55 protein-coding genes, 1 other RNA gene and 1 other annotated feature (1 of these 57 cut by a window edge) are annotated in these 56764 nt (G+C 54.8%); of the genes, 28 read left to right on the top strand and 28 right to left on the bottom strand.

The genetic code is table 11. The annotated features are described in order from the left end of the window. Together BN2591_RS10235 and BN2591_RS10230 are read left to right on the top strand one after the other, a co-directional pair. Window positions 1–798, top strand: partial view of a PA5441 family protein gene (locus tag BN2591_RS10235; protein WP_086871171.1) — the final stretch only. The gene continues 1395 nt to the left of window position 1, outside the view; only the last 798 of its 2193 coding nucleotides appear in the window; the start codon falls outside the window, past its left edge; the stop codon is at window positions 796–798. Beyond that, window positions 768–1505, top strand: coding sequence for a DUF3142 domain-containing protein (locus tag BN2591_RS10230; RefSeq protein ID WP_086871169.1), 738 nt, complete (start codon window positions 768–770; stop codon window positions 1503–1505). Before BN2591_RS10235 ends, BN2591_RS10230 begins: the two co-directional genes overlap by 31 nt. Here BN2591_RS10230 and cueR read toward each other — a convergent pair. After that, entirely contained in the window at window positions 1456–1869 is a 414-nt protein-coding gene (gene cueR, locus BN2591_RS10225) for a Cu(I)-responsive transcriptional regulator (protein WP_086872116.1), read from the bottom strand. The two genes, BN2591_RS10230 and cueR, sit on opposite strands and share 50 nt — an antisense overlap. Before the next feature lie 171 nt (window positions 1870–2040). Between cueR and BN2591_RS10220 the strand changes: the two genes are divergently transcribed. From BN2591_RS10220 to ybaK, 4 genes are all read left to right on the top strand, one after another. Next, window positions 2041–2337: a TM2 domain-containing protein gene (locus tag BN2591_RS10220; protein ID WP_086871167.1), complete on the top strand. Its 297-nt coding sequence runs from the start codon at window positions 2041–2043 to the stop codon at window positions 2335–2337. Window positions 2338–2501: 164 nt separating this feature from the next. Beyond that, on the top strand, window positions 2502–5000 hold the full coding sequence (gene copA / locus BN2591_RS10215) for a copper-exporting P-type ATPase CopA (protein ID WP_086871165.1): 2499 nt from the start codon (window positions 2502–2504) through the stop codon (window positions 4998–5000). An 86-nt stretch (window positions 5001–5086) separates the two neighbouring features. Continuing rightward, window positions 5087–5896, top strand: a complete 810-nt coding sequence (locus BN2591_RS10210; RefSeq protein WP_086871163.1) for a TraB/GumN family protein — start codon at window positions 5087–5089, stop codon at window positions 5894–5896. Window positions 5897–5975: 79 nt separating this feature from the next. Further along, complete coding sequence (ybaK, locus tag BN2591_RS10205) at window positions 5976–6455, top strand: Cys-tRNA(Pro)/Cys-tRNA(Cys) deacylase YbaK (protein ID WP_045509145.1); 480 nt, start codon at window positions 5976–5978, stop codon at window positions 6453–6455. Between the two features lie 15 nt (window positions 6456–6470). Here ybaK and ushA read toward each other — a convergent pair whose 3' ends face one another. Continuing rightward, the gene (ushA, locus tag BN2591_RS10200) at window positions 6471–8123 is read right to left on the bottom strand and encodes a bifunctional UDP-sugar hydrolase/5'-nucleotidase UshA (protein ID WP_086871161.1); all 1653 of its coding nucleotides are present in this window, start codon (window positions 8121–8123) and stop codon (window positions 6471–6473) included. 170 nt (window positions 8124–8293) lie between these two features. Between ushA and BN2591_RS10195 the strand changes: the two genes are divergently transcribed. Continuing rightward, window positions 8294–9493 (top strand): MFS transporter, encoded by a 1200-nt coding sequence (locus tag BN2591_RS10195; RefSeq protein ID WP_086871159.1) that lies wholly within the window; start codon window positions 8294–8296, stop codon window positions 9491–9493. A gap of 229 nt (window positions 9494–9722) precedes the next feature. Beyond that, window positions 9723–11399 carry a YbaL family putative K(+) efflux transporter gene (gene ybaL, locus BN2591_RS10190; RefSeq protein ID WP_086871157.1) on the top strand — a complete coding sequence of 559 codons (1677 nt, stop codon included), beginning with the start codon at window positions 9723–9725 and terminating at the stop codon, window positions 11397–11399. 78 nt (window positions 11400–11477) lie between these two features. Here the strand turns inward: ybaL and BN2591_RS10185 are convergent, their stop codons facing one another. From BN2591_RS10185 to BN2591_RS10145, 9 genes are all read right to left on the bottom strand, one after another. Then, entirely contained in the window at window positions 11478–12782 is a 1305-nt protein-coding gene (locus BN2591_RS10185; protein ID WP_086871156.1) for an inosine/guanosine kinase, read from the bottom strand. A gap of 63 nt (window positions 12783–12845) precedes the next feature. Beyond that, entirely contained in the window at window positions 12846–13808 is a 963-nt protein-coding gene (gene hemH / locus BN2591_RS10180; protein WP_086871154.1) for a ferrochelatase, read from the bottom strand. 124 nt (window positions 13809–13932) lie between these two features. After that, complete coding sequence (gene adk, locus BN2591_RS10175) at window positions 13933–14577, bottom strand: adenylate kinase (RefSeq protein WP_086871151.1); 645 nt, start codon at window positions 14575–14577, stop codon at window positions 13933–13935. 234 nt (window positions 14578–14811) lie between these two features. Further along, window positions 14812–16686 carry a molecular chaperone HtpG gene (gene htpG, locus BN2591_RS10170; protein ID WP_086871149.1) on the bottom strand — a complete coding sequence of 625 codons (1875 nt, stop codon included), beginning with the start codon at window positions 16684–16686 and terminating at the stop codon, window positions 14812–14814. Window positions 16687–16794: 108 nt separating this feature from the next. Next, a complete protein-coding gene (gene recR / locus BN2591_RS10165; protein ID WP_017460002.1) occupies window positions 16795–17400 on the bottom strand; it encodes a recombination mediator RecR in 606 nt (201 codons plus the stop codon). Continuing rightward, on the bottom strand, window positions 17400–17729 hold the full coding sequence (locus BN2591_RS10160) for a YbaB/EbfC family nucleoid-associated protein (RefSeq protein ID WP_007373594.1): 330 nt from the start codon (window positions 17727–17729) through the stop codon (window positions 17400–17402). The genes recR and BN2591_RS10160 overlap by 1 nt, the downstream gene beginning before the upstream one ends. Window positions 17730–17810: 81 nt before the next feature. After that, the gene (gene dnaX / locus BN2591_RS10155) at window positions 17811–19748 is read right to left on the bottom strand and encodes a DNA polymerase III subunit gamma/tau (protein ID WP_086871147.1); all 1938 of its coding nucleotides are present in this window, start codon (window positions 19746–19748) and stop codon (window positions 17811–17813) included. Further along, window positions 18414–18478 (bottom strand) — a sequence feature (DnaX frameshifting element). It overlaps the preceding gene by 65 nt. A 121-nt stretch (window positions 19749–19869) precedes the next feature. Beyond that, window positions 19870–20421, bottom strand: coding sequence for an adenine phosphoribosyltransferase (gene apt / locus BN2591_RS10150; protein WP_017459999.1), 552 nt, complete (start codon window positions 20419–20421; stop codon window positions 19870–19872). Window positions 20422–20573: 152 nt separating this feature from the next. Continuing rightward, window positions 20574–20951: a DUF454 family protein gene (locus BN2591_RS10145; RefSeq protein ID WP_086871145.1), complete on the bottom strand. Its 378-nt coding sequence runs from the start codon at window positions 20949–20951 to the stop codon at window positions 20574–20576. Between the two features lie 68 nt (window positions 20952–21019). Here BN2591_RS10145 and priC point away from each other — a divergent pair, with 68 nt between their 5' ends. Further along, the gene (gene priC, locus BN2591_RS10140; RefSeq protein ID WP_086871143.1) at window positions 21020–21547 is read left to right on the top strand and encodes a primosomal replication protein N''; all 528 of its coding nucleotides are present in this window, start codon (window positions 21020–21022) and stop codon (window positions 21545–21547) included. Between the two features lie 13 nt (window positions 21548–21560). Continuing rightward, window positions 21561–21716: a pleiotropic regulatory protein RsmS gene (gene rsmS / locus BN2591_RS10135; RefSeq protein ID WP_020456812.1), complete on the top strand. Its 156-nt coding sequence runs from the start codon at window positions 21561–21563 to the stop codon at window positions 21714–21716. A gap of 16 nt (window positions 21717–21732) precedes the next feature. On the opposite strand, the gene mscK is transcribed toward rsmS, so the two are convergent. After that, entirely contained in the window at window positions 21733–25089 is a 3357-nt protein-coding gene (gene mscK, locus BN2591_RS10130; protein ID WP_086871141.1) for a mechanosensitive channel MscK, read from the bottom strand. A gap of 126 nt (window positions 25090–25215) precedes the next feature. After that, the gene (gene acrR, locus BN2591_RS10125) at window positions 25216–25869 is read right to left on the bottom strand and encodes a multidrug efflux transporter transcriptional repressor AcrR (RefSeq protein WP_086871139.1); all 654 of its coding nucleotides are present in this window, start codon (window positions 25867–25869) and stop codon (window positions 25216–25218) included. 142 nt (window positions 25870–26011) lie between these two features. On the opposite strand from acrR, the gene acrA reads away from it, so the two are divergent. The 6 genes from acrA to BN2591_RS10095 all read left to right on the top strand — a co-directional run bounded on the left by acrA (window position 26012) and on the right by BN2591_RS10095 (window position 32745). Continuing rightward, window positions 26012–27205, top strand: a complete 1194-nt coding sequence (acrA, locus tag BN2591_RS10120) for a multidrug efflux RND transporter periplasmic adaptor subunit AcrA (protein ID WP_086871137.1) — start codon at window positions 26012–26014, stop codon at window positions 27203–27205. 22 nt (window positions 27206–27227) lie between these two features. Further along, window positions 27228–30377, top strand: coding sequence for a multidrug efflux RND transporter permease subunit AcrB (acrB, locus tag BN2591_RS10115; RefSeq protein WP_086871135.1), 3150 nt, complete (start codon window positions 27228–27230; stop codon window positions 30375–30377). 527 nt (window positions 30378–30904) lie between these two features. Further along, window positions 30905–31279, top strand: a complete 375-nt coding sequence (gene tomB / locus BN2591_RS10110) for an Hha toxicity modulator TomB (RefSeq protein ID WP_017459991.1) — start codon at window positions 30905–30907, stop codon at window positions 31277–31279. A gap of 23 nt (window positions 31280–31302) precedes the next feature. Beyond that, a complete protein-coding gene (locus BN2591_RS10105; protein ID WP_017459990.1) occupies window positions 31303–31521 on the top strand; it encodes an HHA domain-containing protein in 219 nt (72 codons plus the stop codon). Window positions 31522–31597: 76 nt separating this feature from the next. Further along, the gene (gene maa, locus BN2591_RS10100) at window positions 31598–32164 is read left to right on the top strand and encodes a maltose O-acetyltransferase (RefSeq protein WP_086871133.1); all 567 of its coding nucleotides are present in this window, start codon (window positions 31598–31600) and stop codon (window positions 32162–32164) included. A gap of 101 nt (window positions 32165–32265) precedes the next feature. Continuing rightward, entirely contained in the window at window positions 32266–32745 is a 480-nt protein-coding gene (locus BN2591_RS10095) for a YlaC family protein (protein WP_086871131.1), read from the top strand. Here BN2591_RS10095 and pdxR read toward each other — a convergent pair. After that, window positions 32711–34159, bottom strand: a complete 1449-nt coding sequence (gene pdxR, locus BN2591_RS10090; protein WP_086871129.1) for a MocR-like pyridoxine biosynthesis transcription factor PdxR — start codon at window positions 34157–34159, stop codon at window positions 32711–32713. The genes BN2591_RS10095 and pdxR overlap by 35 nt on opposite strands. Window positions 34160–34258: 99 nt before the next feature. On the opposite strand from pdxR, the gene BN2591_RS10085 reads away from it, so the two are divergent. After that, window positions 34259–34960 carry a GNAT family N-acetyltransferase gene (locus tag BN2591_RS10085; RefSeq protein ID WP_086871127.1) on the top strand — a complete coding sequence of 234 codons (702 nt, stop codon included), beginning with the start codon at window positions 34259–34261 and terminating at the stop codon, window positions 34958–34960. Here the strand turns inward: BN2591_RS10085 and ykgO are convergent. Then, the gene (gene ykgO, locus BN2591_RS10080; protein WP_025263710.1) at window positions 34957–35097 is read right to left on the bottom strand and encodes a type B 50S ribosomal protein L36; all 141 of its coding nucleotides are present in this window, start codon (window positions 35095–35097) and stop codon (window positions 34957–34959) included. The two genes, BN2591_RS10085 and ykgO, sit on opposite strands and share 4 nt — an antisense overlap. Window positions 35098–35100: 3 nt before the next feature. Then, window positions 35101–35361 carry a type B 50S ribosomal protein L31 gene (locus BN2591_RS10075; RefSeq protein ID WP_086871125.1) on the bottom strand — a complete coding sequence of 87 codons (261 nt, stop codon included), beginning with the start codon at window positions 35359–35361 and terminating at the stop codon, window positions 35101–35103. 260 nt (window positions 35362–35621) lie between these two features. On the opposite strand from BN2591_RS10075, the gene BN2591_RS10070 reads away from it, so the two are divergent. The 4 genes from BN2591_RS10070 to BN2591_RS10055 are packed head-to-tail and all read left to right on the top strand — an operon-like array spanning window position 35622 to window position 38923. Beyond that, window positions 35622–36650, top strand: coding sequence for an isopenicillin N synthase family dioxygenase (locus BN2591_RS10070; protein ID WP_086871123.1), 1029 nt, complete (start codon window positions 35622–35624; stop codon window positions 36648–36650). 22 nt (window positions 36651–36672) lie between these two features. Then, on the top strand, window positions 36673–37479 hold the full coding sequence (locus BN2591_RS10065; protein WP_086871121.1) for a MetQ/NlpA family ABC transporter substrate-binding protein: 807 nt from the start codon (window positions 36673–36675) through the stop codon (window positions 37477–37479). After that, on the top strand, window positions 37476–38267 hold the full coding sequence (locus tag BN2591_RS10060) for a methionine ABC transporter ATP-binding protein (RefSeq protein WP_086871119.1): 792 nt from the start codon (window positions 37476–37478) through the stop codon (window positions 38265–38267). Before BN2591_RS10065 ends, BN2591_RS10060 begins: the two co-directional genes overlap by 4 nt. Continuing rightward, window positions 38264–38923 (top strand): methionine ABC transporter permease, encoded by a 660-nt coding sequence (locus tag BN2591_RS10055; RefSeq protein WP_162494948.1) that lies wholly within the window; start codon window positions 38264–38266, stop codon window positions 38921–38923. The genes BN2591_RS10060 and BN2591_RS10055 overlap by 4 nt, the downstream gene beginning before the upstream one ends. 2 nt (window positions 38924–38925) lie before the next feature. Here the strand turns inward: BN2591_RS10055 and BN2591_RS10050 are convergent, their stop codons facing one another. Continuing rightward, window positions 38926–40296, bottom strand: coding sequence for a PTS transporter subunit EIIC (locus BN2591_RS10050; protein WP_086871115.1), 1371 nt, complete (start codon window positions 40294–40296; stop codon window positions 38926–38928). 274 nt (window positions 40297–40570) lie between these two features. On the opposite strand from BN2591_RS10050, the gene BN2591_RS10045 reads away from it, so the two are divergent. Next, complete coding sequence (locus BN2591_RS10045; protein WP_086871113.1) at window positions 40571–41770, top strand: enolase C-terminal domain-like protein; 1200 nt, start codon at window positions 40571–40573, stop codon at window positions 41768–41770. Between the two features lie 2 nt (window positions 41771–41772). Here BN2591_RS10045 and BN2591_RS10040 read toward each other — a convergent pair whose 3' ends face one another. After that, complete coding sequence (locus tag BN2591_RS10040) at window positions 41773–42489, bottom strand: GntR family transcriptional regulator (protein ID WP_086871111.1); 717 nt, start codon at window positions 42487–42489, stop codon at window positions 41773–41775. Between the two features lie 99 nt (window positions 42490–42588). Between BN2591_RS10040 and BN2591_RS10035 the strand changes: the two genes are divergently transcribed. Both BN2591_RS10035 and BN2591_RS10030 read left to right on the top strand, forming a co-directional pair. Next, window positions 42589–44148, top strand: a complete 1560-nt coding sequence (locus BN2591_RS10035; RefSeq protein ID WP_086871109.1) for an EAL domain-containing protein — start codon at window positions 42589–42591, stop codon at window positions 44146–44148. 43 nt (window positions 44149–44191) lie between these two features. Further along, window positions 44192–44737: a flavin reductase family protein gene (locus tag BN2591_RS10030; RefSeq protein ID WP_086871106.1), complete on the top strand. Its 546-nt coding sequence runs from the start codon at window positions 44192–44194 to the stop codon at window positions 44735–44737. A gap of 8 nt (window positions 44738–44745) precedes the next feature. Here the strand turns inward: BN2591_RS10030 and BN2591_RS10025 are convergent, their stop codons facing one another. The 7 genes from BN2591_RS10025 to yczE form a co-directional block, all read right to left on the bottom strand. Continuing rightward, window positions 44746–45099 carry a DUF1428 domain-containing protein gene (locus BN2591_RS10025; RefSeq protein ID WP_086871104.1) on the bottom strand — a complete coding sequence of 118 codons (354 nt, stop codon included), beginning with the start codon at window positions 45097–45099 and terminating at the stop codon, window positions 44746–44748. A gap of 60 nt (window positions 45100–45159) precedes the next feature. Then, entirely contained in the window at window positions 45160–48234 is a 3075-nt protein-coding gene (locus BN2591_RS10020) for a beta-galactosidase (RefSeq protein ID WP_086871102.1), read from the bottom strand. Window positions 48235–48339: 105 nt separating this feature from the next. After that, window positions 48340–49419 carry a LacI family DNA-binding transcriptional regulator gene (locus BN2591_RS10015; RefSeq protein WP_086872114.1) on the bottom strand — a complete coding sequence of 360 codons (1080 nt, stop codon included), beginning with the start codon at window positions 49417–49419 and terminating at the stop codon, window positions 48340–48342. Window positions 49420–49675: 256 nt separating this feature from the next. Continuing rightward, window positions 49676–49894: a hypothetical protein gene (locus tag BN2591_RS10010; RefSeq protein WP_086871100.1), complete on the bottom strand. Its 219-nt coding sequence runs from the start codon at window positions 49892–49894 to the stop codon at window positions 49676–49678. Beyond that, window positions 49891–50142 (bottom strand): hypothetical protein, encoded by a 252-nt coding sequence (locus BN2591_RS10005; RefSeq protein ID WP_017459970.1) that lies wholly within the window; start codon window positions 50140–50142, stop codon window positions 49891–49893. The genes BN2591_RS10010 and BN2591_RS10005 overlap by 4 nt, the downstream gene beginning before the upstream one ends. Window positions 50143–50377: 235 nt before the next feature. Then, window positions 50378–50923 (bottom strand): GNAT family N-acetyltransferase, encoded by a 546-nt coding sequence (locus tag BN2591_RS10000; protein ID WP_086871097.1) that lies wholly within the window; start codon window positions 50921–50923, stop codon window positions 50378–50380. A 132-nt stretch (window positions 50924–51055) separates the two neighbouring features. Then, window positions 51056–51667 carry a membrane protein YczE gene (yczE, locus tag BN2591_RS09995; protein ID WP_086871095.1) on the bottom strand — a complete coding sequence of 204 codons (612 nt, stop codon included), beginning with the start codon at window positions 51665–51667 and terminating at the stop codon, window positions 51056–51058. Between the two features lie 84 nt (window positions 51668–51751). On the opposite strand from yczE, the gene yczR reads away from it, so the two are divergent. After that, window positions 51752–53173, top strand: coding sequence for a MocR-like transcription factor YczR (yczR, locus tag BN2591_RS09990; protein ID WP_086871093.1), 1422 nt, complete (start codon window positions 51752–51754; stop codon window positions 53171–53173). A 3-nt stretch (window positions 53174–53176) separates the two neighbouring features. Here the strand turns inward: yczR and BN2591_RS09985 are convergent, their stop codons facing one another. Next, the gene (locus BN2591_RS09985) at window positions 53177–53770 is read right to left on the bottom strand and encodes a hypothetical protein (protein ID WP_086871090.1); all 594 of its coding nucleotides are present in this window, start codon (window positions 53768–53770) and stop codon (window positions 53177–53179) included. 151 nt (window positions 53771–53921) lie between these two features. On the opposite strand from BN2591_RS09985, the gene BN2591_RS09980 reads away from it, so the two are divergent. Continuing rightward, window positions 53922–54335 carry a GFA family protein gene (locus tag BN2591_RS09980; protein ID WP_086871087.1) on the top strand — a complete coding sequence of 138 codons (414 nt, stop codon included), beginning with the start codon at window positions 53922–53924 and terminating at the stop codon, window positions 54333–54335. A gap of 31 nt (window positions 54336–54366) precedes the next feature. Here BN2591_RS09980 and ffs read toward each other — a convergent pair. Further along, an RNA gene (ffs, locus tag BN2591_RS09975) (signal recognition particle sRNA small type) lies at window positions 54367–54463 on the bottom strand. A 165-nt stretch (window positions 54464–54628) separates the two neighbouring features. Between ffs and BN2591_RS09970 the strand changes: the two genes are divergently transcribed. Further along, window positions 54629–54940: an MGMT family protein gene (locus BN2591_RS09970; protein WP_017458903.1), complete on the top strand. Its 312-nt coding sequence runs from the start codon at window positions 54629–54631 to the stop codon at window positions 54938–54940. A gap of 32 nt (window positions 54941–54972) precedes the next feature. Here the strand turns inward: BN2591_RS09970 and BN2591_RS09965 are convergent, their stop codons facing one another. Next, window positions 54973–55542 carry a YbaY family lipoprotein gene (locus tag BN2591_RS09965; RefSeq protein ID WP_017458902.1) on the bottom strand — a complete coding sequence of 190 codons (570 nt, stop codon included), beginning with the start codon at window positions 55540–55542 and terminating at the stop codon, window positions 54973–54975. 215 nt (window positions 55543–55757) lie between these two features. Here BN2591_RS09965 and tesB point away from each other — a divergent pair, with 215 nt between their 5' ends. After that, window positions 55758–56618 carry an acyl-CoA thioesterase II gene (tesB, locus tag BN2591_RS09960; protein WP_086871085.1) on the top strand — a complete coding sequence of 287 codons (861 nt, stop codon included), beginning with the start codon at window positions 55758–55760 and terminating at the stop codon, window positions 56616–56618. Window positions 56619–56764: the final 146 nt, after the last annotated feature.

Below are 56764 nucleotides of genomic sequence, written 5' to 3'. Positions count from 1 at the left end.
TGGTTACATCTTTTGGATCTGAGTAAAGATGTCGAACAGCAGCAGTTGCTGCAGGCCAAACTGGCGGCAACGCTGGTAGAAAGCGACGCGCTGGCGCAGATTTTTGCCCCAGACAGCAAGGTCACGAATCTGCGTTATCGCTCCCTGGTGCTGAAAACTAAAGCGCCACGCGAGTTGCTGCGCCAGCAGGCCAGCAGTGGCCCGAATAACGAAGAGCGCACCATTGCGCTGCACACGTTGCTGACGCGAGATTTAACCGAAGGGCATTACGTCGACTGGTTACAAGACAAAAAACTGATCGCCGCGATCGCACCGCCGGTCACGGGCGAAGCGTTTGATGACGTCAACCTGAGCGCATTTGGCTGGAAAGGCACCGACAAAGAGAGCGTTTACTTCTGCGCTGCGCTGGAAAAAACGGTCACTACCCTGAGCCAGAAAGCGCAGGATGGCCATGCGCTGAACTGCCTGGGCGAGTTTTTCCGCATCACGCAAACCCGCGTTAACCGGGAGACCGACCTGTGGGGTAATGACGCGCTGGACGACGCAACAAAACTGGAATCTGCGCCCGGCGTCGCGCACCGTCTGGCCTGGTATCAGCAGGTTATTAACGACGCGAAAGCCGAGCCGGAAGATAAGAGTTACGCGCTGTATCGCGCCGTGATGTGTTATGCCCCCTCCGGTTATAACGATTGCGGCGGCGAAGACGTGGATAAATCGGTGCGTAAAGCATGGTTCCAGCAACTGAAAAGCCGTTATCCGGGAAGCGTATGGGCCAAAGCGCTCAAATACTACTGGTAATGGCGCTGGCAGGCGCGCTGCTGTCGCCTGTTGCGTTAGCAACTCAGCGGGAGCAGGCGTACTGGTTGTGGTCTGGTGTGCGGCCCACGCAAACGCTGCGTAACGCCGATATTGTCTATCTGCATCAGGGCGATGTCGTCACTGCTGCCGGGCAAACGGTGTTTGAGCGTAAAGGGCTGCCGGTCAACCAACTGACCTTTCCACGCATCTGGCTCACGGTGCGTTTTACCACGCTGGACGTGCCGGATGCGTTGTTGTTACGTCTTACCCGGCTGTTAGCTCGCTGGCAAGCAGCGGGCAATCATGTCGTCGGGTTGCAGGTGGATTTCGATGCTGCTACTCATCGCCTTGGCGATTACGCGCGCTTTTTGCATCGTCTACGCCAGACGCTACCAGCAGACTACGCGCTGGGCGTTACCGGGTTACTGGACTGGGCGAAAACCGGCAGTGTGCAAACCCTTAACGCGCTGCCGGTGGATGAACTGGTCGTGCAGAGCTATCAGGGGCGCAGTACCGTGGCGAATTACACCGCCTATCTTCCCGCACTGTTAGCGTTACGCATCCCGTTTAAACTGGGGCTGGTGCAGAACGGCGCGCGTGACATAAGCGAAGAGCAGCAACTCGCCGCGTCCCCGTGGTATCGCGGCACGGTGACATTTATGCTGAACCCTTCGCGTGGTGGCAGCAGCCCGAAAGGTTATCAATAATCGGGCAATCGGCGCTATCGTCGCCGGGGCAGGAATCCGCCAGTGCCAGCAGTTGCACACGCATCTGTTGCAGTTCGCCAATATGCCGCTCGATCTCGGCCACTTTCTGTAACGTGCGCGCTTTGACATCTGCGCTGTGGCGGGCCGGGTTATTAAACAGATTCACCAGCTCGCCGCACTCTTCGAGATTAAACCCTACCTGCCGTGCCTGGCGCAGCAGCGTCAACTCATTCAGGTGTTGTTGGTTGTAGCTGCGGTAGCCATTTTCGCTGCGCAGCGGCGGTGTCACCAGCCCTTTCTCTTCATAGAAGCGAATCGCTTTGCTGGTTAAACCGGTTCTTTTTGCCACGTCGCTGATATTCACGTTTCCCCCTTGCTGCCAGAAGCTGAGATAATCACTATAAATGGCCGCCATGTAATAAAACAAATATATCCATATTGTTAATGGTTTTTTATTTACCCACCTTGCCGCTTCGCTATAACATGTGGCCGGTTGTTTCTAATAATGATAAATGATTTACACACAGGAGTGTTTATGAGTGATATGGCGTTTTGCCGTGGTTGCGGAAAGCAAATACATAAAGAAGCGGTGGCTTGCCCGCAGTGCGGCGCGCCTCAAAACACCGCCGGGAAGAAAAGCCGAATTTCTGCTGCGCTGTTCGCCTTCTTTTTAGGCGGATTTGGCGCGCATAAATTTTATTTAGGAAAACCAGTACAGGGGATCCTCTATCTTCTGTTTTGCTGGACCTTTATTCCGGCAATCGTCTCTTTCATCGAATTTATTATTTATCTGTGCAACTCCGATCAGGAATTTGCCCGTAAATACGGTTGAGTTTTACCCCGCCGGTAATAAGCAAACCCCGCCTTGTGCGGGGTTTGTTGTTTATGAAACACCTGTCATTTCTTTGTGATGATAAAACCTTGACCTTCCCCTTGATGGAAGGTTTAAGCTTCTACACAGTCACTATTGAAGCCCCCCAACCAAGGAGATTGAATATGTCTCATACCATAGCGCTAGACCTGGATGGCCTTTCCTGCGGCCATTGCGTAAAACGCGTCAAAGAGAGCCTGGAAAAACGCCCGGATGTTGAACAGGCAGACGTCACCATTGAACGTGCGGAAGTTACCGGCAGCGCCAGCGCTGACGCGTTGATCGAAACCATCAAAGAAGCCGGATACGGTGCGAGCTTAAGCCACCCAAAGGCTAAACCGCTGGCAGAGTCATCACTCCCGTCGGAAGCACTGACAGCGGCCACACCTGAGCTTCCGGCAGCCAGCGAGCTTGATGACAGCCAACAACTGTTGATCAACGGCATGAGCTGCGCCAGTTGTGTCTCCCGGGTGCAAAAAGCCTTACAGGCCGTACCGGGCGTTACGCAGGCACGGGTCAACCTGGCGGAGCGCACCGCGCTGGTGATGGGCAGTGCCCCCGCCGCTGAATTAGTCAGCGCCGTAGAGAACGCAGGCTACGGCGCTGAAGCCATTGAAGATGACATCAAGCGCCGCGAACGCCAGCAGGAAACCGCGCTCGCCACCATGAAACGCTTTCGCTGGCAGGCGATTGTCGCGCTGCTGGTTGGCATACCGATCATGATGTGGGGCATGCTCGGCGATAACATGATGGTCACCGACACCAACCGTACGCTGTGGCTCGCGCTCGGTGTTGTCACGTTAGCGGTCATGATCGTAGCGGGCGGCCATTTTTACACCAGCGCCTGGAAAAGCCTGCGTAACGGCACGGCGACCATGGATACGCTGGTCGCGCTGGGTACGGGCGCGGCCTGGCTCTACTCTATGAGCGTCAATATCTGGCCGCAGTGGTTCCCGATGGAGGCGCGACACCTTTATTACGAAGCCAGCGCGATGATCATCGGTTTGATTAACCTCGGTCACATGCTGGAAGCCCGCGCGCGCCAGCGTTCGTCTAAAGCGCTTGAGCGGTTATTAGATTTAACCCCGCCCACTGCACGCGTGGTGACCGCCGACGGCGAGAAAAACGTACCGCTGGCGGACGTGCAACCTGGCATGACGCTGCGCCTGACAACGGGCGATCGTGTGCCGGTAGACGGGGAAATCAGCCAGGGCGAAGCCTGGTTTGATGAAGCCATGCTTACCGGCGAACCGGTGCCGCAGGAGAAAAGCACCGGCGAGAGCATTCATGCCGGGACGGTAGTGCAGGACGGCAGCGTGCTGTTTACCGCCAGCGCCGTCGGCAGCCACACGACGCTGTCGCGCATTATTCGCATGGTGCGCCAGGCGCAAAGCAGTAAGCCGGAGATCGGCCAGCTTGCCGATCGCATTTCCGCCGTATTTGTGCCCGTGGTGGTCGCTATCGCCCTGTTCAGCGGCGCTATCTGGTATTTCTTCGGCCCTGCGCCGCAAATTGTCTATACGCTGGTTATCGCTACCACGGTGCTGATTATCGCCTGCCCTTGCGCACTGGGGCTGGCAACGCCGATGTCGATTATCTCCGGTGTTGGTCGCGCGGCGGAGTTTGGCGTGCTGGTTCGCGATGCTGATGCGCTGCAACGCGCCAGCACGCTCGACACTATTGTGTTTGATAAAACCGGCACCCTGACGCGCGGCAAACCCGAAGTGGTGAGCGTGAAAACACAGGATATCGACGACGCGACGGCGCTGCGCCTGGCGGCGGCACTGGAGCAAGGTTCCAGCCATCCGCTGGCGCGGGCGATCATTGAAAAAGCAGGCGCGGATACGCTGCCGGTGGTCAATCAGTTCCGTACACTGCGCGGGCTGGGCGTGAGCGGTGAGATTGACGGGCACAGTGTGCTGCTTGGTAACCAGGCGCTGCTGGCTGAACAAAATGTGGATACCCGCGCGCTTGACGATGAGCTTAATGCGCAGGCAAGCCTGGGCGCCACGCCGGTACTGCTGGCGGTCGACGGGAAAGCTGTGGCGCTGTTGGCAATCCGCGATCCGTTACGCGAAGACAGCATCGATGCGCTGCAACGTCTGCACCGTGAAGGCTACCGCCTGGTGATGCTGACCGGTGACAACCCCACCACCGCCAACGCCATCGCCAAAGAGGCCGGTATTGATGAGGTGATCGCTGGCGTGCTGCCAGATGGCAAAGCCGAGGCGATCAAAAACCTGCAACAGCAGGGTCGCCAGGTGGCGATGGTTGGCGACGGGATTAACGACGCGCCCGCGCTGGCGCAGGCGGATGTGGGTATCGCGATGGGCGGTGGCAGCGATGTGGCAATTGAAACCGCGGCTATCACGCTGATGCGCCACAGCCTGCTGGGTGTGGCCGATGCACTGGCGATTTCGAAAGCGACGCTACGCAACATGAAACAGAACCTGCTCGGCGCGTTTGTCTACAACTCGCTGGGTATCCCGATTGCCGCAGGCATCCTCTGGCCGCTGACCGGTACATTGCTCAACCCGGTGGTCGCAGGCGCGGCAATGGCGCTCTCGTCCATTACCGTGGTCAGCAACGCCAACCGGTTATTGCGCTTTAAACCCCATCAGTAAATGCCACACCCCCGCCGTTTATCCGGCGGGGTTTGCACCTTCTGGCCGTGCGCGCTAGCATGAGATTTTTCACTCAGGAAGCGCGTATGAGCCTGTTTCAACGATTGAAAACCTTTTTTCTTGCGCTTCGTGTGCCGCATTACCGCTGGCCAGCACTGGATGTGGATTTGCCCGGCGGCCAACATCTGCACCTGGTGGGCAGTATTCACATGGGCACCTACGGCATGTCGCCGCTCCCGGCGCAGCTACTGCAAAAACTGCGCGATGCTGACGCGCTCATTGTGGAAGCGGATATCGCCGGTTCGGACTCACCGTTCGACAACCTGCCGCCGGCCGAACCGCTTGAACAGCGCCTTCCCCCGGAACTTCTTGCCCAGCTCGACAGCACGCTGCAAACCCTGTCGCTTCACAGAGATGAATTCGACCAGCGACCCGCCTGGCATATCGCGCTGGTGCTACAAGCCACGCAGGCACAACGGCTGGGGCTGCGCCCGGAGTACGGCATCGACTATCAGTTGTTACAGGCAGCACAGCAATATCAGGTGAAAGTGATGGAGCTGGAAGGTACCAGCAGCCAGCTGGATATCCTGCGCAGATTGCCGGACGAAGGAAATGAACTGCTGCAGGATACCCTGACTCACTGGCACGAAAATGCGCGTTTATTACAGGTGATGATGAGCTGGTGGCTGGAAAACCCGCCTACGGAAGATGAACTGATGCTGCCGTCCACCTTCAGCCAGCCGCTGCATGATGTTTTGATGCACCAGCGCAACCAGGCGTGGTGCGAGCGTTTATTTGCGCTGCCGCCAGGGCGCTATGTTGTGGCAGCAGGTGCTTTGCATCTGTATGGCGAGGGGAATTTACCGGCGTTGCTGCGCGAAAGAGCGGCGCAATAGCGCAAGATGGTACTATTTTCGCGCACGCGAGCAGGCGTATGCTAAGCGCCGTGAGATGACCGTGGTAAGAAGGATTATTATGACACCCGCCGTGAAGTTACTCGAAAAAAACAAGGTTCCCTTTCAGGTTCACACTTACGATCACGATCCCAATGAAACCAACTTTGGTGATGAAGTGGTGCGTAAGCTGGGGCTGAACGCCGACCAGGTCTATAAAACGCTGCTGGTGGCGATCAATGGCGATATGAAACATCTTGCCGTTGCGGTCACGCCGGTTGCCGGGCAACTGGATCTGAAGAAAGTTGCCAAAGCGCTTGGCGCGAAAAAAGTCGATATGGCCGATCCGCTGGTCGCCCAGCGCACCACCGGTTATCTGGTGGGCGGCATCAGCCCGTTGGGGCAGAAAAAACGTCTGCCGACGCTGATTGATGCTCCCGCGCAAGATTTCGCTTCCATTTATGTTTCCGGCGGTAAACGCGGGCTGGATATTGAACTGGCGGCGAGCGATCTGGCAAAAATGCTGGATGCGAAGTTTGCCGATATCGCCCGCCGCGATTGACGGATGAGGAGCTGGCTACTGCCAGCTCACCTCCCCTTTGGGTTCGTAAGCATTCACATCCAGCGGTGAGTTTTTCTGGATGTACTCTTTCAGCACTTCAGCGTCAATAAAGCCGGTATTCACGTAGCCTGCTTTATTATCCAGACGCGGATAGCCATCCCCGCCGGTGGCGTTAAAACTGAGCGTCGCCAGACGGTAGCTTTTCACCGGATCGACCGGTTCCCCTTTGATTTTCAGATCATTTAGCTTGCCGCCTTTCGCCACAAAACTGACGTTGGCAAACTGCGGATACGCGCCGGAATCCGGCTTCATCTGCGCCACCGCGGTGAGGTAATCCGTCAGCTCTTTCCCGGTCAGATTCACATACACCACCGTATTGCCGAACGGTTGCACTTTCAGCACATCTTTGTAGGTGATGTCACCCGCCTCGATAGAGTCACGCACGCCGCCGCCGCTCATCACCGCCAGATCCGCGCCGGTACGCGCCATTTGCGCGGCGAGGATGACATGCGCGAGGTTGGTTTGCACGAAACGCACTTTGCTGCGATCGCCCTCCAGGTGACCATTCGCGTTACCGATTTTCACCTCTAACTGCGCTTTGCCTTTGTTCTGGAACGGCGTTAACAGGGAGAGCATCTGCGGGTTTTCGGCAATTTCCGGGGTGTAGAGTACGCGCTCACTTTTGCCGTTGTCGTAGGTGACTTTCTTCTTCAGGTTGACCGGAATCAACTGGTAACGCACCAGTTTCATCTCGCCGTTACGGAACTGGAAATCCGCGCGTCCGACATATTTGCCCCACTCATGCGCCTGCACAATCCAGATGCCGTTTTGCTGATCCGGCGCGCACGGCGTGCCTGGCACATAATCGACCTGTTTTTTATTTTCAGACGCCATGCAGACCGGATCTTGTGAGTGACCACCCACAATCATTGCCAGCGCCCCTTTTGGCAGGCTGCGCGCCATCTCAACATCGCCTGGCGCATTCGAGCCGTGCTCACCGTTGTCGTAATGCCCCATGTGCGTTGTCGCCAGAATCACATCCGGTTTTTCGTTCTGGTTCAGCTCAGAAATCACCAGCTTCGCTTCATCGGCCGGTTTACGGAATTCGATATCGGTGAAAAACTCCGGGTTGCCGATTTTTGCCGTGTCGTCGGTGGTTAACCCGATAACGGCAATTTTCAGCCCCTGGCGATTGAATATCATCCACGGCTTAAAGAGGCGCTCGCCGGTGCTTTTCTGGTAAATGTTGGCGGAAAGGAACGGGAACTTAGCCCATTTTTCCTGCTGGCGCAGCACGCTGAGCGGGTTGTCGAACTCATGGTTGCCCACGGCCATCGCATCGTAGCCAATCAGGTTCATGCCGCGAAAATCGGGTTCGGCATCCTGTAAATCCGATTCCGGCACCCCGGTGTTGATATCACCGCCGGAAAGCAGCAACACGCTACCGCCTTCGGCCGCCACCTCTTTGCGAATGCCATCAACCAGCGTTTTCTGCGCCGATAAACCATATTCGCCGTAATCGCTGCGCCAGAAATGACCGTGATGATCGTTGGTATGCAGGATGGTGATGTTATAGGTTTTATCCTGCTCGTAAGCCTGTACCTGCCAGCTTGCTAACCCCATCGCCGCCAGCAGCCCCAGCGTAATGCTCTTCTTTAACAATCTCATGCTTCCCTCCCTGACCCATTGATAAACTGAGAAATTACAGCGCCTGCAAATAATAGACAAATATCTATTCAGAATCGCAACTTCCTTCAAACTTTCGGCAAAGGTATGGTAATCAGAGAATCATTACCGTGCTGTATCCTTAACCTCTTCTGACAACATACGTGGTATTTATGGCAATCAGTGAAACGTCGCAGACATCGCCTGCTGCGCGCACCTCGTTCGGTATTCTTGGCGCTATCAGCCTCTCGCATCTGCTTAACGATATGATTCAGTCTCTGTTGCTGGCGATTTATCCGCTACTGCAGGCCGATTTTTCCCTGTCGTTTGTGCAGATTGGCTTTATCACGCTGACCTTCCAGGTCGCCTCCTCGCTGCTCCAGCCGGTGGTTGGTTATTTAACCGATAAACACCCAATGCCGTGGTCGCTACCTGTTGGCATGTGTTTCACCTTAAGCGGGCTGGTACTGCTGGCAATGGCGGGGAATTTTACCACCGTGCTGATTGCTGCCGCGCTGGTGGGAACGGGGTCATCGGTTTTCCACCCGGAATCGTCCCGCGTGGCGCGTATGGCGTCTGGCGGACGTCACGGGCTGGCGCAATCCATCTTTCAGGTCGGCGGCAACTTTGGTGCCTCGCTTGGGCCATTGCTGGCGGCGGTGATCATCGCGCCTTACGGCAAAGGCAATGTTGCCTGGTTTGTGCTGGCTGCCCTGCTGGCGATTATTGTGCTGATGCAGGTAAGCCGCTGGTACGCCGCTCAACACCGGGTGAATAAAGGTAAAAAACCCGTTGCCGTGATCAATCCGCTGCCGCGCAACAAAGTGGTGCTGGCGGTTTGCGTGCTGCTGATCCTGATTTTCTCGAAATACTTCTATATGGCGAGCATTAGTAGCTATTTCACCTTTTATTTAATGCAAAAGTTTGATTTGCCGGTGCAAAACGCTCAGATGCATCTGTTTATCTTCCTGTTCGCGGTCGCGGCAGGTACGGTCATTGGCGGGCCACTGGGCGATAAGATAGGGAGAAAATATGTGATTTGGGGCTCTATCCTCGGCGTCGCGCCGTTTACCCTACTTTTACCCTACGCCACGCTCTTCTGGACCGGGATTTTAACGGTGATTATTGGTTTTGTGCTCGCCTCCGCCTTTTCAGCCATTCTGGTCTATGCGCAGGAGCTATTACCCGGTCGTATCGGCATGGTTTCCGGGCTGTTTTTTGGTTTTGCTTTCGGGATGGGTGGCCTTGGCGCAGCAGTATTAGGGCTGGTTGCCGATCATACCAGTATCGAATTGGTCTATAAAATATGTGCTTTCCTGCCATTACTCGGGATCCTGACCATATTCCTGCCCGATAACCGCCCGCAACACTGATTTCCTCACGGCCAAAGTCATACTTTGGCCGCTGCTTTCTCTTGCCTGCCTGCGCCTGGCGCGTGATTTCTGTTACGGATACCCCGCTGGCTATCTTTTTTCAGCTAAATTGCTGTTTTCTTCATAATTCAACAATTATTCATAAACATAGTAGCGAAAATTGTCATAAACTGTAACGCAGTTGTCGGTTTTTAACCGCGGGATCCACGCATCAACGAAAGGAGACGGAATGCATCACGCCACACCGCTTATCACCACCATTGTCGGCGGCCTTGTGCTCGCTTTTATCCTCGGCATGCTTGCCAATAAACTGCGTATTTCGCCACTGGTGGGCTACCTGTTAGCGGGTGTATTGTCCGGGCCGTTTACGCCGGGTTTTGTCGCCGATACCCAACTCGCGCCTGAGCTTGCGGAGCTGGGCGTGATTTTGCTGATGTTCGGTGTTGGGCTGCATTTCTCTTTGAAGGATCTGATGGCGGTAAAGTCCATCGCCATTCCCGGTGCGATCGCGCAGATTGCTGTTGCGACGCTGCTGGGTATGGCGCTTTCCGCAATGCTGGATTGGTCCCTGATGACCGGCATCGTCTTTGGGCTTTGCCTCTCCACCGCCAGTACCGTGGTGCTGCTGCGCGCGCTTGAGGAGCGACAGCTTATCGACAGCCAGCGCGGGCAAATCGCCATCGGCTGGCTGATTGTGGAAGATCTGGTGATGGTGCTAACGCTGGTGTTGCTGCCCGCCGTCGCCGGAATGGTGGAAAAAGGCGATGTCGGTCTGGCGTCGCTGGCGGTGGATATGGGCATCACCATCGGTAAAGTGGTGGCCTTTATCGCCATCATGATGCTGGTTGGCCGCCGCCTGGTGCCGTGGATCATGGCGCGCAGCGCGGCGACCGGTTCACGCGAGCTGTTTACGCTCTCCGTACTGGCGCTGGCGCTCGGTATCGCTTTTGGCGCGGTGGAGCTGTTTGATGTTTCGTTTGCGCTGGGTGCGTTCTTCGCCGGGATGGTGCTGAACGAATCCGAGCTGAGTCACCGTGCGGCGCACGATACGCTGCCGCTGCGCGACGCGTTTGCGGTGCTGTTCTTTGTCTCCGTCGGTATGCTGTTTGATCCGCTGGTACTCATTGAGCAGCCGCTGGCGGTGCTTGCTACGCTGGCGATCATCATCTTTGGTAAATCTGTCGCCGCGTTCCTGCTGGTGCGCATGTTTGGCCACTCGCCGCGCACCGCGCTGACCATCGCCGCAAGCCTTGCGCAGATCGGTGAGTTCGCCTTTATTCTGGCGGGCCTCGGCATGTCGCTGAACCTGCTGCCGCAGGCCGGACAAAATCTGGTACTGGCGGGCGCTATCCTGTCGATTATGCTCAACCCGGTGCTGTTTACCCTGCTGGAAAAATACCTCGACAAAACCGAGACGCTGGAAGAGCAAACGCTGGAAGAGGCCATCGAAGAGGAGAAACAGATCCCGGTGGATATCTGCAACCACGCGCTGCTGGTGGGCTTTGGCCGCGTCGGCAGCCTGCTGGGTGAAAAGCTGATGGCGCAGGGCATCCCACTGGTGGTGATTGAAACTTCACGTACTCGCGTGGATGAACTGCGTGAGCGCGGTATACGGGCGGTGCTGGGCAATGCGGCGAACGAAGAGATCATGAATCTGGCGCATCTCGATTGCGCCCGCTGGTTGTTACTCACTATTCCGAACGGTTACGAAGCCGGGGAGATTGTCGCCACCGCGCGTGAGAAGTGCCCGAATATTGAAATTATCGCCCGCGCGCACTACGACGATGAAGTGGATTACATCACCGAACGTGGCGCGAATCAGGTTGTTATGGGCGAGCGGGAAATCGCCAATACCATGCTGACACTGCTGGGAAAACCGCAGGTTGAAGAAGCGGTAACGGGCTAATCAAAAAAGGCCGGAGTGCTTACGCTGCCCCGGCCTTGTCTCATCGGCTTGTCTGCCCGGCTTCGTCGGGCACTCACCTCACCGTTCCCAGTACGCCTCTTCAAGGCTATCTTCACGCTCTGGCAGACCACGCGTTAAACGCGGTGAGTGCTGGTTCAGCACCTGGTAACTGACGCGGTTAGCATATTTGCACACCTGCGCCAGCGAAGAGTACGTCAACCAGTTGAATTTGTGCTTGCTGGAGTTCGGCACGTTGGTGCGGTGATAGTTGTTGGCGGTGATGTCATGCAGCAACGCCGCCAGCGCGCCATCGCCCGCGCCGTTGGTATTCATGATTTTTTCCGGCCCGCCCATGTACGGCGCAATGTGCGAGTAAATGCGCAGCGGATGTTCACAATCTTTGTGGCGCAGCGCACGGCTGAACTCGTACTGGTTGAATTCGGCAATCGCACCCGGCAGCAGCGGATGCTGCGTTTTACGCTTCGCTTCCTCTTCGGTGAAACCGGCCATATACAGACCAATTGGGCCTGCGGTGCACAGGACGAGATCCACCCAATCCAGCGCTTTATCGGCCGCCAGCAGCGGATCGCTTTCGCCGGTCAGCGCGTGGCCTTCCTCTTCATTCATTGCCAGAATCGAAACATTCTCTTTGAGGAAATCGCGCCACCACTGCGGGTTATCGGCAATCACATATTTGGTACCGAGAGTCAGCACCACCGGCACGTTGTGTTTTTTGGCATAGGCTACCGCCTGCATGGTCGCTTCCGGCATCGGCTCGCCGGGATTGCAGCGCACCAGGTAAGAGGAAAGCACCAGCGCGGACGCCCCGGCGATGACCGCTTCCGGGATGTTCTCCGGGCGCAACTGGTTCATATGGCCAGGGCTGATGGCGAAGGTGCGCTCACCGCTGTCGCTAATCAGCGTGAAACAGCGACCAATCGCGCCATCCACGCCTTGCAAGTAGTTGAGATCGGTACGGCTGGAGGTGTTACACAGGTAGCGATAGGCATAACTGCCGATTTTCACGTTGTCGCACATCACGCCAAGCAGCACCGAGCGGTCATCCGCCAGCACCGAGTAGTTGTGCATGGTGTTGCCAATAGTGCCACCCGCGAACTGGTGGGTGATCAAATCGTTACTGACCAGTTCCTGATAGAGCGCTTCGGCGATATCGTCGGCGATCACCAGCGAATGACCAGCACTGAGGCCGTAACGGGTAATAAACGCATCATCCACTTTCGCCTCGATATCCACCAGCGTCTGATCGATACCGACAACCCAACACGTACCGGATTCGCTCTCGGGCTGAATTTGCTGTAATAGCGGGTCGCGGGCATTAACGGGGAAATAGTGTTTGGATTTACGTTTACCGGGAAATTTCATGATTGTAATAAGCGCTATACATTCGGGCTGAGAATGTTAACACACTCTCAGCCCGCGCCGCGATCAGCGATATTTGGCCGTCAGATTGACCATCATCTCAATATGTTCAGGAGAATCATTAAGCGCCGGAATGTACTCATATTTTTCGCCACCAGCCTCAAGAAAGAATTCGCGGTTTTGCACGGCGATCTCTTCCAGCGTTTCCAGGCAGTCGGCGGCAAAACCCGGCGACATCACTTGAATATGCTTCACACCTTTCTCACCGAGCATCTTCAGCGTTTCATCCGTGTAAGGCGTTAACCACGGCTCGCGGCCAAAGCGTGACTGGAACGTCATCATCACTTTTTCCGGTGGTAAATCGAGCGCGGAAACCAGCTCGCGCGTCGTATCGCGACAGCGCTGCGGGTAATCATCCCCTTCTGCCGCATAACGCTGGGGAATACCGTGGTAAGAGAGCAGCAGTAAATCCGGCTCGCCATGCTGCGCAAACGAGGCACGCACGCTGTTGGCGAGCGCCGTGATGTAATCCGCGTTGTCGGCGTAGTCGCGAATAAACGAGATGCCCGGAATATGGCGCTTTTTCGCCAGAATGCGCGCCAGCTCGTCCCACACGGCGGCAACGGTGGAACAAGAGTATTGCGGGTAGAGCGACAGCACCACAATATGCTCGACTTCATGCGCCAGCAGTTCATCGACCGCGCTTTCCAGCGACGGCGAACCGTAACTCATGCCAAGCACCACCGGCACGTCCGGCAAACGCGCCGCCAGCGCTCGCTGCTGCCTGCGGCTGTAAACCATTAACGGCGAGCCTTCATCCATCCAGACAGATTGATAGAGTTTGGCGACGCGGGGAGAACGAATGGGCAGGATCACGCCGCGCAGTAGCGGCCACCACAATAAACGCGGCGTGTCGACCACGCGTTTATCACTTAAAAATTGCCGCAGATAGCGTTTCACTGCCCCGGGAGTAGGAGCATCGGGAGTGCCCAGATTGGCAAGCAGGATGCCGGTTTTCGCCTGACTCATTCACGCCTCTTAACCTTTTGAATGGTTGGTAATTGTAGCGTAAAAGCGGTTAAACGAAACCCATTGCTGTGATAGGTAAGATGAGAAAAATTCTCACCCGGAGATTCCGGGTGAGCGGGCGCGATTAGCCGAGGATTTTTTCCAGCTCTGCGCGTACATCAGCAACAGCTTTGGTGCCGTCGACTTTAGCGTATTGGGTGTTACCCGCCTGCGCTTCTTTCTGGTAGTAGCCGATCAGCGGCGCGGTCATCTGATGGTATTCCACCAGGCGTTTACGCACGGTCTCTTCCTGATCGTCTTTACGCGTGGTCAGCTCTTCGCCGGTCACGTCGTCTTTGCCTTCTACTTTAGGCGGATTGAATTTGACGTGGTAAACGCGACCGGAAGCAGCGTGAACGCGGCGGCCGATAATGCGATCGACGATCAGCTCGTCCGGCACGTCGAACTCAAGCACGAAATCAACAGTGATGCCGGCTTCTTTCATCGCGTCTGCTTGCGGAATGGTGCGCGGGAAACCGTCCAGCAGGAAACCGTTGCGGCAATCCTCCTGGGCAATACGCTCTTTCACCAGCGCGATAACCAGCTCGTCAGTGACCAGCTTGCCCGCGTCCATGATGTCTTTAGCCTGTTTGCCCAGTTCGCTGCCAGATTTAACAGCGGCGCGCAGCATGTCACCGGTAGAGATTTGCGGAATACCGTATTTCTCCATGATGAACTGAGCCTGAGTTCCTTTACCCGCGCCCGGAGCGCCAAGCAGAATAATACGCATTGCGAAAATCCCCTCAAATGTTGGTTCAATTTTTCAAAAAGCGCTAAAAGATACCACCAGAACGACCAGCGCTCAAGGAAGCGGGATCGGCTGAAACGGTTAATGATACGTTTTCTTAGGGGATACGAGAGTCAAAGAGGAAAGTGCCCGGTAACATCGGCAAGCCGGAAATGCGGCGATACAGAGATAAAAAAGGGAGGCCTGAGGCCTCCCTAATTGATCGATGATGTCTGCTTATGACACCAGCAACTGGTTCATTCGGCGAATAAACTGGTTCGGATCTTCCAGCGTACCGCGTTCGGCGAACAACGCCTGATCCAGCAACAATTCGACCCATTCGTTAAACTGATTTTCGTCCTGCGTGTCAGCCGCGCGTTTCACCAGGGCGTGATCCGGGTTGAGTTCGAAAATGTATTTCACTTCCGGCGCATTCTGGCCCGCCGCAGCGAACAGTTTCGCCATCTGGGTGCTCATCTCGTCGGCATCAGTCACTACCACGGCTGGCGTGTCGGTCAGACGGTGAGTCAGACGCACCTCTTTCACACGCTCACCGAGGAAGGATTTCACGCGCTCAACGAACGGTTCCAGCGCCTTTTCAGCTTCTTTTGCGCTTTCATCCACTTCGTCTGCCAGTTTGTCCAGCGAAGCGTCAGCTTTGGCAACAGACTGGAACGGCTTGCCGTCGAACTCGGTCAGGTAGCTCATCATCCACTCGTCAATGCGATCGGAAAGCAACAGCACTTCGATGCCTTTCTTACGCAGCAACTCCAGATGCGGGCTGCTCTTCGCCGCGGCGTAGCTGTCGGCGGTGATGAAGTAGATCTTTTCCTGCCCTTCTTTCATGCGCGACACATACTCTTCCAGCGATACAGTTTGCGCGGAGGAGTCGTTGTGCGTGGAGGCAAAGCGCAGCAGTTTGGCGATGGTTTCCAGGTTCGCGTGGTCTTCGCCCGCGCCCTCTTTCAGCACCAGGCCAAACTGTTGCCAGAAGGTCTGGTATTTTTCCGCGTCATCTTTCGCCAGTTTTTCCAGCATTTGCAGCACGCGTTTGGTCAGCGCGGTGCGCAGGCTGCGCGTGACGCTGCTGTCCTGCAGGATTTCACGCGAAACGTTGAGCGGCAGGTCGTTAGAATCGACCAGGCCGCGCACAAAGCGCAGGTAGTTCGGCATGAACTGTTCGGCTTCGTCCATGATAAACACGCGCTGAACGTAGAGTTTCAGGCCATGTTTATGATCGCGGTTCCACATATCCCACGGCGCCTGCGACGGAATGTAAAGCAGGCTGGTGTACTCCTGTTTACCTTCCACGCGGTTGTGGCTCCAGATCAGCGGATCGGTAAAGTCGTGGGAGATATGTTTGTAGAACTCGTTGTATTCGTCGTCTTTGATTTCCGCTTTGTTACGCGTCCACAGTGCCTGCGCTTTGTTGATCTTTTCCCAGGAAACCACGGTTTCGCCGTCTTTCTCTTCCTGTTTTTCGATCTCTACTGGCAGGGCGATATGGTCGGAATATTTGCTGATGATCGAGCGTACGCGCCAGTCGTTGAGGAAATCATCTTCCCCTTCACGCAGGTGCAGGATGATTTCAGTACCGCGATCGGCTTTGGTGATATCGGCAACGGTGTATTCGCCCGCGCCTTCGGATTCCCAGAACACGCCATTTTCAGCGCTTTCACCCGCCGCGCGAGTGCGCACGGTCACTTTATCGGCAACGATGAATGCCGAATAGAAACCGACGCCGAACTGACCAATCAGTTGGCTGTCTTTCGCCTGATCGGACCCCATTGATTCCAGAAACGCCTTGGTACCCGATTTTGCAATCGTCCCCAGGTGGTCGATCACTTCATCGCGCGTCATACCAATGCCGTTATCAGCGATGGTCAGCGTACGCTTCTCTTTATCAAAGGAGACGCGCACATGCAGATCGCCATCGCCTTCGTACAGTTCCGGTTTGGACAGTGCGCGGAAACGCAGTTTATCCGCCGCATCCGAGGCGTTGGAGATAAGCTCACGCAGGAAGATTTCTTTGTTCGAATAAAGAGAATGAATCATCAAGTGCAGAAGCTGTTTCACTTCAGACTGAAAACCGCGAGTTTCTTGTCCTTTCATTGGGAAAACCTCAACAATGCCATTTACAAGGTAAAAATGCGTTGAGGGAGAAGTGGGGATATTGGCAGGAAATTTCAAGCGGAGGCAAAAATTTCTGCCTCCGTTTGGTTAAAAACGAATCTTGTGGCGGCCGGCCAGCGAGTGCGACAGCGTCGTCCCGTCAACCATTTCCAGCTCACCGCCCACCGGCACGCCGTGGGCGATACGGCTGGCTTCCACACCATACTGCGCGCAAAGCTCAGCAATATAGTTAGCGGTCGCTTCGCCTTCCACCGTCGGGTTGGTGGCGAGGATCAGTTCCTGGATTTTCTCGGACGCCAGACGCTGCTCCAGCCGGTCAAGGCCAATGTCGTCCGGGCCGATACCGTCGAGCGGAGACAGATGCCCCATCAGCACAAAGTAACGACCGGAGAACTGCCCGGTCTGCTCAATGGCGTAGATATCTGCCGGGCTTTCCACCACACAGATTTGACCGTTTTCCTGGCGGCGCGGGTTGCTGCAAATGTTGCAGACTTCCTGCTCGGTGAACGTGCGGCAATCGGCGCAGTGGCCGATTTCCGACATCGCCCGAGTGAGCGCCTGTGCCAGCCGCATGCCGCCGCTGCGATCGCGCTGCAACAGCGTAAACGCCATACGCTGCGCCGATTTCGGGCCAACGCCCGGCAAGCAGCGCAGTGCTTCCATAAGCTGCGTTAACAGCGGGCTGGTCTGCATCAGAACGGCATCTTAAAGCCTGGCGGCAGAGACATACCGGAAGAGACAGAGGCCATTTTCTCTTTCTGCGTTTCGTCAATGCGGCGAGCGGCATCGTTAAAAGCAGCGGCAACCAGATCTTCCAGCATCTCTTTGTCATCTTCCAGCAGGCTCGGATCGATCTCCACGCGACGGCAGTTGTGCGCGCCGTTGATGGTCACTTTTACCAGACCCGCGCCCGATTCGCCGGTCACTTCCAGCTGCGCGATCTCTTCCTGCATTTTCTGCATTTTTTCTTGCATCTGCTGGGCCTGCTTCATCAGGTTACCCAGACCGCCTTTTCCAAACATAGGCTTCTCTCTTTAGCTGTGGTGACTGACCAGAGTGATAAGTCACATTCAGGGTTGAAAACGGGTAGCCGCAGCTGCCCGTCAAAGGGGGCGAATACTCTCTTCGTCCAGATCCGCATCGAAAAAACGTTGCAGCGTCTGGATGTTGGTATCCGCAATGATCGACTCGCGCGCCTGCGCGAGCTTCTCCTCATAGATTGCCTGGCGCCACTCCAGCGGCGTACGCACTGCCGGATTATCATCTTCAATGATAGTCAGTTCAACCGCCGCGCCGTGTAATTCACTCAGCGCCTCACCCAGCGTTTTCAACGCGCCCTGCGAGTTTAGATGGCGCTGAGAGCTACGCAAATGCAGGCATATCCGTTCGCCGTCCTGCTCTTTCCAGGCGTTCAATGCCACCTGTTCGACCAGTTTCGGTAATTTGAGCTGGCTGACCTCTTTTGCCCAGGCGTCGCGTTCTATCGCCTCTTCCGCCAGTTTTTTCGCCAGTTCCGGCGTTTTTTCATGCTCCAGCGCTTTTTTCAACGCTTTTGGCGTGGCGACAACTTCTTTTACCGTTTCCACGACCGTTGTCGCTTTCCAGCGGTAGGCCTCTTTTTTAGCCGGAGCCTGTTCGAGCGCCGACGGAGCCGGACGCGATTGCACGCGCTCGGTCACCGAAGCCAGTCGTTCCAGCGCGGCGTTACTCACCGGCCGCGCGCGGGTTGCGGCTGCCGGTTCACTCTTTTTTGCTTTGTCTGCTCCCTGGGCGCGTTGCAGTTGTCTGCGTGCTGCCAGCACCTGGCTGGTCGCATCGGGCATCGGCACATCTTGCGGTGGCGGCATCTGCGAAGGCATTTGCTGCGCAGGCACAACCTGCTGCGGCGCGACGACTGCCGTGGGTGCCACGGGAGCAAAAGATTGTTGGGGTGCTTCCGGCGCGACCAGCGGCATCCGCGGGTGGAAAGCCAGCGCGCGCAGCAGCGTCATCTCGACGCCCATACGCCTGTCCGGCGCGAACGGCAGCTCTTTGCGGCCAATCAGCAGCGTCTGGTAATAGAGCTGCACATCGGCGGGCGGCACCGTACGGGCCAGCTCGCGCAAACGGTGTTCAACGGGCGCCATATCGCTGCCAAGCGCTGCAGGCGTGAGCTGAACCATCGCGATGCGGTGCAGTAACGTTTGCATTTCCAGCAGCAACGCATCCCACTCGACGCCGCGTGAGGCCGCATCGTTCACCAGCGCCATTGCGCGTTCGCCATTGGCGGCGACGACCGCTTCAACCAGCGACAGCGCCTGGTCGTCATTCAGCGTGCCGAGCATTGAACTGACCACGTCAGCAGACAGCAGGCCGTTGCCGCTGGCGATTGCCTGATCGGTCAGGCTCAGCGCATCACGCAGGCTGCCGTCGGCGGCGCGCGCCAGCAGTTGCAGCGCGCGGGAGTCGTGTTCGATCTTCTCGTCATCGAGAATATGTTCGAGCTGGTTACGGATCTGGTCGACATCCAGCGCTTTAAGATGAAACTGCAAGCAGCGGGAGAGGATGGTCACCGGCAGTTTTTGCGGGTCGGTGGTCGCCAGCAGGAATTTGACATGCTCGGGCGGCTCTTCCAGCGTCTTTAACAGCGCGTTAAAGCTGTGACGCGAGAGCATATGTACCTCATCGATGAGATAAACTTTGAAACGCCCGCGCGCCGGGGCGTACTGTACGTTGTCCAGCAGATCGCGCGTATCTTCCACTTTGGTGCGCGAGGCGGCGTCAATTTCTATTAAATCTACAAAGCGGCCCTGCTCGATTTCGCGGCAGTTATCACAGACGCCGCACGGTGTGGCGGTGATGCCGGTTTCGCAGTTAAGCCCCTTCGCCAGCAAGCGGGCAATAGAGGTTTTTCCGACACCACGGGTGCCAGAAAACAGATACGCATGATGGATGCGTCCTGAGGATAAGCCGTTCGCCAGTGCAGTCAGCACATGCTCCTGGCCGACGACGTCAGCAAAAGTTTGTGGTCGCCATTTTCGGGCTAAGACCTGATAACTCATTGGCAGGCTCTGAAACGCTGGAAGGTGGATTTACGAAGGGATAATGCTAACACAGCCAGGTTGTGAATACACTCCATCCCTCAGGCGTGAGGAATGGAGGTAATTGGCGTAAACAGCGCGATTAATGGCCCGGGAACGGCACCAGGCTGTAGCTGGTAATGCCCTGTTTTTGCAGGCGCTGCTCGCCGCCGAGGTCGAACAAATTAATGATAAATGCGGCGTCGGTCACTTCACCACCCAGACGACGAATCAGTTTTACCGTCGCCTCAATGGTGCCGCCAGTCGCCAGCAGGTCGTCCACCACCAGCACTTTATCGCCGGGCTGGATCGCATCAACGTGGATCTCTAACTGATCGGTGCCGTACTCCAGTTCATAGCTTTCGGCGATGGTTTCGCGCGGCAGTTTACGCGGTTTACGCACCGGTACAAAACCGACGCCCAGACCGAGTGCAACCGGCGCGCCAAACAGGAAGCCGCGCGCTTCGGTACCGACAACTTTGGTGATCCCGGCGTTTTTATAACGCTCAACCAGCAGTTCGATGCTGAGAGCATACGCTTTCGGGTCTTCCAGCAAACTGGTGACATCACGGAACAGGATGCCCGGTTTCGGGTAATCCTGAATGCTTTTGATGCTGTTTTTAAGAAATTCAAGCTGCTGCGCAGTCGCTGTCATGGATTTTTGCCTGATAGAAACGGTATTACTCACGGTACGCGCGTTGAAGGCCTGATGTAACCTCTGATTAACATTTAATCAGCCGCACCCGTGCTCGAAAACGCTCGAATTTACTGACACTCTGCCACAATTGCAACTGCCTTCGCTGCGCTTTATGGTTTTTGTTGCTTTGCGTCAATCACCGGGATGCGCCACATAAAGAAAAGCAGACAGGCCAGGATGACCAGTAACAAAATTCGAACCCATAGCATGTTCACGAAATATAATGAAATGGCGAACGTAACCAGGATGACCGCAACCGCACGCGGCTTCGCCCCCGGCGGCATCGCGCGGTACTGCTGCCAGTGGCGTAGATAGCTGCCAAACCAGGAGCGGTAGAGCAGCCACTGGTGAAAACGCGGCGAAGAGCGGGCGAAGCACCATGCCGCCAGCAGTATAAAAGGGGTTGTCGGGAGCAGCGGCAACACCACGCCGAGCGTACCAAGGGCTACCGCCAACCAGCCTGTGATGATTAAAATAGTGCGTTGCATAATGCGAATCGTTATCAGGATGAGCGGCTAATGTAGCACAGTCAGGGTGATTTACAGGGGGAAGACGCGTGAAAAGCGCCGTGCTTTTACAGAGGCTGGAACAACAACTCGCGACGCTACGCCAGCAGGTCGCACCGCTGGCGCAACACGCCACGGTTAGCGCCCGTTTTGACAGGCATCTTTTTCAAACCCGCAGTACGCGAATGCAATCTTATCTTGATGAAAGCATAGCGAATATGGCGGCGCTACGCCACGCGGTTGAACATGAGCGGCTAGAACAAGTGATCTGGCTGGCGGAGCATTTGACCGCGCAAATCGCGGCGTTGACGCGTGAAAGCGCCGTCTGGTCATTACGCGAGTGGGATCACGCGTCGCCGGGCATCGCACGCTGGCAGCGTAGGCGCCTGAAGCATCAGGAATATGAGCGTCGGCTGCTGGCAATGAAACAAGCACGCGAACAGCGTTTGCACTCGGTCACAACGCTTGTTGAACAGCAACAATTGCAGAAGGAAGTTGAAGCGTTTTCCGACAGGCTCACCCGTTGTCGGCATGCGCTGGAGAAGATCGAAGGCGTGCTGACGCGCTTAACCCGTTAACCCAGGAGAGAGAATGTCACTGGAAAATGCCCCGGATGAAGTCAAGCTGGCGGTGGATTTGATTATGTTGCTGGAGCAGCATGATATCGCGCCTGAACTGGTGCTCAAGGCGCTGGAGATTGTTAAAAAAGATTTTGAAAACAAACAACTGGCAGCCCCTCTCCCGTAAGAGAGGGGGCACATTTTTACTGTGCGACCGACGGTGTCGGATCGTCACCTTTTAGCTCACGCTTCACTTCGGTCAGCTCATCACCTTTATCATTACGCAGATGCACTTCCAGCTGATTGAAGGCGATATCAATATCGTTCTCACGACACAGCTTGTCGATGGTGCGGTTAAGCTCATCCACCGTATAGCTGCGATCGCGCAGTTCACGCACATACAGACGCAGCTCGTGATCCAGCGTACTGGCGCCAAAGGTAGTGAAGAAGACAGCAGGTTCCGGATCGTGCATCACTTTTGGATGCTCCATCGCCGCTTTCAGCAACACTTTTTTCACCTTGTCGAGATCTGAACCATACGCCACGCCTATACGGATCACCACGCGGGTAATGGTATCGGACAATGACCAGTTAATCAGGCGCTCGGTAACGAACGCTTTATTGGGGATGATGACCTCTTTGCGGTCAAAATCGGTAATGGTAGTGGCACGGATACGGATTTTGCTGACCGTACCGGAGAAAGTGCCAATGGTTACTGTATCGCCTATGCGCACCGGGCGTTCAAACAGAATAATCAGGCCGGAAACAAAGTTACCGAAAATTTCCTGTAAGCCGAACCCCAGACCAACCGACAACGCGGCGGCGAGCCATTGCAGTTTGTCCCACGAGACGCCAAGCGAGCCAAACACGGTTAACGCGCCAACGGCAATGATGACGTAGTTAAGGATCGTGGTAACGGCATAGGACGAGCCCTGGCGCATATTCAGCCGCGAGAGGATCAATACTTCCAGCAAGCCCGGTAAGTTGCGGATCAGCGCCCATGCCACCACAAAGACAATCACCGCAAACAGCAAGCTGCCAAGCGTCACGCTTTTCGTCACCGCCGCGCCAGCTTCAGTGCCGTTGTAATGCCACAAGGTGATGCTGTCGAGGTAGGCGAAAACGGTGATCAAATCAGACCAAATCGCCCAGAACACCACGCCAAACAGCGCCACCATTACTAACATGGTGATACGCAGGGTTTGTTGGTTAACCTGCTCCAGCGCAATGGTCGGCTCTTCTTGCGGTTCAGCCCCTTCCGCGCCCTCTTTCACCATGTTCTGCCGACGCGCCAGCGCACGGCGGTAGGCAATACGACGTGCCGCGACGCTTAAGCCACGAAGTACCGTCTGGTAAAGCAAGTTCCAGATAATGACCAGGTAAACCGTTTCAATCCAGCGCCCGGAGAGGCGCAGCGTGGTGTAGAAATAACCCGTCGCCGTCAGCACCATTAAGGCAATCGGCACAATCGCCAGCACGGTGACCGTCACCAGACGTATGCTGTGCGACTCTTTATCATGCCAGCTTTCGCGGAACATCGGCCACACCAGCGCGGTGATCACCAGCAAGTTAATGAGAATAACAAACTGCCCGATCACATCATCCATCAGATGCAGCGGGGAGAGTTCTGATACCACCGACCAGAAATGCAACGGCAGTAATGCCAGACTGATGCGAACAATCTGCCGACGCCAGTGACTGGTGAGCTGTGCAGGCATATTGAAGTGGCTGACCGCCACGCCGTCTTTTTCCAGCACTTTCCAGCACAGGCCAAATACCAGCCAGAACAGCGCCAGTTTTTTACTGAATGCCCACAACAGCTCGCTAATATTTAGCTGCATGGTAAGCAGGATCAGGCCGACCGCAAGGATCAGCAAACAGACCGGCAGGGCACGAATAAGATCGATAAAAATCGCTTTCGGCGTATGCAGCTGGCTGTCGCTACGCAATTGCCCGACCTGGGCGGCAAGTTTTGCCTGGTAGCTTTTCAGCCAGCGCAAACGCCAGCGGATCAGCCCGGCAATCAGCAATAATGGCAAACCAGCCAGGAAAGCAATCGCCACCGCTGGCCAGGCTTTTTCCCAGTTAACGGTGATTTTGGTGCTTTTAATCTGGTCGCGTAGCGCTTTCGGGAAAGATTTGAACCACTCCCAGTCCATCGGCTTATTGCTGTTCACCCAGAAGATTTGCTGGGTCAGGATCTCTTGCAAGCTTTTCGACACGCTCATCAATTGCTGCTGATTCACCTGCAAGTTGATAGCCATCATGAGCTGGTTGCCAAGCTGCTTGTTCAATTGATCGAGCAGTTCGCGGCGCATATCCACCACTTGCAACAGCGCGTCATGGACTTCGTCGTTAACCTCGGTCTGGTGCCCCTCTTCCAGTTTGGCGACAAAGTTATCGCTCTGGAACAAAGCGTCACGCTGCTGGTTGATGTCGAACTGCTCAAGACGCAGATCCGCAATGCGGTTGGTCATATCTTCCAGTTCATCCGCCGACGGTAAGGTCTGCTGTTGCTGGTAGAGAATACGCGACAACAGCAAGCTGCCTTTCAATACGGAAATCTGTTCTTTTATATTGCGCTCAGACTGCAACGCACGATCGAGCCAGTTTTTCACCTTGATGTTCTGCTGCACCAGCGCGTTACCGCTCTCTGTCGCGGCAATCAATTTCTGGCTCAGTTGATGGTTAATATCCAGCTCTTGTTTTACCAGCGGGTTCGCCTGGATGCGCGCCGTTTCGTCCGGCGTGACCGCTTCTTGTGCGGTTTTTTCAGTTAGCGTCAGGCGCTTGCTGTTTACCGCTTCTTGCAATAACTGGAGCTGATGCTCAAGACGGTTACTGTTCGCAGTCACGTAATCACGCTGCTTCTGCAGCGTATCTTGCAATACCGTGTTGCCTTCCAGGCTTTTGCGCAGCTGTTCGATCTGTGCATTGAGCAATGCCTGCTGTACCAGCAACAGGTTTTGCTGCGAAGGACGTAGCGCGCCCTCGCCCGCCGCAGTGCCGTTCAGACGGTTGCGAATTTGCTGCAGTTGCTGCGAAGCGGAGTACATAGAATTCTGCACGCGCTCCGGCTGAGTCTGTAATGACACCAGTTGGCTGTTGTAATTGGATAAGTCGTTTTGCGCGGTTTGCAGATCTTCCAGCAGTTGCGACACGCGGGATTCCAGCTGTCGCAGGGAGAGCGAGGCCAGCGTTTTACGCGTCTCGTCGTCGTTGTCTTTATCATTCAGCGCGTTGAGCGCATCCGTTGCCTGGCGCAGTTTGTCTGGCGCTTGTGCAACTTTCTGCTTGAGCAGCGCGGTTTCTTGCTTGACCCGGTCAATTTTGTCGAGCGTGTCCAGCGTCTCTGTTAAATCCTGGATAACCAGTTTGTCCTGCGCGGAGTGCTCTTTTTGCTTATTCAGCGCGTCAAGCTGGTTTTGCACGTCGGTGCGGGAAGGCAAATCGTTGGTTGTCTGCGCCCGGGCGATGTTACTCGCGAGGCAAATAAAGACAAGAAACAATGCGGCGGCAAAAGCGGCGAACGTGTTTCGCGTGCGATAGTTGTGCAACATAATTTGAGCGATCGTTTTCTGTTCGGGAAGGCGGCCGGAATAGCCACGCGCGCAAGAATATCACGCTGTTATGCAACAACCTAGCAATGTGAGAAGCCTCCAGGAGAAATCCTGGCGGCTTGCAGTTTATGCGTTGAGCGCGTGCGGCTCAGCGCGCAGCGTCGGACAGAGCTGGCACATCTCCAGCAGGATAGAAACGTAATCACGCGCTTCTTTTTTGAGATCAAAAGATTGCGGGGCAAAAAGCCAGTTTTCCATAATTCCTGAAATATAGGCACGAATAAGCACGGCAACGCGGCGGGTCAGTAGATTGTCCGGCAGCAATTTTGCCTGCATACATTCGCGAAGTGTAAGCTCGATTCGATCATAGCTTTCGAGACACAAATTCCGCTGCGCTTCTTGCACAATCGCCATTTCACCGACAAACTCACATTTGTGAAAAATGATCTCCATCATTAAGCGACGCCGTTCTTCAACAACTGTTGCTTCAAGGATATAAACCAATATTTCTCTTAATACAGAGAGTGGATCGCCGGGGAATTTTGCCCGATACTCAGTCTCAAGATCGCTAATACTGGACTCTGATAGCTCCCATATTTCACTGAACAAATCCGACTTGTTTTTGAAGTGCCAGTAAATCGCGCCGCGAGTCACGCCTGCCGCCTGCGCAATTTCAGCCAGCGACGTTGCAGAAACGCCATTTTGCGAAAATAGACGCATGGCGACATCAAGAATGTGCTGACGAGTCTCCAGCGCCTGTTGTTTGGTTTTTCGTGCCATATGTTGGTGAATTTACAGGAGTCAGATTTACATACATTTGTGAATGTTTGTACCATAGCACGACCATAATATAAACGCAGCAATGGGTTTTTGGGCCATTGATCCATTGATCAATTTGAAATCGGACACTCGAGGTTTACTTATGAACAAAAACAGAGGGTTAACGCCTCTGGCGGTCGTTCTGATGCTTTCGGGCAGCTTAGCGCTTACAGGATGTGACGAAAAACCTGCGCAGCAGGGAGCAGGCCAGATGCCAGAAGTTGGCGTCGTAACGGTCAAAACTGAACCTCTGCAAATCACCACAGAACTGCCGGGCCGAACCAGTGCGTACCGCATTGCGGAAGTCCGCCCGCAGGTTAGCGGCATTATTTTAAAACGCAACTTCACGGAAGGCAGTGACGTTGAAGCTGGTGTCTCGCTCTATCAGATTGATCCGGCAACTTATCAAGCGGCTTATGACAGCGCGAAAGGTGATCTTGCTAAGGCGCAAGCTGCTGCGAATATCGCGCAGATGACCGTGAATCGTTATAAAAAATTGCTCGGCACCAAGTACATCAGCCAACAGGATTACGATACCGCCCAGGCGGATGCACAGCAGGCTAATGCGTCGGTTGTCGCTGCAAAAGCGGCAGTTGAAAGCGCACGCATCAATTTGGCTTACACTAAAGTGACCTCGCCCATTAGCGGCCGCACCGGTACATCAACCGTAACGGAAGGCGCGTTAGTGCAGAGTGGGCAAACGACTGCGCTGACTACCGTGCAGCAGCTTGACCCGATCTATGTTGATGTAACCCAGTCGAGCAACGACTTCCTGCGCCTGAAACAAGAGATGGCAAATGGTTCTCTGAAACAGGAAAACGGCAAAGCGAAAGTGCAGTTGGTCACCAATGACGGCATTCAGTATTCGCAAGCTGGTACGCTGGAGTTCTCCGGTGTGACCGTTGACCAGACCACCGGTTCTATCACGCTGCGTGCGGTGTTCCCGAACCCTGACCACACTCTGCTGCCGGGCATGTTTGTACGCGCCAAGCTTGAAGAAGGTGTAAACCCGAACGCGATGCTGGTTCCGCAACAAGGCGTTGCCCGTACGCCGCGCGGCGATGCAACAGTGATGGTGGTGGGCGAAGGCGACAAAGTTGAAATCCGTAATATCACTGCGGCCCAGGCCATTGGCGACAAATGGCTCGTAACGGATGGTCTGAAAGCCGGCGATCGCGTGATCATCACGGGCTTACAAAAAGTCAAACCAGGCGCGCAAGTGAAAGCGCAGGAAGTGACTTCTGACAATAAAGAGCAAGCCCAGGCCGGCGGCCAGTCAGAAAAACCGAAGTCTTAACTTAAACAGGAGCCGTTAAGACATGGCTAAGTTTTTTATCGATCGCCCCATATTTGCGTGGGTTATCGCGATTATCATCATGCTGGCGGGGGCGCTTTCGATCCTCAAATTGCCGGTGGCGCAGTATCCGACGATCGCGCCACCCGCAATTCAGATCACGGCTTCCTACCCAGGTGCTGATGCGAAAACGGTGCAGGATACCGTAACGCAGGTTATCGAACAGAACATGAACGGTATCGATAACCTGCTGTATATGTCCTCTGCCAGTGATTCCTCTGGTACGGTACAGATCACTATCACCTTCGATTCCGGTACTGATGCGGATATCGCGCAGGTTCAGGTGCAGAACAAACTGCAACTGGCGATGCCGTTGTTACCGCAAGAAGTACAACAACAAGGTGTTAGCGTTGAGAAATCATCCAGTAGCTTCCTGATGGTTCTCGGTATGATCAGTACCGATGGCTCAATGACGCAGGAAGATATCGCCGACTATGTGGGCGCGACCATTAAAGATCCGGTCAGCCGTACTGCGGGCGTGGGTGATGTTCAGCTGTTCGGTGCGCAGTATGCGATGCGTATCTGGATGGATCCGAACAAACTCAATAACTTCCAGTTGACACCGGTTGACGTGATTGCGGCTATCAAAGCGCAGAACGCCCAGGTCGCGGCTGGTCAGTTAGGCGGTACACCGCCGGTGAAAGGGCAGCAGTTGAACGCCTCTATCATCGCGCAGACCCGTCTGACCTCGACCGACGAGTTTGGCAAAATCCTGCTGAAAGTGAACAGCGATGGCTCGCAGGTTCGTCTGCGCGATGTCGCGAAGATCGAACTGGGCGGTGAAAGCTATGACGTTATCGCCCGCTACAACGGTCAACCAGCAGCCGGTCTGGGGATTAAACTGGCTACCGGCGCGAACGCGCTGGATACCGCAGAAGCGGTACGTGCAACCATTGCCAAACTGGAACCCTTCTTCCCGCACGGTCTGAAAGTGGTTTACCCGTACGACACCACCCCGTTCGTTAAGATCTCTATTAACGAAGTGGTGAAAACGCTGGTTGAAGCGATCGTGCTGGTGTTCCTGGTAATGTATCTGTTCCTGCAGAATTTCCGCGCAACGCTTATCCCAACCATCGCGGTGCCGGTGGTGCTGCTCGGGACTTTCGCCATACTCGCCGCGTTTGGCTACTCGATAAACACCCTCACCATGTTCGGTATGGTACTGGCGATAGGTCTGCTCGTGGACGACGCCATCGTGGTGGTGGAAAACGTCGAGCGTGTGATGATGGAAGAAGGCCTCCCGCCGAAAGAGGCGACACGCCGATCGATGGAGCAGATTCAGGGCGCGCTGGTTGGTATTGCGTTGGTTCTGTCAGCCGTATTTATCCCGATGGCCTTCTTTGGTGGTTCTACCGGCGCTATCTATCGCCAGTTCTCGATCACTATCGTTTCTGCGATGGTGCTCTCTGTACTGGTAGCGTTGATCCTGACGCCTGCGCTGTGCGCCACAATGCTGAAACCGGTCGCCAAAGGCGATCACGGCGAAGGCAAAAAAGGCTTCTTCGGCTGGTTCAACCGCATGTTCGAGAAGAGCACGCACCATTACACCGACAGCGTGGGCAACATCCTGCGCAGCACCGGTCGCTATTTGCTGCTCTATATCATTATCGTTGCGGGCATGGCGGTGCTGTTTGTACGTCTGCCAAGTTCGTTCCTGCCGGATGAAGACCAGGGTGTATTTCTGACCATGGCTCAGCTACCTGCGGGTGCGACACAAGAACGTACGCAGAAAGTGCTGGATGAAGTGACGAAGTATTATCTGGAAAACGAGAAAGACAATGTGAACTCCGTCTTTACCGTTAACGGTTTCGGCTTCTCCGGTCGCGGTCAGAACACTGGTCTGGCATTCGTATCGCTGAAAAACTGGGATGAACGTCCAGGTGAAGCGAACAAAGTTCCTGCGATTGCGGGTCGTGCCAGCGCGCACTTTGCGTCTATTAAAGATGCGATGGTCTTCGCCTTTAACCTGCCAGCGATTGTCGAGCTGGGTACGGCTACCGGCTTTGACTTCCAGTTAATTGATCAGGCCAACCTCGGTCATGAGAAGTTAACGCAGGCGCGTAACCAGCTATTTGGTGAAATCGCGCAGCATCCGGATCTGCTGGTCGGCGTGCGCCCTAACGGGCTTGAAGATACACCGCAATTCAAGATCGATATCGATCAGGAAAAAGCGCAGGCGTTGGGCGTATCGATTAGCGATATCAACACCACGCTGGGAGCAGCATGGGGTGGCAGCTACGTTAACGACTTCATCGACCGCGGTCGCGTGAAGAAAGTGTACGTGATGTCGCAGGCGAAATACCGCATGCTGCCAAGCGACATCGGTAACTGGTATGTCCGTGCGACCGATGGTCAGATGGTGCCATTCTCGGCCTTCTCCACCACGCACTGGGAGTATGGTTCACCGCGTCTGGAACGTTACAACGGCTTGCCGTCAATGGAACTTCTTGGTCAGGCAGCGCCGGGTAAAAGTACCGGTGAAGCGATGGCAATGATGGAAGAGCTGGCCAGCAAATTGCCTACCGGTATCGGTTATGACTGGACGGGGATGTCCTACCAGGAACGTCTCTCCGGTAACCAGGCGCCAGCGTTGTACGCCATTTCGCTGATTGTGGTCTTCCTCTGTCTGGCGGCACTGTATGAGAGCTGGTCGATTCCGTTCTCGGTCATGCTGGTGGTGCCACTGGGGGTAGTGGGTGCGTTACTGGCGGCGACTTTCCGTGGCCTGACCAATGACGTGTACTTCCAGGTAGGCCTGCTGACAACCATTGGCTTGTCGGCTAAGAACGCGATACTTATCGTCGAATTCGCCAAGGATCTCATGGATAAAGAGGGCAAGGGGCTGATAGAAGCAACGCTCGAAGCAGTACGTATGCGTTTGCGCCCGATTCTGATGACGTCTCTGGCGTTTATCCTCGGGGTACTACCGTTGGTTATCAGCTCCGGTGCAGGTTCCGGCGCGCAGAACGCCGTAGGTACAGGCGTTATGGGCGGGATGATCACCGCAACCGTACTGGCTATCTTCTTCGTTCCGGTGTTCTTTGTGGTGGTCCGCCGCCGCTTTAGCCGCCGCAGCGAAGATATCGAACATAGCCACAAAGTTGAGCAGCACTAAGTTTCTCAGTCTCTATATTAGAAAAGGCCGCGCTTAGCGGCCTTTTTCACATCAACTCATCCGCCCATAAACGCTCATTAAAAGCATTTATTGTCTGTTTGTTTATTTTATGCTGCAAATATAAGGCATATAATAACTGTGTATTTGGGATACAACTTTGATGCCAGGTAATACTCTTAATTAGCTGGTACAATCAGATTAAGTCAGAAAAATCCTGGTATAAAAATATTCCGGTTTGAGGAATAATCTCAATAGCGCTAACTTAATGAATCGTAAGGAAGCGCGAACAATAAAGCGCATAAACGCAACATTTTATCTCCGTTAAGTTGATTGCTATTTCGTCCATTTTGGACAAGAAAACATATTATTTGTAATTTTTCATGATGGCACCATGAAATCTTATTCAGACTAGCTTATAGTTATATCAACATCATAAAGCAGCCTGTGTCTCTGGTCAGAGCAGAAGTTTCCCATCCTGAAACAGTGTTTGGTTAGTAAAAAAATTACCACTCAGAAGGGGATGCGTTATGGACGAATACTCGCCGAAAAGGCATGATATTGCGCAGCTCAAATTTCTCTGCGAAACGTTGTACCATGACTGCCTCGTTAATCTTGAAGAGAGCCATCATGGGTGGGTTAACGATCCTACTTCAGCAATCAATTTGCAGTTAAACGAGCTGATAGAACACATAGCCACTTTCGCACTTAATTATAAAATTAAGTACAATGAAGATAATAAGCTGATTGAACTGATAGACGAATACCTCGACGATACGTTTATGTTGTTCAGTAGCTATGGCATAAATACACACGACTTACAGAAATGGCGCAAAACAGGTAACAAATTGTTCCGCAGTTTCGTCAATGTAAGTAAGGCTAATCCCGTTAGCCACTCTTGTTAATTTTTCAACACTAAGGTGAAGGTATGTCCGAAAAACCATTAACAAAAATTGATTATTTGATGCGTTTAAGACGCTGTCAGACAATTGATACCCTTGAGCGTGTAATTGAAAAAAATAAATACGAACTTCCCGACGAGGAACTCGCGGTGTTTTATTCAGCAGCGGATCATCGTCTGGCAGAACTGACCATGAATAAGCTTTATGACAAAATCCCCTCCTCCGTGTGGAAGTTTGTGCGCTAATTCTCCTGAATGTTTATCGAAGATTTTTCTACCGCAACATGGCGTTCAACCTTGGTGACAGGTGTATCCGCTCCCAATGAATGATGAAAAACAAAAAATGACAGCCGGCCTGCCCTACCGCCCGTCTGATGAAACCTTGCGTTCCGACCGTCTGCGCGCCCGGCAGTTGCTTCATCGTTATAACCATTCAGGCCCGGAGGAAAAAGCTGAACGCAAAGCCATCCTCAACGATCTTCTTGGTCAAAGTGAAGGCGCTTATATCGAACCCAGTTTCCGCTGTGACTATGGATACAATATTTTCCTCGGTAAGTCGTTTTACGCGAATTTTGATTGCGTGATGCTCGATGTCTGCCCTATTCACATCGGTGACAATTGCATGCTGGCGCCAGGCGTCCATATTTACACCGCCACACATCCGGTTGATGCCGCTGAACGCATAAGCGGCATTGAATATGGAAAACCGGTCACCATTGGTCATAACGTCTGGATTGGCGGGCGAGCGGTGATTAATCCTGGCGTCACTATCGGGGATAACGCCGTCATTGCTTCCGGTGCGGTGGTGGTCAAAGATGTGCCACCCAATGTCGTCGTCGGTGGTAACCCGGCGCAGATCATCAAGACATTGCCCCCCACCGCGCTGTAACTGTTATCGTTTTTTGTGGTGAAACTGTTACTTTTTTCACATATGGTGGCAACTTAAAATAGGCTGTCCACCTGCAAAAACAGTATCAACATAGGCGTAAGATGACAGAGATACAGCGGCTGCTCACCGAAACGATTGAAGAGATCAATCAGCGCGAGAAACGGGATAACCGGCCGCGCTTCAGCATCAGTTTTATTCGCAACCATCCTGGCTTGTTTATCGGCATGTATCTGGCCTGGTTTGCTACGCTCGCCGTGATGCTGCAATCCGAAACCCTCTCCGGTTCGGTATGGTTGCTGATTGTTCTGTTCATCGTGCTAAATGGCTTTTTCTTTTTCGACGTTTACCCGCGCTACAACTACGACGACATCGATGTTCTCGATTTTCGCGTCTGTTATAACGGCGAGTGGTACAACACCCGTTTTGTGCCTGATGGTTTGATTGAGGCCATTCTTCACTCGCCTAATGTGGATGACGAACACAAAGCGCAGCTACAGAAAATGGTGGAGCGTAAAGGTGAACTCTCTTTTTACGATGTATTCACCCTTACCCGCCCTGCTGGCGCACAATCAGCCGGTTAAGCGCACTCACCGCCGCCGGAAACCGTGCGGCGGAAGTATTACCGTACCCTAAAACCAGCCCACTTGATGCTGCGTTTTGCTCGAGCCAGAAACGGCTTAACGCATGCGGCGCAAGCTGAAGTTTGTGCGCTTCCCGGACAAGGGCTTGATCGTCAATCCCCGGAATCGACAACGCTAAATGCAGCCCACCGCCGCCGCCATAAATATGATGTTCAACCCGCATCTCACTGTGTAACGCTTCCAGCAAATGTGCCTGCCGCTTGCGGTAGAGACGCCGCATCGCCGCCAGATGGCGCGTGTAATGCCCCTCTTCAATGAAACGCGCCAGCGTCAGTTGTTCTGCCCGGTGGCCACCGCGCAATAAACTACCAATAACCGGCGCGGCAGCCTGCGCCAGGGCGGGCGGCATAACCATAAAGCCAATACGCAGAGAGGGAAACAGCGTCTTGCTGAAGGTGCCGATATAGACCACCGGCGGATGAGCCACCATACCGAGCATGGCTGGAATAGGCTCGCCGGGATAACGGAACTCGCTGTCATAATCGTCCTCGATAATCCAGCTCCCCGCAGAACTGGCATAATCCAGCAACGCCAGCCGCCGGGTTGCACTCATCACCTGGCCTAAGGGGTATTGATGCGACGGCGAGGTGTAAATAATGCGCGGCGTCGTTGCCGTAACATCCAGCCTCATTCCTTCATTATCGACGCCGATGCCCGTGACATTTAACCCCGCCGATAGAAAGGCGGTTTTTGCTCCACCATAGCCAGGCTCTTCCACCCAGGCTTCATCACCGGCATCGCACAATAACCGCACACACAACATCAGTGCTTCCTGCGCACCTTCAGTGATCACAATCTGCTCGGCGTCGCAATGAATACCACGGGAAATCGCCAGATGACGCGCAATTGCCGTGCGCAGACGCAGTTCACCGGCAGATGCGCCATAATTCAATAACGTGCTACCCTCATCACGCCATACTCGTTCCGTCAGACGCCGCCAGATAGCCAGCGGAAAATAGTTGGCGGCGGGAATGCCGGGAGTGAATGCCAGCGCGGGGGAATAACGCTGAACACCGCCGGGCAACTGTTGTACGCCGCGAGCCAGCCTGACCGGTGGCGGCGTCGGCGTTGAACGTTCAACATTTGCCAGGGTGGCGACACGCGTTCCTTGCCGGTCACGCAATACATATCCTTCCACCGCCAGTTGCTCAAGCGCCGTGTTAACGGTATTGCGCGAAAGCACCAACGCCTGCGCCAGCACGCGCGAACCCGGCAACCGGCTGCCCGTTTTTAACCGACCATTAAGTATCGCATCACGCAGCGCCAGATAAAGCGTCCGCTGCCGCGTCGCGCCCGCGCGCACCGCCAGTGGCTGACGCAGCAGCGCATATAGCTCATCGTCCGGAATGTTCATTTAACGCTCTCAATCGTGGTTCCATAAGACTATAGCGGTATGGCTCTTTTTAGGGAACCAGTACCACACTACGCTGACGGTACATCAAAAGGAGCCACAATGAACGCATTGAACGTATATCAACAGCCGATCGGCGCAGCGCTGCCGGACTGGCAACCGCGACCTTTCCCGGAGCGTGTAGTGCTGAAAGGCGATTATTGTCATCTCGAACCCTTGCAGCCAGGCCACGCCGCCGCGCTGTTCCAGGCGCATCAAAGTGCGGGCGACAACCGTAGCTGGACATGGCTGTTACGCGAACCCGAGCAGGATGAAGCCGCGTTTGGCGCGTGGATCGCCAGCATATGCGACTTGCGTGATCCGCTTCATTTTGCCGTCATTGATAAGCAAACCGGTTTGCCGGTGGGTAGCTTATCGTTGATGCGCATTGATGAAAAAAACGGTGTGGTGGAAGTGGGAAGCGTGCATTTTTCGCCCCTGCTAAGCCGCACCCCGGCATCAACTGAAGCACAATGGTTACTGATGCGCTACGTCTTCGACACGCTTGGCTATCGCCGCTATGAGTGGAAATGCAACAGCCTGAATGAACCTTCACACCGGGCCGCGCTGCGCTTAGGTTTTCAGTTTGAAGGCCGCTTTCGTCAGGCTCTGGTGAGTAAAGGCCATAACCGCGACACCGACTGGTTTTCAATTATTGATAGTGAATGGCCAGCCGTGGATAGCGCGCTGCAACGCTGGCTTGCCGTCGATAATTTCACGGCTGACGGCAAGCAGCGTTATTCCCTGGCATCGCTTCGCGCTTAGCGTCTTTTCTTTTTACCCTGCACGGCTTTAAAGCGCGGGTTAGATTTGCAAATCACATACAAACGCCCCTTGCGCTTAACGATTTGGCAGTCAGGGTGGCGTTGCTTCGCGCTACGTAGTGAATTCAGTACCTGCATCATTTACTCCTTTTTATCGGCAAAAAAGCGGCCATAACGCTGCTGGAAACGCGCCGCGCTGCCTTCGTTAGCAATCACTTTCTGTTTACCGGTGTAATAGGGATGCGAAGCGGAAGAGACGTCAATCGTGACGTACGGATACGTTACGCCTTCCAGTTCAATTTCGCGGTCCGTTTTAATGGTTGAACCCACTTTGAAATACGCATTGGCGCTGGTGTCATGGAACACAACGGTACGGTAATGGGGGTGGATATCAGGTCTCATTATTTACCCTTTTGTTTTGTTATAACATAACAAAATTCTATCGAACTTATTTCTCCATTTCAAGCGTTCCGCGTTATGCGTTTTTTGCAAAAGCACATGATCCTGCCCGGTCATAAATTAGAAAAGAACGTTATTGGTTGAAGTGTTTGTCATAAGGCAAGCTGTGACGACACCCAAATGTGAGGAAATGAAAATGCGCTGTTGTTGTCCCCACCCCCTGAGCCAGAACCGACATCTTTTTACCGTCCCCGGAGAACACAATGACCGCGACAACACTGCCTATTCTCGATCTCGCCCGCTATACGCAACGCGCTGAGCGCGATACTTTTCTTGCCGACCTGCGCCATGCCGCACGCGATATCGGCTTCTTTTACCTGATTAACCACGGCGTCGATGACGCGTTGCAGCAGGCTGTCCAGCACGAAGCCCGGCAATTTTTCGCCCTTTCAGACGAGCAAAAACAGCAAGTGGCGATGATCCACTCCCCGCATTTTCGCGGCTACAACCGCGCAGCTTCGGAAATCACCCGTGGGCAGCCTGACTGGCGCGAACAGTTTGATATTGGCGCGGAACGCCCGGCCTTGCTGCTCAGCGAAGACGACCCGCGCTGGCGACGTTTACAAGGCCCAAACTTGTGGCCAGCGGCGCAACCAACGCTAAAACCCGCCCTGCTTAACTGGCAACAGGCAATGACCAATATGGCGATCACCTTGCTGCGCGCCTTTGCCGAGGCGCTGCAACTGCCCGCCAACGCCTTTGATGCGCTGTATGGCAGCAAGCCCAACGAACACATCAAACTGATCCGCTATCCCGGCCAGCAAAACACGCAAAGCTCACAGGGCGTGGGCGCGCATAAAGATTCGGGTTTCCTCAGCTTCCTCTTGCAGGACGAGCAAAAAGGGTTGCAGGTCGAAGTCGAACCTGGCCGCTGGATCGATGCGTTACCGCTGAAAGGAAGTTTTGTGGTCAATATTGGCGAGTTGCTGGAGCTGGCGACAAACGGTTATCTGCGCGCCACCGTGCACCGCGTGGTATCGCCCCCAGCCGGCCAGCAGCGCCTCTCTATCGCCTTCTTCCTCGGCGCGCAACTGGATGCCGTCGTCCCGCTTTACACACTGCCACCTGAGCTGGCACAGGAAGCGCGCGGGCCAGAGAGCGACCCACAAAATCCGCTGCTGCGCGACGTGGGATGGAACTACCTGAAAGGGCGTCTGCGCTCCCACCCGGATGTGGCGGAACGCTATTACCGCGATGTGCTGCGCGAACGCACAGAACAACTGATCGTCTAATAACAACACAGGAACACACACCATGAAACATGCCGCATTTACTCTGGCAGGGGTTGCACTGTCTCTTTCACTGGCCTGGTCCTCCGCTCAGGCGGCTGCCCTGCGCGTTGCTGCCGACCCGGTACCACATGCAGAAATTCTTAACTACATCAAAAAGATCGACCCAAAACTGGATCTGCAAGTCGTTGAGCTAACCAGTGGGGCTAATGCCAACGAACTGCTGGCGAACGGTGACATTGACGCAAACTATTTCCAGCATGTTCCTTACCTGAAAGATCAGGAAAAAGCGCTGGGTAAAACCTTTGCCGTCGCCGCGACGGTACATATCGAGCCTCTCGGTATTTACTCGCACAAGTATAAAGATTTCAAATCGCTACCCAATAACGCCACCGTAGCCGTACCGAACAACGCCACCAACCTGAGCCGCGCCCTGTTCCTGCTGCAAGCGCAGGGATTAATAAAACTGAACAGTAAGTTCACCGACCCGGCAACCACGCTGGCAACGCCGAAAGATATTGCCGAGAATCCAAAGCATCTGAAGATCCTTGAGATTGAATCACCACAGATCCCGCGCTCGCTGGATGATGTCGATCTGGCGGTGATTAACGGTAACTACGCGCTGGAAGCCGGGTTAACTCCCGCGAAAGATGCGCTCGGCCTGGAGAGTGCAAGCCACAACCCGTATGCCAATATTCTGGTTACCAATCCGCAGTTGGCTAACGATCCGCGTATCAAAGAACTGGCGAAAGATCTCACCTCGCGGCAGGTGGCGGAGTTTATCCGTAAGCAATATAACGGCTCGGTGATCCCGGTCGCGCCGCAGTCATGATAGAGATTGAAGGGCTGAGTAAAACCTATGCCGGAACAGGCCGACCGGCGCTGAAAGAGGTCTCGCTGAGCGTACCGAAGGGGGCGATTTACGGCATCCTCGGGCGCAGTGGCGCGGGCAAAAGCACGCTGATTCGCTGCCTTAATTTGCTGGAGCGGCCCACGGCGGGCCGCATTATTGTCAACGGTGACGACATTACACAGTTAGACAAAGCGGCATTACGCGAGCATCGCCTGCGCACCGGCATGATTTTTCAGCACTTCAATTTACTGCATGCGCGCACGGTGGCCGACAACATCGCCGTGCCGCTGGAAATTGCCGGTGTCGCAAAAGCGCAGCGCCAGGCGCGGGTTGAAGAGCTACTCTGGCTGGTTGGCTTGAGTGAAAAAGCCAATGCTTTTCCCTCGCAGCTTTCCGGCGGGCAAAAACAGCGCGTCGGTATCGCCCGTGCACTGGCGACAAGGCCAGACGTGCTGCTGTGCGATGAAGCCACCAGCGCGTTAGATCCACAAACCACCGCATCGGTGCTTGAGCTGCTGGCAGATATCAATCAAAAACTGAATCTCACCATTGTGTTGATTACTCACGAGCTGGAAGTGGTGAAAACCCTGTGCGATCACGCCGCGCTGCTGGAAAACGGCGAGCTTATCGAGAGCGGAAAAATCGCTGATTTACTGGTCGCGCCGTGGTCAAAACTGCGCCAGGCGCTATTACACGATCCGAAAGCCGAAAAGGCCTTTTTGGCGCGTCATGGTTTTAACGGGAGGCCGTTATGCGTGGTCGCATGAGCTGGGAAGATCTCTGGCCGCTGCTGCTTAACGGCACGCTGGAGACGATTTATATGGTTGGGCTGGCGGCCTTTTTCACCGTACTGATTGGTTTGCCGGTCGGTGTGTTGTTATTTGTCTCCCGCAGCAACGGGCTGGCGCCAATGCCAAAACTCAATGCCTTGCTGGGTGCGGTGATTAACGTTGGCCGCTCGCTGCCTTTTATTGTGCTGCTGATTGCGCTGATCCCTTTTACCCGCGCGCTAATTGGCACCACGCTTGGCAGCACCGCTGCCGTGGTGCCCGTTACCATCGGCGCATTTCCCTTCTTCGCACGGTTAACGGAAAACGCGCTTGATGAAGTGGATTACGGGCGTATTGAAGCCATTCTCTCGATGGGCGGCAATCTGTGGCATGTGATTGCCAAAGCGCTGCTGCCGGAGGCGTTACCCACGCTGCTGGCAAGTATTACGCTTACCATCGTTATGCTGATTGGTTTCTCGTCGATGGCCGGCGTGATTGGCGGCGGCGGTCTTGGCGATCTGGCAATTCGTTACGGCTATCAGCGCTTTAACGATCAGGTCATGATCGGCACGGTGGTGATTCTGGTGGCGCTGGTGCAAGGGGTACAAATGGCGGGCGACAGGCTGGTGCGCCGCCTGGCGCACCGACGATAAGGTTACTCTTGCGCCTCTTTGCCCACCAGTAAGGTGGTCAGCACAAACGACAGGGCAAGCGCGATGATCACACCTGAAACCGCAAACATAAAGTAGGGGCCGATGTAAGCGGGCAAGCTGAAAATGCTCGACAAAATATAGCCATACAGCCGCACGCCGAAGAAGGCGATGAACGCAGAGGCCAGTGAGCTTGCGACGGTGGCGGCGATAAAAGCTTTTTTGTAGCGCGTCAGTACGCCAAACAGCGCCGGTTCCGTGATCCCCAACAGCGCGGAGATGGCCGCCGACAGCGTAATGGTTTTGTCCTGGCGGTTTTTACTCAACCGCCAGATAGCAAACGTCGCCCCGGCAATCGCCATGTTTGCCATAAACATCATCGGCATCAGCATGTCGTAACCGCGCTCGCTAAAGTTCTGTAAGGCAATCGGCGTCATCGCATGGTGCATCCCGGTGAGGATCGCCACCGGGCGAATCGCGCCGACAATCAGCCCGGCAAAACTCGCCGACACACCAAACAGCCCTTCAATAAACCACGCCAGCGCTTTGCCCAGGTAAATACCAATCGGGCCAATCACCACCAGCGCCGCCAGCGCGCCGAGAAACAGCGTCAATGTTGGGGTAAAGACCGTTTTCAACACATCCGGCATAATGCTGTCGACCCAGCGATGAATGTAACTTAACGCGAGGATCGAGAAGATAACCGGGATGACGCTGGCCGAATAGTTAAACACCGACACCGGCAGAGCATTAAGCAGCCAGAACGCGCTGACCGCGCCATCCTGGTGTGCCGCCAGCGCTTTTGCCGCCTCAATCAGCGACGGATACATCAGGCAAGCGGCAATCGCCGCTGCGAGATATTCATTGGTCTTGAATATTTTTGCCGCCGAAACCGCAAGGAAAAACGGCAGGAAATAGAAAACACCGCTGGCAATAAGATCGATAACCATCACCGTATCGCTTTTCGCCGACACTACTTTTAGCGCAATCAACCCGGCCAGCAGCCCTTTGATCATCCCTGCGCCTGCGATGGCGGGTACAATCGGCCCAAACACGCCGGATACCGTATCCATAAACAGCGACACCAGGCTTTTACGCGCTTTCCCCTGCCCTGCCGCCTGTTCTGGCGCGTTGCCCAGCATCGCCAGCAGTTGCTCGTACCAGCTATTCACCTTTGGGCCAATGACAATCTGGAACTGGTCACTTTGCAGTTGTGCACCCAGCACGCCCGGCAGTTTTTTAATTTCGTTCTGATCCACTTTGTCATCGTCGATCAGGTCAAAACGTAAGCGTGTCATGCAGTGCCAGACGTTGTTGATGTTATCTCGTCCGCCCACCAGGCGAATAATATTGCCGATGGCTTCTTGCGTCCCCATAAAAACTCCTGCCGGATGTTGTCGTTTTAATCATTGCCACAAATGGTAGAGAAAGCCAAATATTAAAACAAACCAATAAAATATGAATTGCGTCACAATTAGCATTTAACAAGCAATAAAAACACATCAAACCTTAAATTGGTTCGTTTTTTAATTAAAAATGAAAGCAATAACTGACCAAAAAATTTATTCAACAAAACAGTTTACCTTTCGCCAAAATTAGGGCGAAGATAATAGCCCTCACTCGCTTATCTCACGTTGTAAAGGAGCTCCCGTGACGCCCACACTTATCCAGAATATCGAATGTTTTATTACCCGACCCGACCGCCACAACCTGGTGGTAGTGCGGGTGACAACCGATAAAGGCATCACGGGGCACGGTTGCGCCACCTTCCAGCAACGTCCGCTGGCGGTAAAAACGCTGGTCGATGAATATCTGAAACCCTTGTTGATTGGCCGCGATGCCAACCATATTGAAGATCTCTGGCAAATGATGAACGTCAACGCCTACTGGCGTAACGGCCCGATCATGAATAACGCCATTTCAGGCGTTGATATGGCGCTATGGGATATCAAGGGTCAACTAGCGGGTATGCCGCTGTACCAGTTGCTCGGCGGGAAATCACGTGATGCTATCGCCGCCTACAGCCACGCCAGTGGCGAAACGCTGGAAGCATTATTCACCGCCGTCGACAAGCTGGCGGCTCAGGGCTACCGGCATATTCGCTGCCAGCTCGGTTTTTACGGCGGTACGCCTGCGCAACTGCATACGCCGGAAAATCCAACCACAGGCGCCTATTTTGATCAGCAGGAGTACATGGCCAATACCGTGGCGATGTTTAAAGCGTTGCGGGAAAAATATGGTTATCGCTTGCAGATCCTGCACGATGTTCACGAACGCTTATTCCCGCAGCAAGCGGTGCAGTTAGCGAAGCAGCTTGAACCCTATCAGCCTTATTTCATTGAAGATATTTTGCCGCCGACGCAAAGCGCGTGGCTGGATCACGTACGCCAGCACAGCAGTGCGCCGCTGGCGATGGGCGAGCTATTTAATAACCCGGCAGAGTGGCACGAGTTGATTGTGAACCGCCGCATCGATTTTATCCGCTGCCACATTTCGCAGATTGGCGGCATCACACCGGCATTAAAACTGGCGATTCTGTGCCAGGCATTCGGCGTACGACTGGCCTGGCACGGGCCGGGAGATATGACGCCCATTGGTGTGGCGGTGAATACGCATCTCAATATTCATCTGCATAATGCGGCGATTCAGGAGTATATCCCCCGCACCGCCAACACAGACGCGGTTTTCCCGGGCGCGCCGGAAGTTAAAGATGGATTCATTTATGCGCCGGAAAAACCAGGTATTGGCGTGCAGTTTGATGAACAGCAAGCGCTGGCACACCCAGGGATCTATCGCCCGCACGAATGGACGCAAAGCCGCCTTGCCGACGGCGCAATCCACACGCCGTAACGTCAGCCGCCACCCTGGCGGAAGGTGAGGTTTTCGCGGTTATGCGGAATGACATACGTGCAGGTGTAGTTGATATCAATAATGTCGCTGATCTCATACACCTGCCCGCCTTCCATGATGCCGCGGTTACTGATGTGCATGGCCGGGCTACCCTTTTTACAGCCCAGCAGCACCGCCTGTTCGCGACTCACGCTCACCGCCCGGTACGTGGTTAGCAGATGTGAAATCCGGTAGCCTTTACCCAGCACATACTGCTGGATAGAACGCTCAATGACCTGCTGGTTGAGATCGGCAAACCCTTCTACCGGCATGCGTGATATTTCGATCTGTACCGCTTGTTCATCGACAAAGCGCAGGCGGCAAAACTGCCAGATAAAGCTCTCCTCGTTGAGGCCAAATATTTGCTGTTCATCGCGATCCGGGCGCTTTTTATGCAGGCTAATCATGCGGAAACGAATCTGATCAAAACGCTTTTCGGTGATGGAGTTATAAACCAGCGGATTGTTGCGCGCCTGCTCGTTAATCCAGATGCCGGAACCCTGCACAATATTTACCACACCAATACTCGCGAGTTTTTCCAGCGCCTGTCGGATGGTAAAGCGCGAGACGCCATACTCCTGAGCCAGTTGGCGTTCAGGTGGGAGTTTGCGCGGGCCAGGCGCGCTGATTTGATAAATTTTGCTTAGCAAATCCTGGGTCACAAACTCTTTTTTCTTCATCCTTTCTTTCCTGAAAGAAAACAATCGCTGCCGCGTGTTATAACATCAGCGGCTAAAAGATACTCCTCGTTTATCAGTATCAAAGAAGGATTTTTGATCATGACCAACCGACGACTGATGAGTCTTGCGACAGTTGCTCTGGTGCTCGCCATTTTCCTGCCGGTGAGCCTGAGTATCTGGATGAGTCACCGCCAGGCTGAAGAAAACTTTATGAATGATCTGGACATGTACTCCACTCTGGCAGAAATGCGTACCCAACGCGTCATCAACCAGAGTAAAGCCGCGCTGCGTGAGCTGGATGCCTACGACGGCGCGCCCTGTACGCCCGAACATTTGTTGGCGATGCGGCGTATTTCTTATTCGTGGCGCTATGTGCGTGAAGCGCTATACATCAACGGGCTGCAACCGCTCTGCTCATCCCTGCAAGCCGACAGCCCCATCCTGCCCTTTCCCGAACCCGGAAAGATCACCTCTGATGGCTTTCGCGCCTGGCTGACTCGCCACAACGATCTGGGTCTGGCGAAATATATGGTCGCGATCGGCAGCGCGCATTATGTGGTGATGGTCGATCCAACATCGTTTATTGATATTTTGTCGCATGGCACCTCTCCCGTTTATATCGCGCTGATCAATACCAAAACGCACCAGCGCATTGCCGGAAGCCCCCGGCTGACGGCGGCCAACCTGGCGCAAATAAACCAGCAAGGGCCAACGCGCATCATTACCGATGGCGAGGTCTACCGGATCCAGCGCGATGCCGATATGGGACTGGCGATTGTCACCTGGATGGCGATTGCGCCGCTGGAAAAAAACTGGCACCGGTTATTGATGATGTGGTTGCCACTCGGTTTGCTGGTCAGCCTGCTGCTCGTTTTTGTCATGTTAAGGCTTCTGCGCCGTTTGCATTCTCCACGCGCGCAGTTGCAGGACGCCATTCACGGACGTGAAATTACCGTTTTTTTTCAACCAATTGTTGAGCTTGATAACGGCAAGATAGTCGGCGCAGAGGCGCTGGCACGCTGGCGGCAGAAAGATGGCAGCTACCTTGCGCCAGATATTTTTATTCCGCTGGCGGTGCACAGCGGTCTGATGCCTCAGCTGACCAAACTGGTGGTTGAAACCGTATTTTCCACTCTCGGATCCTGGCTGCACCAACACCCGGATCAACATATCTCGATTAACCTTGAGCCGGCGGATCTGCTTGACCCCACCCTGCCGGATCTGCTGGCGCGTCTGATCGCCCAGTGGCAACTCTCGCCTTCACAAATCGCCCTTGAACTCACCGAACGCGGTTTCGCTGATCCGGCGGTGAGCGGCCCGGCAATCAATGCGCTGCGCGCCGCCGGCCACGCCATTTACATTGATGACTTTGGCACCGGCTATTGCAGCCTGAGCTATCTGCAAAATCTGGATGTCGACATCATCAAAATCGACAAATCGTTTGTCGATGCGCTGGAGTACAAAGCCGTGACGCCGCACATCATCGATATGGCCAAAGCGCTCAGGCTGGCGATGGTGGCTGAAGGCATTGAAACCGAAGGCCAGCTTCAGTGGCTAAAGACGTATGGCGTGGAGTACGGCCAGGGCTGGCTCTACAGCAAAGCGCTGCCGCCTGACGCTTTTATTCAGTGGGCGGAAAACAACCTGCGCGCCGCCTAGTTTTGCTACTGTTAAAAGTGGTTTAACACGCGGAGGAAGCATGATGAAAAAGCAATCCTGGCCGCTGCATGATGTCCGGCACTGGCTGGAACCCGGCCCGGTGGTACTGCTCAGCAGCCACTGGCAAGGGAAAAACAATATCATGACCCTGGGCTGGCATACGATTCTGGAGTTTTCGCCGTCGCTGGTGGGCTGCATGATCTCAGCGGGAAACGCCAGTTTTGCGCGCATTCGCCAAAGCGGTGAATGTGTGATTAACCTGCCGGAAGCCAGCATGATCGATACTGTTTCACGCATCGGTAACTGCACCGGCGATGACGTCGACAAGTTCGCGGAATTTGGCCTGACGGCAGAAAAAAGCGACAAGGTCAGCGCGCCGTCGATAAAAGAGTGTTTCGGGCAGTTTGAGTGCCGGCTCTACGATGACGCAATGGTGGATAACTATAACTTCTTTATTTTTGAAGTGGTTGCCGCACGGGTTAACCCCCTGCCGGAGTGGCCGCAAACCCTGCATTATGTCGGCGGGGGGGTATTCCGTACCGATGGCGACGTGCTGGAACGCAAGGCGCTGTTTACCAAAGTGTCCTGAGCGGCTAATTATTCGTCAAGAATGGGAACGAAGCCCCCGTAAATCATGCGTTTGCCGTCAAAGGGCATCTCGTTCCCCAGTTCGCGCATCCGCGGGTCCGCCATGATTTTCTGATTCGCGGCGTCGCGTACCTCTTTTGACGGGTATTCAATCCAGCTGAATACCACCTCTTCGTTGTCTTCCGCTTTCACGGCCATGCGAAAGTCGGTGAAATTGCCGTCGGGCACATCGTCCGCCCAGCATTCAACAACCCGCGTGGCACCAAACTCTTTAAACAGCACGACAGACTTCGCCGCCAGTTGGCGATAAGCCTCTTTTTGATCGGCCGGTACGGCAACCACAAAACCATCAACATACTTCATGAGTTGACCTCCGAAGTGGCCGTGCGGCAGGACAGCCCCACCGCATCAGGCCCGATAAGTTTAGTCTTGCCGCCAGCAAAAGGCGTAACGCACCTTGTCCGTGTTAAGAATAAACTCCGACGACACACTTGGGCTCCAGGAGTCATCGCCGCCGACGCCCATATGGAACGCATCGACATGCAACCAGCAACCGTCCTCTTCATGCAGCAGATGATGATGTGTGGTTTCGCGCAGTTGCTCATCGCTGTAGCGCCCCAGCGAAAAGTGGAAATTGCCGTCCAGGCGATGCGCGCCATAGCGCAACATGCGCGTATCGCAACGCAGGCCATTCTCACCGGGGAAAATATAGGGCGTATGCAGCGCGGCCAGTGGCAATGTCCACAAACCCTGGCGCGCCGCCAGTTTACGGTCGGGGTAGTTTTCATGCGGTCCCAACCCTAACCAGCTTGCCTGCGCATGGTGCTCTGCGAGCTGGCAAACCAGGCCAACACGCGCCGGTGGCGGAATATCGGTTGCCACCTGCACCTCCACTTCTCCATGCAATACACCGTGGCTATCAATGCGCCAGCGCTTGTGGCTGATAAAGGCCGTTTTTCCCGCGCCCACCCAACAATGCCCTGTATGGATAACAATTTCTGCCGCCCCCTCTTGCGCCTCGCAATAGAGCAACTGCGCGTGCAGGTCATACATGCCAGCCGCTTTCCAGCGCTCTACCCAGGCGTTGGGGTCAATACGCGTCACTTCACTGATGCCGATATCGTTATCCAGCGGCGCACGGGCAAAACAGTCCGTAAGCGGTGTGGAAAGCGTGGGTTGCTCATCGCGCCACCACTGCACCAGGTTGCCGTTTTGCCGACAGAACTGCCAGCGCTGATGACCCGCGCTGATAGTGTAATCCTGTGCATTCGTCTGCAGTGTCGGTCGCGCGCCTTTGACCTCGCGCGACGCGATATACAATGGCGCGGGCAAACGCCACTGATCCCACGCGCAAAGGTGTTCCGCCGCCGACCAGCGTGTCGCTGCCCGCTGGTAAACCTCGACATTCAGCCACACTTCACCGGGTGCCGCATGCAGTTCAGGAAGCGTGAGCGCAATTTTCTGTTTTCCTTGCGGTGCGATATTGAGTGCCGTTTCTCCCTGCGCCAGCACTTCACCATCACGCTCCACGCGCCAGCGGAGGGACTCGTTATCGCTGGCGCGAAACAGGTATTCGCTCTCCACCGCAATAACCAGCGGCTGCGTACTCAGCAGGCTGAACTGGAAAAATTGCTGGGCGCGTTGCGCTTCATACAGCGCCGGATGCGGTGTTCGGTCCGGGAAAACCAGCCCGTTCATACAGAACTGCCGGTCATTTGGCGTATCGCCAAAATCGCCGCCATAAGCCCAGAATTTCTGTCCGTTCTCGTCCGTTTTCGTTAGCGCCTGGTCGACCCAATCCCAGACAAAGCCGCCCTGCAAGCGCGGCGCGGCGCGAAAGGCCTGCCAGTATTTGGCAAAGCCGCCGAAGCTGTTGCCCATCGCGTGGGCGTATTCACATAAAATCAGCGGACGGCTTTCATCCGGCAAACCGATCCACTTTTTGATTGACCACTTTGGCACCGCCGGGAATGGCTGCTCCTGGTCAACACGCGCATACATTGGGCAGATAATATCGGTCGCGGCGGTGTTCGCCCCGCCCCCTTCATACTGCACCGGGCGCGTCGGATCGGTGGTTTTCAGCCACCGATACAGCGCATCGTGGTTCGCGCCATGCCCCGACTCATTTCCCAGCGACCAGATGATGATCGACGGATGATTACGATCGCGTTGTACCATGCGGGTCACGCGTTCGCTCATTGCCGGAAGCCAGAGCGGATCATCAGCGAGACGGCTCATCGGCACCATACCGTGGGTTTCGATATTGGCCTCATCCACCACATATAGACCGTACTCATCGCACAACTGATACCACAACGGATGGTTGGGATAGTGAGAGCAGCGCACCGCATTAAAGTTATGCTGTTTCATTAGCTCAATGTCGCGGCGCATGGTGGCTTCATCTATTGCCTGCCCGTTTTCCGGGTGGTGCTCGTGGCGGTTAACGCCACGGATCAGCAGCGGTTTACCGTTGAGTTTCAGCAAGCCGTTGCTGATTTCAACCTGGCGGAACCCGACATTACAGGCTTCCACCTCCAGTACATTTCCCTGCACGTCGAGCAGGGTTAGCGTCAGGCGATAAAGATGCGGCGTCTCGGCGCTCCACAACAATGGGGAAGCCACCGGCAACGTGACGCTCAGACGTTCAGCCCAGCTTCCGCGTTCATCAACCACCGCGCTGCCCGGTGTTTGCTGCGTTTCGGCGATTTTTTCTTCCCCTCGCCATAACGCGAAAGCAATGCGGCAATCGGTAACCTCACCTTCAAGCCGGGCATTAACCTGTAACTCCCCGTGAGTCAGTTGCGCATTTAGCTGCGTAACGTGATGAAAATCAGCAATCCGCGTGGCCGGTTTATGTTGCAAAGAGACATCGCGAAAAATGCCGCTCATTCGCCACATATCCTGATCTTCCAGGTAGCTGCCATCGCACCAGCGCAATACCATCACCGCCAGCCGGTTCTCTCCGGCCTTGAGTGCCTGGCTCAAATCAAACTCCGCAGGCAGGCGGCTGTCCTGGGAGTAGCCGATCCATTGCCCGTTACACCACAGATAAAAAGCCGAGTTCACCCCATCAAAAACAATACGGGTTTGCCCGTGCGCCAGTTCTGATTCGCTCATTTCAAATGTGAGCGAGTAACAACCTGTCGGATTTTGTTGCGGTACAAACGGGGGTTTCACCGGAATCGGGTAAGTGACATTGGTATAAATCGGCGTATCAAACCCCTGCATTTGCCAGTTTGAAGGCACTGGCATTGCCACCGCATCAGCGCAATCTTTGTCGATCCAACCTGCCGGCACCGCGTCTGGCGCAGCGAAAAAGCTGAATTGCCAGTAGCCATTGAGTAAACGACGTGCGGGTGATGCCGTGTTGTCGCGCGCAGAGACTTCATCGCGCCAGCTGCGCATCGGTGCATGCGCGGGTAAACGGTGCCACTGTGTGAGAACCGGGTTTTCCCAGTCGCGGCGGGAGAGAATCGAATTTAACGCGGAAGCGGACATAAAAACCTCATTTTGCGAAGCGCTCACAATTAAAGGCACAATGACGCATTTTTCACCACCGGTAAAGTGGGAAGCAGGCTCAAAGCGAAGGCGATCACAAAAGTGTTAACGGCGATCCAGCATCGCGACCTGCTGCGCCAGTTCGTTTAAGCGCCTGGCAAGGGTTTCACCACTCAGTTTCTGTTGCCGGGCTGGCGCGGTGGAGTGTCGCTCGATAAGCATCACCGGCAACCGCGTTTGGCCTGTGACATCGCTCCGGGCTGACGGGTTGAGTAGCCAGTCGACGCTTCGCTCTCCGGCCTCTTTAAACGTCTGGCGGATGGTGGTAAGCGACGGGGAAAACCAGGCGCTATCGGCGGTATCGTCATAACCTACCACCGAGATCTGTGCCGGCACGTCAATCCCTTTCTCGACGCAGGCGCGGATAACGCCAAGCGCCATTTGATCATTTGCCACCAGCACCGCGTCGGGTAACTGCGAACCCGCGAGCAAACTGTGCGCTTTTTCATACCCGGAAGCCGCGCTCCAGTCACCATGCGCGCTGGCACAAGGCGTAAGGCCAGCCTGCTGAAGTGCCGTCAGCCAGCCGGCAAAGCGGGTACGCGCGGAAACCGAGGCCTGCGGTCCGCCGAGTAACGCGATCTGACGGTGCCCCTGCGCCAGCAGATGTTCTACGCCAAGCCGCGCACCTTGCATGGCATCAAACACCAGGCTGTTCACCGCGGCCGTCTCACTAACATCCAGAAATAACACGGGCGTGGGGGTCGCCTGTGCCGCGAGTTGCTGCGCCAACGCATCATCAAGCGGCACGTTGATCAACACGCCTTCAACGCGCTGCGCCAGCAGTTCCTGTAAGGCAGCCGAACAACTGGTTGCATCGTGCTGCTCCAGCATAGAAATGATCACGCTGGCGGCGGCCTGCCCGGCGCGGGACTTTACCGCCGACGCGATTTGCGATGGCGCATGCAACGCCAGATCGGTTGTCAACAAACCGAGCGTTTTCGTACGTTTACCCGCCAGTTGCTGAGCGCCGCGATTGGGGATGTAATGCAGCTCCGCCATCGCAGCAAGCACTTTCTCGCGCGTCCGTGGAGAGACATGCGCCGCATCGTTAATCACGCGCGAAACGGTCTGGTAAGAGACGCCCGCATGGCTGGCGACATCATAAAGAGTAATGGTTTTCATAGCGCTTCCCGGCTGCAAACAGTTTTCCAGTATACCCGGTTTGCAGGTCTGCGCCTGTGGGCGCTTCAGAGAAAATACCAGGCAGGGCCAAATACCGTTGAAGGTTATTTTGCGGGAAAAGAAATAGCGACGAGCCACAAAAGGCTCGTCGGAAACATCATCCGTAATGTGCATTTGAGATGGTTACGTATTTTTATTATGAAACCACCATCACATTTTTTAATGCAATTAAAATGACAGTTTCATGACAAATACATTACTGCTGACGTGGGATCGGGAAGCCTTTTAGCGAAATAATAAAGCTGTGTCCGTCTTTTTTAATTTTTGCTCCGGCGTCGCACCAGTCTGATGCAATGCGAAAAAACTCATCACTTCCGATATTCCAGTCCAGACGAACTTGTTTGACAAAACCTGAGCGCAGCATCTCGCAGGCTTCGCCGTAGTTGCTGGCGGTAGATAGCAGTTGTTGGTTCATTTTTTCTTCTTCAGAAGTTTGCGTAACGCTTTAATTTCTTTAGGAGTTAACGGAGTAGAGCTCTCTTCTTCGGTATGCTGGTTATCAATGTCGTCTTCCGATACTCCCGCCTCTTCCGCAGCCTGAAAAGCCAGCAGCAACAGCTTTTCTGTCGCGGTACCGAGATTTTCACTATTTACTTCTGCGTAATGACGAAGTTTCTCTTTTAGCGCTTCATCAATTTTGACGTTTAATACAGCACTGGCCATGATTATCCCTTCTTGTGTGAATAAACATGCTAATTAATACACGAACTTATGGAACTGATCCACAAATATATTTCAGAATTATAACAACTTATAAAAGCCCAAGATTAATCTGCCTGACAATTATGACAAAAAAATTAAATTAATATTTCAGTAAAATGACAAAGCAAACCAGCATAAATAAATATATCGACAATAAAATATAAATATCCTGCCAGCCTCATTAGGCTGACAGGATTCAGCGGTGAAGATTATTCCATTCGTCGCGGGTTATCTCCCAAAGTTCGGTGTCCAGTTCGCCGGAGACGTATTGCCCCTTCTGGCGGCGAACCAGCCGCATTCCGCAGCGTTCAGAGATCTTTTTCGAGCGCACATTCGCCACGGCTTTCGGGGCGCGCAACACATCACGCTCGAGCACATTAAACCAGTAATCATTCACCGCATGGCAAGCCTCCGTCATAAAGCCCTGCCCTTGCCACTCCGGCGCGAGCCAGAAACCACGGTTATTGTCTGGCGTATTCATTAAGCAAATAACCCCCATTAACTCTGCCGGGTTTGCTTTGCGACGCAACGTCCAAAACCAGCCTTCCCCTGCGCGGTTTGCCGGCAGCGCAACATTATCGACATAATGCTGCGCGGCACCGTCCGGGTAGGGCCAGGGCACACTGGCTATCAGGTAGCGCACAATTTCCCAGCGCGGGAAAATACGCTGAATTTGCGTGGCATCTTCCGATGCCAGCGGCTTGAGAAAAAGTCTTGCGGTTTCGAGCTCGGGTGTGGTCATTAGCCATCACTCCTTTTCAACGCCAGCGGATGTGTTACACCAGAATCCCCTGGCCGTTTTATAAAGTAAACCGCCCGTTTAACAGCAAAATTGAGGAAGTGAATGGCTAAGTACATTGCATTAAATACACATTTATAGCGCTGGCTCGCTTTGTGGTTCAGGTTTTAGCGCGGGTTTCTGACGAAACCATGGCAGGCAAAGCTGGATCAACGGGCCAATCGCCAGGGCGTAAACCACCGTCCCCACGCCAACGGTTCCCCCCAACAGCCAGCCAATAAGCAGCACAGAAACTTCTATCGCTGTGCGGATAGCCCGCACCGACCAGCCGGTACGCGCATGAATACCGGTCATTAACCCATCGCGCGGCCCGGCACCAAACCCCGCGCCAATATACATTCCGGTCGCGATGGCATTCACCACCACGGCAGAAATCAGCAACGTGCCGCGCGCCACCAGCGAATCCAGCACCGGCATCAGCGACAGCGCGGCATCGGCGGCAAGGCCTAATACAATCACATTACTGATCGTTCCCAATCCGGGCCGCTGGCGCAACGGGATCCACAACAGCAGCACCAGCGCCCCGGTGACGATCATCACCGTCCCAATATCCAGCGATAGCCGTTTCATTACGCCCAGGTGAAAAACGTTCCACGGGTCCGCGCCCAGATCAGCGCGCACAAACATGGCGGTGGAAACGCCGTACAGAACCAGGCCTATATAAAGTTGAATTAATCGACGCAGCATTGTTTTTCTCCGGTTGTTCAGGCTTTCATCTTTACCGGAAATGGCCTTATTATTAATGTCCAGTTTTAAAATAGTGGACTGTATATGTCATCACGCCGCCTGGGTAGCCACTCTTTACACCGTCTGTTGGGTCACTGGCAACAACCCGCTTCCCGTACGCCGTTATGGCGACAACTTGCCGACGCGCTGCGCCTGCTGATCCTTGATGGCAGGCTGGCAATTGAGACACGCCTTCCCGGAGAGCGTGAACTGGCCTCAGCACTTGAGATCAGCCGCACAACGGTTGCCAGCGCACTCGCACACCTGCGTGATGAAGGTTATCTGGAGAGCCGCCACGGCAGTGGCTCGCGCGTGATCCTGCCCGATAGCCGCGCGATCCCCACGCTCAGCACGGCGGGCACCGCACTTGATCTCTCCACTGCCGCACTCAGCGCTGGGCCGGAAATCCACCAGGCTTACACCCACGCGCTGGCGGCCATTCCACCCTATCTTTCGCGCACAGGTTACGGGCAATTAGGTGTGCAGACGCTGCGCGAAGCGATTGCCGCGCGATACACCGCCCGCGGCTTGCCGACGCATGCAGATGAAGTGATGGTGGTCAATGGCGCGCTCAGTGGGCTGGCGCTGGTTCTGCGTATGCTGACCGGGCCCGGCGATCGCGTGGTGGTCGATCATCCGACCTATCCGCTGGCCATTGCCGCCATTCAGGGCGCGTCATGCAGACCAGTTGGCGTTTCCTTGCCGCAAACGGGCTGGGACACCGACGGTTTCGCCGCGACGCTGGCGCAGACCGCGCCACGGCTGGCTTACGTCATGCCTGATTATCACAACCCAACCGGCCGCTGTATGGATATCGCCACGCGCCAGGCCATCGTCAGCGTTGCCGCGCAAGCGCGCACCACCCTGGTGGTCGACGAAACGATGGTTGATTTGTGGTACGAATCTCCGCCACCACCGCCCATGGCGGCGTTTGATAGTAGCAGTACAGTCATTACGATCGGTTCGGCGGGGAAAACGTTCTGGGGTGGACTGCGTTTGGGCTGGATCCGTGCCTCATCGCGGACCATTGCCACGCTGGTGCAGACGCGCGATACGCTGGAGCTTGGCTCACCGCTACTGGAACAGCTGGCGACGCTATGGCTGATGGAAAATGGCGAAAGCTTCCTGCCTGCGCGTCGTGACATGCTCAAAGCACGCCGCGATCGCTGCGCGGCGCTGCTGCGGGAACATTTCCCCGACTGGCGTTTCTCGCTGCCGGAAGGTGGCCTCTCTTTCTGGATAGAGCTGCCCGACATGCTGGCAACACAATTTGCCGCGCGCGCGGAAACGATCGGTATCCACCTCGGCGCTGGCCCGCGTTTTGGGCTGACAGGGGCGTTTGAACGCTATTTGCGTATCCCTTTCGCGCTGGATTCAAATGAGCTGGAAAATGCGCTACTGCGGCTCAAACCCTTATGGCTGGCGCTTCGCGCAACGGAAGTGCCATTAAAACGTAGCCTGGTGTAATACTCAGGACGCAGGTGGTGTCAGCGGCTTTAGCGACTGGCTGTTAACCCAGCCAGTGGTGCTTTTTCCCGCCTCGCTAATAAACTGGATCTGCGTCCATCCTTGCCCGGTTTTCAGCACCCCCACAACATCATCTTTGACAATCCATGCCTTACGCCGCGTGCTGGCATCCGGTGTGCTGCTGAGATAAACCCGCTCATCAATCACTTCGGCGAGAGAAACCCATTGCGTCGACTGTGTTTTACTCAACACAATCCCCTCGTTGATCTGCGGCACCATCACATTCATGCAGCCGTCATGGTTTTGCCCGTTCGCAATCTTCAATGTTACGCCGTCCGCCGTGGCGGAAAGATGCCCCGGCAGCACATCGGAAGACCAACTGGATATTTCCGCCTCCCCGGCTGGAGACGCATTACCCGTCAGCGCAAAGGAGCAGTTTCGCGTCACGCCAACCCCCATTGTTTCAGAGTAGTAACCCGTGACCTGCCCGGAGGGGGATACCGCCAGTTGCAGCCCTTCATAAACGCCCGACTGCAATGTGGCGGCAAAAGGTGCCGTCGATACCGATAATGTCAATGCCAATACGATGTTGCGCATACTCCCTGCCCTTTTATCAGAATTATTTTTGCGGCTACAGCGTACCGTTTCTGCATAAAAACATCACCAGTGAACCCACGCGTTTCCCCCCACCAAAAAAGGTAAAAAAGGCTAAGGTTGAAAGACCCGTTTAATTTGCTCTGTGAGGAAAGTGATGTCGGAAAAGTTAAAGGCGCAGTGTCACTGCGGCGCGGTGGCGTTTACTGTACAGCTTTCGGACGGTTTTAACACCGTTCGGCGCTGTAACTGTACTTTTTGCAGAATGCGCGGCGCCGTTGCCGTGTCGGCCCCACTCTCCGGTATTGAGGTTTTTAAGGGCAAGGATAAATTGACCGAATACCGCTTTAACACCGGAACCGCTGTGCACTATTTTTGCTCGGTTTGCGGTATCTACACGTTCCATCAGCGGCGTTCAAACCCGGATCAGTACGGTGTTAATGTGGCCTGTATTGCCGGTGTTTCGCCCTTTGATTTTGCGCAAGTGCCGGTTTCAGAAGGTGTTAATCACCCGTCGGATGGCGGAAGCGAGGGTATTGCCGGGTATTTGCGCTATTCACGCGAGTGAGAAAAACAAAGGAAGCAGAAATGGGTGGGGGCCCTGCCAGCTACATCCCGGCACACACGTCATCTGCCCTGGCTGCTTCCTTCCGGACCTGACCTGGTGAACAGAGTAGCGTTGCGGGAGAACCAACAGAGCCCCCATTGAGAGCGTTGTTAACCAACGCGCTGGCGCATTATCCCTATCCGGGATGGCAATTGCAAGCCGCGCCGGGGCGGATGCTGGTTTCTTGCGCAATCCCCACTTCACAGCACGCGTTTCGCTGTTTATGCTGCCTCTTCTTTCTTCAGGACATCACAATGGATACACAGGACTCTTTCCCGCAGCGGGTGTGGCAAATCGTTGCCGCCATCCCCGAAGGCTATGTCACGACCTATGGTGATGTGGCGAAGCTGGCCGGTTCACCGCGCGCGGCGCGCCAGGTGGGCGGCGTACTGAAACGCTTACCGGAAGGCAGCACGTTACCGTGGCATCGGGTGGTGAATCGTCATGGTTGTATCTCGCTGACCGGGCCGGATTTACAGCGTCAACGTCAGGCGCTGCTGGCGGAAGGCGTGGTGGTGTCGGGAAGTGGGCAAATCGATTTACAGCATTATCGCTGGATCTATTAAGGCTCCTCCCAACCGGGAGGAGCCTGGTCATATTAGTACTGCGTCGGCGCAGGTGTCGCTTCCGACGGGTTTACCTGCGTCGGAGAAGTGGAAGGCACCGTCGTTGCCGCCCCGCCACTTTGTTGCAGCGGCACAGCGGTTTGCTGTACCGGCACCAGTGTCAGGTCAACTTTTGTACCACCCTGGTTGATAACCGGCTTAACCGTATCGGTAATAAAGACAATTTTGTTGTCAATGGTAATCGCCGCGCTCAGCAGGATACGGGCGTTCGGCTGAATATCCGCCGGGTTAAATGGCAGCACAAAGCTAAACGGTGACTGTTTACCTTCAGTACGGACAGCTTTCTGCGCCAGTACTTTCGACGGCGCATCTGCCTGCGAAGCATCAGAAACCGTCACGGTGAGTACCGCGTCTGGCGGCAGCGCCACTTTCTGACGGATCCAAACCGTACCCGAAACATTCGGTTGAGCGATTGCCGGTTTATTTGTTGCCGCAGGTGCATTTGGGTTAGGTGCAGGTGTCGGAATATCGCCGCCCTTTTGGGCGCAGGCAGACAGCGCGACCGCGACTGCTAAACCACTTAACATGTGCACGAGTTTCATTGATTTCTCCTTATCTTCAATGCACCGGCAGGCGTTTCGCCCGCCAGGATGTGTGGTCAAACCATCGTAACCTGAACAAGTGTGGCACACGTGCCGGATATATTCCTGCAAACTGCCATCTATTCAGATTATTGAACCCATCGGACCAGCAATTTTTCCAGGTTATACTATTCGGATAATTCGCTCCGTCAGCCGTTATTATTTTGAGGAAATTTATGAGTCAGGCGTTATCCAATCTGCTGGCATTACTGAACCTGGAAAAAATTGAAGAGGGCTTGTTTCGCGGGCAGAGCGAAGATCTCGGCTTGCGCCAGGTTTTTGGCGGCCAGGTCGTAGGTCAGGCCTTGTACGCCGCCAAAGAGACCGTTCCTGCCGAGCGCCTGGTGCATTCATTCCACAGTTACTTTTTACGTCCGGGCGATAGCGAAAAACCGATTGTCTACGACGTGGAAGTGCTGCGTGATGGCAACAGTTTCAGCGCCCGACGCGTTGCGGCCATCCAGAACGGCAAACCGATTTTCTACATGACCGCGTCCTTCCAGGCACCGGAAACCGGCTACGAGCACCAAAAAACGATGCCGCAGGCACCGTCGCCGGATTCGCTGCAATCTGAAACGGATATTGCCCGCGCGCTTGCCCATTTATTACCCCCGCAGGCCAAAGAGAAGTTTCTTAGTGACAAGCCGCTGGAGATCCGCCCGGTTGAGTTTCATAACCCGCTGAAAGGCCACGTCGCCGAGCCCACCCGCCAGGTATGGATCCGCGCAAACGGCACCGTGCCGGACGATTTCCGCGTGCATCAATATCTGCTTGGCTATGCCTCGGACTTTAACTTCCTGCCGGTTGCGCTTCAGCCGCATGGCGTTGGCTTTCTTGAGCGCGGTATGCAGGTTGCCACTATTGACCACTCGATGTGGTTCCATCGCCCATTTAATATGAACGAGTGGTTGCTCTACAGTGTGGAAAGCACCTCAGCCTCCAGCGCTCGCGGTTTTGTGCGCGGCGAGTTCTATACACAAGAGGGTGTGCTGGTGGCGTCCAGCGTGCAGGAAGGCGTCATGCGCAATCGCAACTAATCCCGTTTTAAATAAATACCCTCCGGCATAGCCGGAGGTTTTTCAGATGCGCCTGTAAGGCTCTGTTACCAGCCGCGCCCTAACAGGCGCATACGATCTGACATTTGCATCAAACTTCTTTACTTACGGCCCGTAAACGGGCTGCC

The organism is Kosakonia pseudosacchari (assembly GCF_900184035.1).
Classification (GTDB): Bacteria; Pseudomonadota; Gammaproteobacteria; order Enterobacterales; family Enterobacteriaceae; genus Kosakonia; species Kosakonia pseudosacchari.
Note: the sequence above shows the minus strand (reverse complement) of the source record. Positions and strands in the feature narration are given on the sequence as shown.

Coding starts and splice junctions, on each gene's coding strand:
- BN2591_RS10015 (WP_086872114.1), bottom strand. CDS start 49,419: ATGAAAACCATTACTCTTTATGATGTCGCCAGCCATGCGGGCGTCTCT.
- BN2591_RS09970 (WP_017458903.1), top strand. CDS start 54,629: ATGGATACACAGGACTCTTTCCCGCAGCGGGTGTGGCAAATCGTTGCC.
- hemH (WP_086871154.1), bottom strand. CDS start 13,808: ATGAGTCAGGCGAAAACCGGCATCCTGCTTGCCAATCTGGGCACTCCC.
- BN2591_RS10160 (WP_007373594.1), bottom strand. CDS start 17,729: ATGTTTGGAAAAGGCGGTCTGGGTAACCTGATGAAGCAGGCCCAGCAG.
- BN2591_RS10105 (WP_017459990.1), top strand. CDS start 31,303: ATGTCCGAAAAACCATTAACAAAAATTGATTATTTGATGCGTTTAAGA.
- BN2591_RS10065 (WP_086871121.1), top strand. CDS start 36,673: ATGAAACATGCCGCATTTACTCTGGCAGGGGTTGCACTGTCTCTTTCA.
- BN2591_RS10055 (WP_162494948.1), top strand. CDS start 38,264: ATGAGCTGGGAAGATCTCTGGCCGCTGCTGCTTAACGGCACGCTGGAG.
- maa (WP_086871133.1), top strand. CDS start 31,598: ATGAATGATGAAAAACAAAAAATGACAGCCGGCCTGCCCTACCGCCCG.
- BN2591_RS10030 (WP_086871106.1), top strand. CDS start 44,192: ATGAAAAAGCAATCCTGGCCGCTGCATGATGTCCGGCACTGGCTGGAA.
- BN2591_RS10035 (WP_086871109.1), top strand. CDS start 42,589: ATGACCAACCGACGACTGATGAGTCTTGCGACAGTTGCTCTGGTGCTC.
- acrB (WP_086871135.1), top strand. CDS start 27,228: ATGGCTAAGTTTTTTATCGATCGCCCCATATTTGCGTGGGTTATCGCG.
- pdxR (WP_086871129.1), bottom strand. CDS start 34,159: ATGAACATTCCGGACGATGAGCTATATGCGCTGCTGCGTCAGCCACTG.
- BN2591_RS10075 (WP_086871125.1), bottom strand. CDS start 35,361: ATGAGACCTGATATCCACCCCCATTACCGTACCGTTGTGTTCCATGAC.
- ushA (WP_086871161.1), bottom strand. CDS start 8,123: ATGAGATTGTTAAAGAAGAGCATTACGCTGGGGCTGCTGGCGGCGATG.
- BN2591_RS10040 (WP_086871111.1), bottom strand. CDS start 42,489: ATGAAGAAAAAAGAGTTTGTGACCCAGGATTTGCTAAGCAAAATTTAT.
- BN2591_RS10060 (WP_086871119.1), top strand. CDS start 37,476: ATGATAGAGATTGAAGGGCTGAGTAAAACCTATGCCGGAACAGGCCGA.
- yczE (WP_086871095.1), bottom strand. CDS start 51,667: ATGCTGCGTCGATTAATTCAACTTTATATAGGCCTGGTTCTGTACGGC.
- BN2591_RS10025 (WP_086871104.1), bottom strand. CDS start 45,099: ATGAAGTATGTTGATGGTTTTGTGGTTGCCGTACCGGCCGATCAAAAA.
- rsmS (WP_020456812.1), top strand. CDS start 21,561: ATGTCACTGGAAAATGCCCCGGATGAAGTCAAGCTGGCGGTGGATTTG.
- BN2591_RS09985 (WP_086871090.1), bottom strand. CDS start 53,770: ATGCGCAACATCGTATTGGCATTGACATTATCGGTATCGACGGCACCT.
- BN2591_RS10185 (WP_086871156.1), bottom strand. CDS start 12,782: ATGAAATTTCCCGGTAAACGTAAATCCAAACACTATTTCCCCGTTAAT.
- acrR (WP_086871139.1), bottom strand. CDS start 25,869: ATGGCACGAAAAACCAAACAACAGGCGCTGGAGACTCGTCAGCACATT.
- recR (WP_017460002.1), bottom strand. CDS start 17,400: ATGCAGACCAGCCCGCTGTTAACGCAGCTTATGGAAGCACTGCGCTGC.
- BN2591_RS10230 (WP_086871169.1), top strand. CDS start 768: ATGGGCCAAAGCGCTCAAATACTACTGGTAATGGCGCTGGCAGGCGCG.
- apt (WP_017459999.1), bottom strand. CDS start 20,421: ATGACAGCGACTGCGCAGCAGCTTGAATTTCTTAAAAACAGCATCAAA.
- acrA (WP_086871137.1), top strand. CDS start 26,012: ATGAACAAAAACAGAGGGTTAACGCCTCTGGCGGTCGTTCTGATGCTT.
- ykgO (WP_025263710.1), bottom strand. CDS start 35,097: ATGCAGGTACTGAATTCACTACGTAGCGCGAAGCAACGCCACCCTGAC.
- tesB (WP_086871085.1), top strand. CDS start 55,758: ATGAGTCAGGCGTTATCCAATCTGCTGGCATTACTGAACCTGGAAAAA.
- BN2591_RS10095 (WP_086871131.1), top strand. CDS start 32,266: ATGACAGAGATACAGCGGCTGCTCACCGAAACGATTGAAGAGATCAAT.
- BN2591_RS10220 (WP_086871167.1), top strand. CDS start 2,041: ATGAGTGATATGGCGTTTTGCCGTGGTTGCGGAAAGCAAATACATAAA.
- yczR (WP_086871093.1), top strand. CDS start 51,752: ATGTCATCACGCCGCCTGGGTAGCCACTCTTTACACCGTCTGTTGGGT.
- BN2591_RS10195 (WP_086871159.1), top strand. CDS start 8,294: ATGGCAATCAGTGAAACGTCGCAGACATCGCCTGCTGCGCGCACCTCG.
- BN2591_RS09965 (WP_017458902.1), bottom strand. CDS start 55,542: ATGAAACTCGTGCACATGTTAAGTGGTTTAGCAGTCGCGGTCGCGCTG.
- adk (WP_086871151.1), bottom strand. CDS start 14,577: ATGCGTATTATTCTGCTTGGCGCTCCGGGCGCGGGTAAAGGAACTCAG.
- BN2591_RS10005 (WP_017459970.1), bottom strand. CDS start 50,142: ATGGCCAGTGCTGTATTAAACGTCAAAATTGATGAAGCGCTAAAAGAG.
- BN2591_RS10000 (WP_086871097.1), bottom strand. CDS start 50,923: ATGACCACACCCGAGCTCGAAACCGCAAGACTTTTTCTCAAGCCGCTG.
- BN2591_RS10050 (WP_086871115.1), bottom strand. CDS start 40,296: ATGGGGACGCAAGAAGCCATCGGCAATATTATTCGCCTGGTGGGCGGA.
- copA (WP_086871165.1), top strand. CDS start 2,502: ATGTCTCATACCATAGCGCTAGACCTGGATGGCCTTTCCTGCGGCCAT.
- BN2591_RS10070 (WP_086871123.1), top strand. CDS start 35,622: ATGACCGCGACAACACTGCCTATTCTCGATCTCGCCCGCTATACGCAA.
- BN2591_RS10020 (WP_086871102.1), bottom strand. CDS start 48,234: ATGTCCGCTTCCGCGTTAAATTCGATTCTCTCCCGCCGCGACTGGGAA.
- dnaX (WP_086871147.1), bottom strand. CDS start 19,748: ATGAGTTATCAGGTCTTAGCCCGAAAATGGCGACCACAAACTTTTGCT.
- BN2591_RS10010 (WP_086871100.1), bottom strand. CDS start 49,894: ATGAACCAACAACTGCTATCTACCGCCAGCAACTACGGCGAAGCCTGC.
- BN2591_RS10145 (WP_086871145.1), bottom strand. CDS start 20,951: ATGCAACGCACTATTTTAATCATCACAGGCTGGTTGGCGGTAGCCCTT.
- mscK (WP_086871141.1), bottom strand. CDS start 25,089: ATGTTGCACAACTATCGCACGCGAAACACGTTCGCCGCTTTTGCCGCC.
- tomB (WP_017459991.1), top strand. CDS start 30,905: ATGGACGAATACTCGCCGAAAAGGCATGATATTGCGCAGCTCAAATTT.
- ybaK (WP_045509145.1), top strand. CDS start 5,976: ATGACACCCGCCGTGAAGTTACTCGAAAAAAACAAGGTTCCCTTTCAG.
- ybaL (WP_086871157.1), top strand. CDS start 9,723: ATGCATCACGCCACACCGCTTATCACCACCATTGTCGGCGGCCTTGTG.
- BN2591_RS10210 (WP_086871163.1), top strand. CDS start 5,087: ATGAGCCTGTTTCAACGATTGAAAACCTTTTTTCTTGCGCTTCGTGTG.
- htpG (WP_086871149.1), bottom strand. CDS start 16,686: ATGAAAGGACAAGAAACTCGCGGTTTTCAGTCTGAAGTGAAACAGCTT.
- BN2591_RS10085 (WP_086871127.1), top strand. CDS start 34,259: ATGAACGCATTGAACGTATATCAACAGCCGATCGGCGCAGCGCTGCCG.